54 protein-coding genes and 1 pseudogene (2 of these 55 cut by a window edge) are annotated in these 57,671 nt (G+C 62.5%); 20 read left to right on the top strand and 35 right to left on the bottom strand.

Annotated elements, in window-relative coordinates; all coding sequences use genetic code 11:
- From R3P93_RS17865 to R3P93_RS17840, 6 genes and pseudogenes are all read right to left on the bottom strand, one after another.
- On the bottom strand, positions 1-1,364 hold the 5' portion of the coding sequence (locus R3P93_RS17865; protein WP_394855330.1) for a sugar transferase. It extends 130 nt beyond the left edge of the window; only the first 1,364 of its 1,494 coding nucleotides appear in the window; it begins with the start codon at positions 1,362-1,364; its stop codon lies beyond the left edge, outside the window.
- Positions 1,365-1,949: 585 nt separating this feature from the next.
- Positions 1,950-3,269 carry a UDP-glucose dehydrogenase family protein gene (locus R3P93_RS17860; protein ID WP_317533614.1) on the bottom strand — a complete coding sequence of 440 codons (1,320 nt, stop codon included), beginning with the start codon at positions 3,267-3,269 and terminating at the stop codon, positions 1,950-1,952.
- Positions 3,270-3,628: 359 nt separating this feature from the next.
- Complete coding sequence (locus R3P93_RS17855; protein WP_317533613.1) at positions 3,629-4,321, bottom strand: hypothetical protein; 693 nt, start codon at positions 4,319-4,321, stop codon at positions 3,629-3,631.
- A gap of 373 nt (positions 4,322-4,694) precedes the next feature.
- Positions 4,695-4,814 (bottom strand): annotated as a pseudogene (locus R3P93_RS17850) (sugar transferase); the annotation flags it as partial.
- Positions 4,815-4,838: 24 nt separating this feature from the next.
- Entirely contained in the window at positions 4,839-5,111 is a 273-nt protein-coding gene (locus R3P93_RS17845) for a hypothetical protein (protein WP_317533612.1), read from the bottom strand.
- Positions 5,112-5,133: 22 nt separating this feature from the next.
- Positions 5,134-6,333 (bottom strand): glycosyltransferase, encoded by a 1,200-nt coding sequence (locus tag R3P93_RS17840; protein ID WP_317533611.1) that lies wholly within the window; start codon positions 6,331-6,333, stop codon positions 5,134-5,136.
- Between the two features lie 374 nt (positions 6,334-6,707).
- On the opposite strand from R3P93_RS17840, the gene R3P93_RS17835 reads away from it, so the two are divergent.
- Positions 6,708-7,166, top strand: coding sequence for a hypothetical protein (locus tag R3P93_RS17835; protein ID WP_314145170.1), 459 nt, complete (start codon positions 6,708-6,710; stop codon positions 7,164-7,166).
- A 14-nt stretch (positions 7,167-7,180) separates the two neighbouring features.
- On the opposite strand, the gene R3P93_RS17830 is transcribed toward R3P93_RS17835, so the two are convergent.
- Both R3P93_RS17830 and R3P93_RS17825 read right to left on the bottom strand, forming a co-directional pair.
- Positions 7,181-9,220 (bottom strand): acyltransferase family protein, encoded by a 2,040-nt coding sequence (locus R3P93_RS17830; RefSeq protein ID WP_317533610.1) that lies wholly within the window; start codon positions 9,218-9,220, stop codon positions 7,181-7,183.
- A gap of 21 nt (positions 9,221-9,241) precedes the next feature.
- A complete protein-coding gene (locus R3P93_RS17825) occupies positions 9,242-10,702 on the bottom strand; it encodes a polysaccharide biosynthesis tyrosine autokinase (RefSeq protein WP_314145186.1) in 1,461 nt (486 codons plus the stop codon).
- Between the two features lie 158 nt (positions 10,703-10,860).
- Between R3P93_RS17825 and R3P93_RS17820 the strand changes: the two genes are divergently transcribed.
- Positions 10,861-12,051, top strand: coding sequence for an alpha/beta hydrolase family protein (locus tag R3P93_RS17820; RefSeq protein ID WP_314145168.1), 1,191 nt, complete (start codon positions 10,861-10,863; stop codon positions 12,049-12,051).
- 18 nt (positions 12,052-12,069) lie between these two features.
- On the opposite strand, the gene R3P93_RS17815 is transcribed toward R3P93_RS17820, so the two are convergent.
- Positions 12,070-12,975 (bottom strand): cellulase family glycosylhydrolase, encoded by a 906-nt coding sequence (locus R3P93_RS17815; protein WP_394855326.1) that lies wholly within the window; start codon positions 12,973-12,975, stop codon positions 12,070-12,072.
- Between the two features lie 363 nt (positions 12,976-13,338).
- Between R3P93_RS17815 and R3P93_RS17810 the strand changes: the two genes are divergently transcribed.
- Positions 13,339-14,538, top strand: a complete 1,200-nt coding sequence (locus R3P93_RS17810; RefSeq protein ID WP_317533609.1) for a lipase family protein — start codon at positions 13,339-13,341, stop codon at positions 14,536-14,538.
- Here R3P93_RS17810 and R3P93_RS17805 read toward each other — a convergent pair.
- Genes R3P93_RS17805 through R3P93_RS17780 form a run of 6 tightly spaced genes read right to left on the bottom strand, consistent with a single transcriptional unit; the run spans position 14,429 to position 21,096 of the window.
- On the bottom strand, positions 14,429-15,520 hold the full coding sequence (locus tag R3P93_RS17805; protein ID WP_317533608.1) for an acyltransferase family protein: 1,092 nt from the start codon (positions 15,518-15,520) through the stop codon (positions 14,429-14,431). The genes R3P93_RS17810 and R3P93_RS17805 overlap by 110 nt on opposite strands.
- Positions 15,517-16,713, bottom strand: a complete 1,197-nt coding sequence (locus R3P93_RS17800; RefSeq protein ID WP_317533607.1) for a hypothetical protein — start codon at positions 16,711-16,713, stop codon at positions 15,517-15,519. Before R3P93_RS17800 ends, R3P93_RS17805 begins: the two co-directional genes overlap by 4 nt.
- The gene (locus R3P93_RS17795) at positions 16,710-17,825 is read right to left on the bottom strand and encodes an acyltransferase family protein (protein WP_314145163.1); all 1,116 of its coding nucleotides are present in this window, start codon (positions 17,823-17,825) and stop codon (positions 16,710-16,712) included. The genes R3P93_RS17800 and R3P93_RS17795 overlap by 4 nt, the downstream gene beginning before the upstream one ends.
- 17 nt (positions 17,826-17,842) lie before the next feature.
- Entirely contained in the window at positions 17,843-18,403 is a 561-nt protein-coding gene (locus tag R3P93_RS17790) for an acyltransferase (RefSeq protein ID WP_317533606.1), read from the bottom strand.
- 23 nt (positions 18,404-18,426) lie between these two features.
- A complete protein-coding gene (locus R3P93_RS17785; protein ID WP_317533605.1) occupies positions 18,427-19,851 on the bottom strand; it encodes a hypothetical protein in 1,425 nt (474 codons plus the stop codon).
- A gap of 3 nt (positions 19,852-19,854) precedes the next feature.
- Positions 19,855-21,096 carry an oligosaccharide flippase family protein gene (locus R3P93_RS17780; RefSeq protein WP_317533604.1) on the bottom strand — a complete coding sequence of 414 codons (1,242 nt, stop codon included), beginning with the start codon at positions 21,094-21,096 and terminating at the stop codon, positions 19,855-19,857.
- Positions 21,097-21,201: 105 nt separating this feature from the next.
- On the opposite strand from R3P93_RS17780, the gene R3P93_RS17775 reads away from it, so the two are divergent.
- The gene (locus tag R3P93_RS17775; RefSeq protein ID WP_317533603.1) at positions 21,202-22,350 is read left to right on the top strand and encodes a glycosyltransferase family 4 protein; all 1,149 of its coding nucleotides are present in this window, start codon (positions 21,202-21,204) and stop codon (positions 22,348-22,350) included.
- A 13-nt stretch (positions 22,351-22,363) separates the two neighbouring features.
- Here R3P93_RS17775 and R3P93_RS17770 read toward each other — a convergent pair whose 3' ends face one another.
- Together R3P93_RS17770 and R3P93_RS17765 are read right to left on the bottom strand one after the other, a co-directional pair.
- Positions 22,364-23,428: a glycosyltransferase family protein gene (locus tag R3P93_RS17770; RefSeq protein WP_317533602.1), complete on the bottom strand. Its 1,065-nt coding sequence runs from the start codon at positions 23,426-23,428 to the stop codon at positions 22,364-22,366.
- A complete protein-coding gene (locus R3P93_RS17765; RefSeq protein ID WP_317533601.1) occupies positions 23,429-23,923 on the bottom strand; it encodes an acyltransferase in 495 nt (164 codons plus the stop codon).
- A gap of 161 nt (positions 23,924-24,084) precedes the next feature.
- Between R3P93_RS17765 and R3P93_RS17760 the strand changes: the two genes are divergently transcribed.
- Positions 24,085-25,149, top strand: coding sequence for a glycosyltransferase family 4 protein (locus R3P93_RS17760; RefSeq protein WP_317533639.1), 1,065 nt, complete (start codon positions 24,085-24,087; stop codon positions 25,147-25,149).
- A complete protein-coding gene (locus R3P93_RS17755; protein WP_314145156.1) occupies positions 25,146-26,165 on the top strand; it encodes an endo-1,4-beta-xylanase in 1,020 nt (339 codons plus the stop codon). Before R3P93_RS17760 ends, R3P93_RS17755 begins: the two co-directional genes overlap by 4 nt.
- Before the next feature lie 280 nt (positions 26,166-26,445).
- Here R3P93_RS17755 and R3P93_RS17750 read toward each other — a convergent pair whose 3' ends face one another.
- A complete protein-coding gene (locus tag R3P93_RS17750; protein WP_394855325.1) occupies positions 26,446-27,972 on the bottom strand; it encodes a sugar transferase in 1,527 nt (508 codons plus the stop codon).
- 336 nt (positions 27,973-28,308) lie between these two features.
- Positions 28,309-28,716 (bottom strand): hypothetical protein, encoded by a 408-nt coding sequence (locus R3P93_RS17745; RefSeq protein ID WP_317533600.1) that lies wholly within the window; start codon positions 28,714-28,716, stop codon positions 28,309-28,311.
- A 201-nt stretch (positions 28,717-28,917) separates the two neighbouring features.
- Here R3P93_RS17745 and R3P93_RS17740 point away from each other — a divergent pair, with 201 nt between their 5' ends.
- The 6 genes from R3P93_RS17740 to R3P93_RS17715 all read left to right on the top strand — a co-directional run bounded on the left by R3P93_RS17740 (position 28,918) and on the right by R3P93_RS17715 (position 34,242).
- Positions 28,918-29,895 carry a bile acid:sodium symporter family protein gene (locus R3P93_RS17740; RefSeq protein WP_317533599.1) on the top strand — a complete coding sequence of 326 codons (978 nt, stop codon included), beginning with the start codon at positions 28,918-28,920 and terminating at the stop codon, positions 29,893-29,895.
- Between the two features lie 163 nt (positions 29,896-30,058).
- Entirely contained in the window at positions 30,059-31,051 is a 993-nt protein-coding gene (locus tag R3P93_RS17735; RefSeq protein ID WP_317533598.1) for an SDR family oxidoreductase, read from the top strand.
- Positions 31,048-31,833, top strand: coding sequence for an SDR family NAD(P)-dependent oxidoreductase (locus tag R3P93_RS17730; protein WP_317533597.1), 786 nt, complete (start codon positions 31,048-31,050; stop codon positions 31,831-31,833). Before R3P93_RS17735 ends, R3P93_RS17730 begins: the two co-directional genes overlap by 4 nt.
- 40 nt (positions 31,834-31,873) lie before the next feature.
- Complete coding sequence (locus R3P93_RS17725) at positions 31,874-32,590, top strand: TetR family transcriptional regulator (protein WP_317533596.1); 717 nt, start codon at positions 31,874-31,876, stop codon at positions 32,588-32,590.
- 93 nt (positions 32,591-32,683) lie between these two features.
- The gene (locus tag R3P93_RS17720; RefSeq protein WP_317533595.1) at positions 32,684-33,736 is read left to right on the top strand and encodes a YihY/virulence factor BrkB family protein; all 1,053 of its coding nucleotides are present in this window, start codon (positions 32,684-32,686) and stop codon (positions 33,734-33,736) included.
- A 71-nt stretch (positions 33,737-33,807) separates the two neighbouring features.
- A complete protein-coding gene (locus tag R3P93_RS17715; protein WP_317533594.1) occupies positions 33,808-34,242 on the top strand; it encodes a GNAT family N-acetyltransferase in 435 nt (144 codons plus the stop codon).
- 400 nt (positions 34,243-34,642) lie between these two features.
- On the opposite strand, the gene R3P93_RS17710 is transcribed toward R3P93_RS17715, so the two are convergent.
- The 5 genes from R3P93_RS17710 to R3P93_RS17690 form a co-directional block, all read right to left on the bottom strand.
- Entirely contained in the window at positions 34,643-35,917 is a 1,275-nt protein-coding gene (locus R3P93_RS17710; RefSeq protein WP_317533593.1) for a Fic family protein, read from the bottom strand.
- Between the two features lie 198 nt (positions 35,918-36,115).
- Positions 36,116-36,826, bottom strand: coding sequence for an EAL domain-containing protein (locus R3P93_RS17705; RefSeq protein ID WP_317533592.1), 711 nt, complete (start codon positions 36,824-36,826; stop codon positions 36,116-36,118).
- Positions 36,827-36,967: 141 nt separating this feature from the next.
- The gene (locus R3P93_RS17700) at positions 36,968-38,263 is read right to left on the bottom strand and encodes a lipase family protein (protein ID WP_317533591.1); all 1,296 of its coding nucleotides are present in this window, start codon (positions 38,261-38,263) and stop codon (positions 36,968-36,970) included.
- Between the two features lie 20 nt (positions 38,264-38,283).
- Entirely contained in the window at positions 38,284-39,873 is a 1,590-nt protein-coding gene (locus tag R3P93_RS17695; protein WP_317533590.1) for a GMC oxidoreductase, read from the bottom strand.
- A 96-nt stretch (positions 39,874-39,969) separates the two neighbouring features.
- The gene (locus R3P93_RS17690) at positions 39,970-40,527 is read right to left on the bottom strand and encodes a TetR/AcrR family transcriptional regulator (protein ID WP_317533589.1); all 558 of its coding nucleotides are present in this window, start codon (positions 40,525-40,527) and stop codon (positions 39,970-39,972) included.
- 66 nt (positions 40,528-40,593) lie between these two features.
- Between R3P93_RS17690 and R3P93_RS17685 the strand changes: the two genes are divergently transcribed.
- Positions 40,594-41,898 (top strand): carboxylesterase family protein, encoded by a 1,305-nt coding sequence (locus R3P93_RS17685; RefSeq protein ID WP_317533588.1) that lies wholly within the window; start codon positions 40,594-40,596, stop codon positions 41,896-41,898.
- 21 nt (positions 41,899-41,919) lie between these two features.
- Here R3P93_RS17685 and R3P93_RS17680 read toward each other — a convergent pair whose 3' ends face one another.
- The 4 genes from R3P93_RS17680 to R3P93_RS17665 form a co-directional block, all read right to left on the bottom strand.
- Positions 41,920-42,222 (bottom strand): hypothetical protein, encoded by a 303-nt coding sequence (locus R3P93_RS17680; RefSeq protein WP_317533587.1) that lies wholly within the window; start codon positions 42,220-42,222, stop codon positions 41,920-41,922.
- Positions 42,223-42,311: 89 nt separating this feature from the next.
- Complete coding sequence (locus R3P93_RS17675) at positions 42,312-43,454, bottom strand: NAD(P)/FAD-dependent oxidoreductase (protein ID WP_317533586.1); 1,143 nt, start codon at positions 43,452-43,454, stop codon at positions 42,312-42,314.
- Positions 43,451-43,648 carry a ferredoxin gene (locus R3P93_RS17670; RefSeq protein ID WP_068049336.1) on the bottom strand — a complete coding sequence of 66 codons (198 nt, stop codon included), beginning with the start codon at positions 43,646-43,648 and terminating at the stop codon, positions 43,451-43,453. The genes R3P93_RS17675 and R3P93_RS17670 overlap by 4 nt, the downstream gene beginning before the upstream one ends.
- Complete coding sequence (locus tag R3P93_RS17665) at positions 43,645-44,847, bottom strand: cytochrome P450 (RefSeq protein ID WP_317533637.1); 1,203 nt, start codon at positions 44,845-44,847, stop codon at positions 43,645-43,647. The genes R3P93_RS17670 and R3P93_RS17665 overlap by 4 nt, the downstream gene beginning before the upstream one ends.
- 154 nt (positions 44,848-45,001) lie before the next feature.
- Between R3P93_RS17665 and R3P93_RS17660 the strand changes: the two genes are divergently transcribed.
- Complete coding sequence (locus R3P93_RS17660; RefSeq protein ID WP_068049335.1) at positions 45,002-45,664, top strand: TetR/AcrR family transcriptional regulator; 663 nt, start codon at positions 45,002-45,004, stop codon at positions 45,662-45,664.
- Positions 45,665-45,706: 42 nt separating this feature from the next.
- Here R3P93_RS17660 and R3P93_RS17655 read toward each other — a convergent pair whose 3' ends face one another.
- Positions 45,707-45,850, bottom strand: a complete 144-nt coding sequence (locus tag R3P93_RS17655; protein ID WP_156516152.1) for a hypothetical protein — start codon at positions 45,848-45,850, stop codon at positions 45,707-45,709.
- 221 nt (positions 45,851-46,071) lie between these two features.
- On the opposite strand from R3P93_RS17655, the gene R3P93_RS17650 reads away from it, so the two are divergent.
- Positions 46,072-46,230 carry a hypothetical protein gene (locus R3P93_RS17650; protein WP_156516151.1) on the top strand — a complete coding sequence of 53 codons (159 nt, stop codon included), beginning with the start codon at positions 46,072-46,074 and terminating at the stop codon, positions 46,228-46,230.
- 4 nt (positions 46,231-46,234) lie between these two features.
- Here R3P93_RS17650 and R3P93_RS17645 read toward each other — a convergent pair whose 3' ends face one another.
- The 5 genes from R3P93_RS17645 to R3P93_RS17625 are packed head-to-tail and all read right to left on the bottom strand — an operon-like array spanning position 46,235 to position 51,379.
- On the bottom strand, positions 46,235-46,996 hold the full coding sequence (locus tag R3P93_RS17645) for a lysophospholipid acyltransferase family protein (protein WP_317533585.1): 762 nt from the start codon (positions 46,994-46,996) through the stop codon (positions 46,235-46,237).
- 44 nt (positions 46,997-47,040) lie between these two features.
- Entirely contained in the window at positions 47,041-47,949 is a 909-nt protein-coding gene (locus R3P93_RS17640; protein ID WP_317533584.1) for an alpha/beta fold hydrolase, read from the bottom strand.
- A 36-nt stretch (positions 47,950-47,985) separates the two neighbouring features.
- Positions 47,986-49,779 (bottom strand): FAD-dependent oxidoreductase, encoded by a 1,794-nt coding sequence (locus R3P93_RS17635; protein WP_317533583.1) that lies wholly within the window; start codon positions 49,777-49,779, stop codon positions 47,986-47,988.
- The gene (locus R3P93_RS17630; protein WP_317533582.1) at positions 49,776-50,702 is read right to left on the bottom strand and encodes a fumarylacetoacetate hydrolase family protein; all 927 of its coding nucleotides are present in this window, start codon (positions 50,700-50,702) and stop codon (positions 49,776-49,778) included. The genes R3P93_RS17635 and R3P93_RS17630 overlap by 4 nt, the downstream gene beginning before the upstream one ends.
- Positions 50,703-50,743: 41 nt before the next feature.
- On the bottom strand, positions 50,744-51,379 hold the full coding sequence (locus tag R3P93_RS17625; RefSeq protein ID WP_094640630.1) for a VOC family protein: 636 nt from the start codon (positions 51,377-51,379) through the stop codon (positions 50,744-50,746).
- Between the two features lie 117 nt (positions 51,380-51,496).
- Here R3P93_RS17625 and R3P93_RS17620 point away from each other — a divergent pair, with 117 nt between their 5' ends.
- The 3 genes from R3P93_RS17620 to R3P93_RS17610 all read left to right on the top strand — a co-directional run bounded on the left by R3P93_RS17620 (position 51,497) and on the right by R3P93_RS17610 (position 55,265).
- Positions 51,497-52,135: a TetR/AcrR family transcriptional regulator gene (locus R3P93_RS17620; RefSeq protein ID WP_317533581.1), complete on the top strand. Its 639-nt coding sequence runs from the start codon at positions 51,497-51,499 to the stop codon at positions 52,133-52,135.
- 258 nt (positions 52,136-52,393) lie between these two features.
- The gene (locus tag R3P93_RS17615) at positions 52,394-54,748 is read left to right on the top strand and encodes a transketolase-like TK C-terminal-containing protein (protein ID WP_317533580.1); all 2,355 of its coding nucleotides are present in this window, start codon (positions 52,394-52,396) and stop codon (positions 54,746-54,748) included.
- Positions 54,749-54,779: 31 nt separating this feature from the next.
- Complete coding sequence (locus R3P93_RS17610) at positions 54,780-55,265, top strand: 2-oxo acid dehydrogenase subunit E2 (protein ID WP_394855324.1); 486 nt, start codon at positions 54,780-54,782, stop codon at positions 55,263-55,265.
- Between the two features lie 49 nt (positions 55,266-55,314).
- On the opposite strand, the gene R3P93_RS17605 is transcribed toward R3P93_RS17610, so the two are convergent.
- Positions 55,315-55,746, bottom strand: coding sequence for a type II toxin-antitoxin system Rv0910 family toxin (locus R3P93_RS17605; RefSeq protein ID WP_317533579.1), 432 nt, complete (start codon positions 55,744-55,746; stop codon positions 55,315-55,317).
- Between the two features lie 140 nt (positions 55,747-55,886).
- Here R3P93_RS17605 and R3P93_RS17600 point away from each other — a divergent pair, with 140 nt between their 5' ends.
- Positions 55,887-57,089 (top strand): acyl-CoA dehydrogenase family protein, encoded by a 1,203-nt coding sequence (locus tag R3P93_RS17600; protein WP_317533578.1) that lies wholly within the window; start codon positions 55,887-55,889, stop codon positions 57,087-57,089.
- Between the two features lie 70 nt (positions 57,090-57,159).
- Positions 57,160-57,671: the 5' portion of a TetR/AcrR family transcriptional regulator gene (locus R3P93_RS17595; protein WP_317533577.1), read on the top strand. The gene runs 154 nt beyond the window's last position; 512 of the gene's 666 nt are visible here — the first part of the coding sequence; the start codon lies at positions 57,160-57,162; the stop codon falls past the right edge of the window.

The raw sequence follows: 57,671 nt of genomic DNA, 5'->3' as shown, positions 1-57,671 counted from the left end.
CGGCCGCTCACTTGCCACAGCCCGGTGATGCCCGGCTTGACGAGCAGCCGGCGTCGAACCTCACCGTTGTAGGTCTCCACCTCGCGGCGCAGCGGTGGCCTGGGCCCCACGACGCTCATCTCGCGCTTGAGCACGTTAAGGAATTGGGGTAGCTCGTCGATGCTGAATTTGCGCATGAACTTGCCGACCTTGGTGACGCGGGGATCCTCACGCATCTTGAAGAGCACACCGCCTGCGCTCTCGTTCTGAACCAATAGTTTGTCGACCTGCTCATCCGCATCCTGCACCATGCTGCGGAACTTGATCATCTCGAAAGGCTTGCCGTCGATGCCCATTCGCTCCGACCGATAGAACACCGGCCCCCGGCTGGTGAACTTCACTGCTAGTGCGACCATCAGCAGGATCGGCGAAATCACCACCAGAACGGCAAAGGCAAAGAGCAAATCGAATGACGTCTTACTGAATCGTGTTGCACCGTTGTATTGAGGCTTCTCGACGTGGATCAAGGGGAACCCTGCCACCGGCCGCATCACCAGGCGCGGACCCGCAACGTCAACAACTCCCGGAGCAACAACCAGATCGACGTTCTTCTTCTCGAGGTCCCAGATCATCTTACGGATGCCCTTGTCACCTAGGTGTTCCGTGGCCGTTACGGCCACAGTGTCCGCGCCCGACGCTTCCAGTGCCTCGACCACACTGTGCTCGTCGCCGAGCACCGGAATTTCGTAGCCCTCGACCAAAACGGAATCGCGCTGCGGCTCGTACCCGGGTAAGCACATGCCCACCACGCTGTAGCCGGCCTCCGGTGAGCGCTCGAATTGCTGGGCCATCGACACAGCCGCCCTTCGGCTACCCACAATGAGCACTGCGGTTTGGTACTCGCCCCGGCGGCGCCTGGCTGCAACGCTCCTGCGCCAACCCCAGCGACTGAGCAGCAGGCCCAGCAGGCCGACAGGTAGTGCGATTGCCAAGTACAACCGAGCGAAATCTACGCGGAATAGGAGAGAGGCAATAGCGATGACTCCGAACAACCGGAATGTCGCCGATACGATGCGGCGGTACTCTTCAGCCCCGCTACCGATGACGTGCGGTGAGCGTGTCCGGAAGATGGCGAGGAATGCGATCCAGACAGCAGCCAGACCCACCGAGACTGTTGCGTAGCTGATCATGGACTTCGTTGCGACGGTTATTTCGATTTCGCCGAACCGGATGTACTGCGCCAGCGCCACGGCGAGTATCACGACCACAACGTCGGTGAACCTCAGCCGCTCGACGTACCGATGCTCCCAGACCCGACGTATGGTGAGGCGTCTATTCCTCGACGCCCTCCTACCGGACGCCGCCCCCCACGGGGTCTGCTGAATCGATCCACTGATAGCCACAGACGCCCCTTCCCTACGTTGATCCCCTGACCGACATACAGGCGACTGCCTGTATATCGCCGCTTCCACTCGACACCGGAGTGGCGAGAGATTGCTACGCGACCTAGCTTCTGAAGTTTTGCACGCTATCGGCGATACAGCTTGTCAAGTGAATCGCATCACAGACTGATAACGGAGCACAATCGGGTGTCCTCGACGGACGTGTGAGAAACAGTGCTTACCCGCAGAATCGGCAAGATCTTGCGGATCGTTACGACATGCCCGTGACTGTCATTCAATCGAAGTAGCGCAGCGCCTTTCAGCAAGCCCGGCAGGAAAGCGTAAGCACGAGTGACGAAAACTTGATGACCAACGCACTCCCCTACGGCCACCAAGGAGCGGTCAAACTTCCTGACCAAAACAAACCGAAAGAACCTGTAAACTGTGACAAACAAGCATCTTGCCGTGTTTCCACGGGTTACGCAAGCGCATTTGATGCAATATTCATTCAATTGAATGGAGAGAAGTTTGATTGTTCATCATCTGTGCATGGCGCAGTCGCGCAATAATCTAGCGATTTCACCAGATCTAAGGTCGACCCAACCCGCGGTAGGTCCAGCCGGCCTCACGCCACACAGTGGGGCTCAGACAGTTTCGTCCGTCGATCAAGGACTTCGCTCGAACCACGTCATCGAGGTCCTCTGGGACCAGCTCCTTGAACTCGTTCCACTCAGTCAGAACAAGCACAACGTCTGCCCCCTCGCAGGCGTCCAACGTCGATGAACTGTAGGAGAGGGTCGGGAACAACGCCCGGGAATTCGGCATGGCCCGGGGGTCGTACACGTTCACCGACGCTCCCTGCAGCTGAATCTGACCGGCCACATTCAAAGCTGGCGAATCACGCACGTCGTCGGAATCCGGTTTGAAGGCCGCACCCAGGACGGCGACCCGAGCACCGAGAAGAGATCCACAGGCCTCGCGTGCCAACTCGACCATGCGGGTACGACGTCGCATGTTGATGTTGTCCACCTCGCGCAGGAACGTCAGAGCTTGATCGGCACCGAGTTCACCGGCCCGAGCCATGAACGCACGAATGTCCTTGGGCAGGCATCCCCCACCGAAGCCGATCCCCGCATTGAGGAATTTGCGGCCGATGCGCTCGTCATGTCCGATGGCGTCGGCGAGAACGGTGACGTCGGCACCCGCAGCCTCACACACCTCAGCAATGGCATTGATGAACGAGATCTTGGTAGCCAGGAATGCGTTCGCCGATGCCTTCACCAGCTCGGCCGTGGCCAGATCGGTGACCAAGAATGGGATCTTCTCGTCGAGCAACTGCGCGTAGACCCCGCGAGCCAACTCCTCGGCGCGGCCGGGACGGGCGCGATCGACTCCGAGAACCAGCCGATCGGGATGCAGGGTGTCCTTGACGGCATAACCCTCGCGGAGGAACTCCGGGTTCCAGGCGACCTCGACGCCGTCGCCTGCGGGAGCGAGTTCGCGAGCCATCCGGCCCAATCGCTCGGCCGTGCCCACCGGGACGGTCGATTTACCGAAAATGACGGCAGGCTTCGTCAGCAGCGGAGCCAGCGTCTCGATGACCGAGTCGACGTACTTCATATCGGCCGCATACTCACCGCGCTTCTGGGGCGTACCGACGCCCAGAAAGTGGACCTCAGCGAACTCGGCCGCCTCCTCATAGGAGGACGTGAAGCGCAAACGGCCGGCCGCGATATTCCGCTTGAGCACCTCTTCGAGACCCGGCTCCCAGAATGGTACCTCACCGGCTTCGAGCTTCGCGAGCTTGGCCGGGTCGACGTCGACGCCGAGTACGTCATGACCCAACTCGGCCATACACGCGGCGTGAGTGGCACCGAGATAGCCGGTCCCGAACACTGTGATTCGCATTTGCTTCATTCCCCGTCAGTCGTACTGAACAATGGCGTACTCGACAAGAGCCCGTGACGGAGCGTCACAGCAAGTTCCTGGAGGACACCGCCTTCAGGCCACGCGCACACACGGGAATAGTAAGCACAGGTGATCACGGTCGTCACCCAGGAGACGGTGGTCACAGAGTCAGCTGAACGGCCGGCAGACGGAAGGTTTCTCAGCGACGAACGGGAAACTGCGGGTTCTCCGGCTCTTCGACGGCCTAGGCGCAGCGGTGGATGAAGTCGCTCAGTTCGTACACGCATCGACGCCATCGGCAATCATGGCCATGATACGAACATGTCCGACCACCTGCTTCCACCAGGTGTGTCGACTTTTCAGCGCGATCGGACCACGCGCGCAATTGCGCTGTGCTCGTGCACATTTCCGTAATGAAGCAGGACCGTGGCGCGAGTACGTGACGGGTGGCACGGTTCGTTGGCATGCAGGGCGCGATAGCCCCAGAACAGGTAGACGTTGCCCGGCACCGGCCGAAGGTGCACGAATTCCTCGGGGCGCGATCGCCACTTACGCCGAAAGTACGATTGCGCAATACGATTCGATACCAAAATCTGGTCGAGGAGGTTGGCGACGTACCATCTGCGCAACGGCCTCGCATTCGGCATCAGCAGGAGGTCACCCGGACTGTCCGACGGGATCATCACCGGCACAACTGCAGTGAGCGCGTAAGAATCGAAATGAAAGTTCAGCGAGCGGTTGGCACCGGACAGCCCGGAGATGCAACGCAACACCCTGAAAGGCCGCCCAGCGGGGGCCGGACGACCCACACCTGCAGCAAATACACCTCTGATGACGCGATCGACCTGAGACTCCTCCGGCCAAGCACGTGCAAGGACCTCTCCGAAGGCATCGGAATCTTTGAAATGAACATACTCGCCGCCAGCAGATACAACCGCGGCTTCGACGAACTCCACGAGTGCATCCACCGTTGCTGCCGAGACAACCTGTGGCAGAACGGCATAGCCATCCCGCGCCATGGCCGCCAGCGCGGTGGCTACGTCGAACGCCATCGCATGTTCGGATTCCTCGGAGTGGGGATCAGCTATCTCCATTGAACCTCCGGGGCGGCCATCTCATTGCACGTTCGTGAGTTTCGTGGATTGCACAATCGATGATGGTGCACATCTCGGTTCTTTCGACCTATCCAAAACCACATTTTCTATTGTTGCCCAGAACTGTGAAAAAACAAACCACCGCAGCTCCGATTCGACGAGGCGACCGCAGGACGCGACCCAAAACGCAGCTTGATCCGCGGGCCAGCTTGATTAAAACAATTGTTCAGCCTGCAAAGAGGACCGAACAAGAATCGAAGTACGCTTTGCCCGCCTCAGGTGAATACTGTTCGAGTAAATCTGCATAAACCAGCGAGCAAATCACCGGGCATGACCTGTTCTCGACGTAGGAAAGATCGGGGCCGACGCCTTCTCCCCACGACAGATCGGACCGGCCACTCACCTGCCGGAGCCCGGTCACGCCCGGGTCGACGAGCAGTCGAGATCGCACCTACACCTGACGCGTGCGGGCCAGTCAGCGACGAACAGGAAACTGGGGATTCTCCGGCTCCTCGACGGCTTGCACACACGAGAAGAGAAAGTCGGCGAGGCTGTGCCGACTGTTGGCATCACCGAGATCGAATGCGTCGGCCCTACCACTGGACTCGACGACCGCGGAGTAATACGATTCGACGGCGTCGGCCAATACGGACCGCATCGACACAGAACGGTCGAGGTGTGCGCGCGAAATGAGCTCGACGCGTTCTTGCAACAACCAGCCGAGAGTCCCTTGTTCCGAATCGATCATGAACGTAACGCCTTTCTTCTCCCTAAGAGTGGTCGATACTCAGGACGTTGTTCGGGGCCTCGGCTTCTGTTACCTCGGTCCCCTTGTCGTCCACGCTGCGGGCGCTACCGAAAACTGGGGTCACAACGTTGTCCAAGCCCATCCACTTCAACACATTGGTTTTGAAACGCGCCTTGTCGAAATCCCGCGCACGCAGGATGGAACTTTCGCGGCTGGCGTTCGCGGCGCGATGCAGAGCAGCATCGACATCGGTCCAATCGTCTATGTCGCAGCTGGCACCCGTAACTCCGTCGACAACGCTCTCGGCGGCTCCCCCGGTTCGGTTGGCCAAAACCTTGCCACCCGCTGCCATTGCCTCGACCGGCATTATTCCGAAATCCTCGACCCCCAGGAACGCGAACACCAGAGCTCGGCTGTACAGCGTGAACAACAGCTGGTCCGAAACACGTCCGAGAAACACCGAGTGCACCCCGAGATCCTCGGCCAGCTGCCTGAGCCTGGCCTCGTCAGGCCCCGAGCCGGCTATGACCACAGGAACGCCGTTGCGAGCGGCCGTCTGGATGGCTGCGTCCTGACGCTTGTAGGACACCAATCGGCCTGCGCCCAAGATGAATTCAGAGGGCAGTCGATCCACTATGCGGCATTCGTCGTCAGTGAGTTCCGAACGCCAGTCCGAGACCGACTGAATACGTGACACGTCGACAGGGGGGTACACCACGTGCGCTTCTTGCCCCCAGCTGTCCCGCATTCGATCCGCTATGAAGTGGCTGTTGGCGGCCCACGATGCAGGTGCCTGCGCGCGCGATTTGTCGATCCGGCGAAATACCGGGGCTGCGGCTTTCACATGCGCCTTCTGCCCGCGAGGATCGAGCGGTGCTGCCCACAGATAGCGGGCCGGGGTGTGCACATACACGAAACGACGCCGATCGGTGTGCCCGTAGCTGCCCGCGTGGTGTGCAAACAGATGTGAGCTGATCAGCATCCAGTCGTATCGATCCACATCGAGCATCCGCCAGACAAGGGGAAGAACGGACATCGCCAGCTGCTTGTTGTGACGCAGCGGGGTCCGCGACAAAAGGCTCTCCCGTACCGGATTGCTCGGGTACCGGCCAGGCGCGTCGTCCCAGGAACAGAAAATCGGCAGACCCGGGAACAGCTCGGCGAAGGCGTCCAAAACCTTCTCGGCTCCACCCGATTCTTCGATCCATTCATGAACAAGCACACCATCACCCGGAGCCGAACCGACTACGGGATTTGCGGGACCACGGTCCATTGAAAAACCTCTCTGGCTGCATCGCCCCGACGCAAACACAGATCACATCTCGTGTTCCACTTCGTGGTGAAACAAATCACGGGTCGAACCGAGCCGAACAAGCTGACAACACTGGACACGCAAGCGGATCCGTCCGTATCCGCGATCGAATGGCCGCGGGTCGTGTTTCCTGGATGATCCGTACCGGGGTTAGGGTACCTAAGGTTGGTGAATAGTGCTCATCAGAAAGCGCAGGCGCGCCGATAACCACGGTATTCTTCACAACGGATATGTTAGAGATCACAAGATCTGCACCAGACTCGAAAGTGCGGTATGCACAGACCATGCGAACACAGGCCGTTCTTCTGACGATGCTGTCCTGCGCCCTTCTCACGGCATCCTGCGCAGAAGAATCGGAATCAAGCGAACGTGCGGCGGATTTCGTTCGCTACCCCACCACCAGCGAGGCCGCGGCCGTAGCGCCGGTTACTCCGGTGGAGGACACCGAGCTGAACGCAATCCTGGCGTGCCAGGAGCAGATACTGGGCAAACTGGTTGCACCCCAATCTGCATCGTGGGGGGAACAGCGCGCCCAACGCGAGGGCGTGGACCCCGAGATCACCAACAGTGTCCGCACCGGCGGTTACACAGGTGAGTACGACTGGGTGGTGATCGGCACCGTCGACTCGACAAACCTCGCCAACACACGTGAGAAGACCGAATATGTCTGCGTCACAACGATGTCGCCGGAAGGCGCGATGATCGGCACAGTTTTGCGAGATCAAGTTCTCGGCCCGGTCTGACGCATCGATGGGTCCTACGGGCCGGCACTGTCCAACGCGGCACCCACCGCTGGGGCCAGAGTCAGCGCTGCAGTCGCCGAGATGTGGCGGTCATCGCGGTAGAGCAGCTCGTTTCCTGCGAGCGGGAAGCACGAATCGACCGAACACAGCAGATCGGCTGCATCGAGGAAGGTACTACCCGATTCGTTGGTCACCGATTCCATCGCCGAATCGAGCTCAGGATCCATGGCGTCTCGCCGATCCAGCGTGCAACTGGCCGTGTCGTCCAAATTTGCCGACAGACACACCGCGGGTGCCCGCGTCCACGTTGGAGTGTCACCGATAGCGACCACCTCGGTGAATCCGGCCAGCTCTGACAGCACTCGGGCGAAGCCCGAGACATAGTCGACCTCGAACTCACCGGAGCCCGCGTACAGGTCTCGATAGCCTGCGGCATAGCCACTGACGACTACCATCGCCGGCTTCATATCCTCTATCTCGGCCAAGGCATTACGACGAAAAGCGTCGCATTCCGGAAACGGCCGATCCAGTTGATACGCATCGATGGGTACATCGGCCGGGGTGCAACCGGACTTCGTCATCGCCACCAGCCGCATACCGCGCGCGACTGCGTAGGCCTCGAGTGCCGGGAACCATTGCGATGCACGGGAATCGCCGAACATCACCAGAACGGAGTCGGAATCGGCGTCTCCGTAAACGCACTCCTTGCTGGTCACGTCCAGATACTGCGCTTCACAACCGTCGCCGTACACCGCCGGAATGTCGTCCAACGAGGCCTCCAACGAGGGAGTGACGTTGCGCGGAACACTCGATGGGAACAAACTTCCACTCGCGACATCGGCGGCTGTGGGCACCGCCGCGTCGCCCCCTCCGTACAACTGAGGCACCCGTGACAGGCCCAGCCCGGCCACCACCGTTGTCACCGTGAGGACCAGAGCCAACACCGCATTGAGCGATCGTCTCTTCACCAGTACCGGAAGCGCCCGCATCGGCTCTTCGACCAACGTGTAGCCGAGCCAACCCAACACGACGGACAACACCCCGAGCGCCAGCCCCTCCGGCAGAGTCAGGGGCCGGTTCCACATGATCGCCGGGATGATCATCAGCGGCCAATGCCACAGATACGTCGAGTACGAAATACGCCCGAGCCACCTCATGGGACCGCGATCGAGAAGAAACGCTGCACCCCTCCCCTCGCCGTCGCCGATGATGACCGCCGCGGTTGCGATCACAGGAACAAGTGCCAGCCAACCGGGGAAGGCCATCGAGCTGTTCATCGTCAGTCCGCCGATGATGAACAGCGCAAAGCCCGCCCAGCTGACCGCGATCTTGGACCGGGTGGAGATGCGAGAGACCCACGGCCACGCCAGAGCAAGTAGCCCACCCACGCCGAGTTCCCATGCGCGCGTGGGCAATGCGAAGAATGCCCAGGCTCGGGAAACCCCGGTGAGCCACACGCACAGAAGAAACGACGCCGCGACCAGAATCCCCAGCACGATAGCCACACTGGCCCGCCTGTTTCGCGCCCACTTCACACTGAGCAGGAAGATCACCGGCCACACCAGGTAGAACTGTTCTTCGATGGCCAAAGACCAATAGTGTTGAAAGACAGACGGAGTGGTATCGCTGAGGTAGTCGGTACCAATCCAGGCGAGCCACATGTTGGTCACGTTGAACGCGCTCGCGAGACCATCCTTGGCAACCTGCGTCAACAACAGCGGAGGCAGGAGCAACTTCGACGCAATGAACGTCGCGACGATGACCACCGTTGCGGCAGGTAACAGTCGACGGACTCGTCGGGCATAGAACGTCCGTAACGAGATACTCCCCGTCTTGGTCACCTCGGCCATCAACAGACCTGTGATCAGGAAGCCCGAGATGACAAAAAAGATGTCGACCCCGATATACGACCCGGGCAACAGCCCCACACCCGCGTGGTACGTCACCACCAGGAGCAGCGCTAATGCGCGAAGTCCTTCGATATCGCGCCGAAAGGGTACCTTGGGCTTTGCCGCCGGATACAGAACAGCATCAGTGACGGCATGCTTGGCCAACGGTGAGTCTCCGCCGGTCGATCAGTGCTTCGAAGCGCGAGACACGGCATGGCCCGAGCTCGAATCGTCCACGCCGGCATCGGCCTCGAACTTGACCATAGGTTCGGAGACTCCGCTGTAGCGATTGGTCTTGCTCTTCTTGCTCCTCCTGCTGGTTTCGACCGGGGCACTGGGCGGCTGGGCCGCTCGTACCACCGCTTCCACCTTGCCGAAATCTGCGATCACGCCGGCTGGGTCCGGGATGCTGTTGGTCAGCGACTCCAGATCTGCCACCGACACCCTGTTCAATCCGACGACCACAACACTGACGTCGCCGTGCGTAGAGATCACGGCCGCATCAGTGACGGCCAGGGCAGCCGGCGAATCGATGATGATGTAGTCGAAGCTCGCACGCAAATCGCTTATCACCGTTGCCATTTCGACCGACCCGAGCAACTCACTCGGGTTGAGAGGAGCAGGGCCACCGGTCAACACGGTCAAGCCCTCGTCGGTGACCGCCACGGAATCCTCCAGCGTTGTCGAACCCTGGAGGACCTGTGTGAGTCCCCGACTTCCATCGACACCGAGCAGAACCGCGGCGTCGGGATTTCGAAGATCGCCTTCGACGTAGACCGTTCTCGAACCGCTGACTGCAATAGCCCTGGCAAGGTTCAAAGCGACGGTGGTACGACCTTCGGCAGGAGTGGCGCTGGTCACCGTGACCACCAGCGCCGCGTTCGAGGAAGACAAGTAGCCGACACGCGTGCGCAGCTTGCGGAATGCCTCTGCAGTGGCCGACGACCGGGAATCGAAATCGACCAGCCCCGTCGAACCGAGCTTGCGGTCACGCGGAATCTCACCGAGCAGCGGCGCGCCGACAGCAGTGGCAGCGTCCTTGGGTGAGGAAACCTTGTTGTCCAGACGGAACCACAACATCGCGATTGCCACACCGACCACAAGACCCGCGCCACCGCCGAGTGCCAGGTACCGGAACAGACTCGGTGCGATCGGGGTCCCCGGCAGTGTGGCGAACTCCGTCTGCGTCACCTTCACGACGGAAGGCGGTGCACCCGGTGGCGACTGCAGCTCGCTGATGTAGCCGATTGCGTTCTCTGCGACCGCGTCTGCCAGATCCCGTGCACCTTCACCGGTGTCACTGGTGGCGGCGATCGTCAATGCCACGCCGCCGGTGGGAAGTGTGACACCCACCTGCCCGGCCAGCTCACCCGGTGCAGCATCGAGACCCAGCTGCAGCGCGGTACGGCTCAACACCTGCTGGCCCACGATCAGCGCTGTGAACGACGACGCCTGCTGCTGCGCCAATGCGTTGCCCTGATAGGCCGAGACCACGTTGCCCTGATCGCCTGTAGAAACGAACAACTGCGACGTCGCAGCGTACGTGGGTGTCTCGACCATGAACCCTACGTATCCTCCGACCAGCCCGATGCCCAGCGCTGCTACGACGGCGTACCATCTTTTGACCAGCGCCCGTAGGTAATCCATGATGTCCACCGAAGTAGTATAAGAACGAATTTCGTTTCGTGAGCTCCCGAACGACATCCATTCAGACGAGATCTAGATCTCATCTCGCCGATTTGTGACGCGGTTCCCATTCATTTCGTCACTTATTGCCGTGTTAACGAACTGGAGATTTCCACGCCATGAAACTGCGGAACAATTCGCGATTCTTCGGTCTGTTGATCATGGCGCTACTCGGCAGCGGATGCGCTTCCGGAGCAATGGACACAGAGTACGGATCGGCCGACGCCCCGGAACCCGAGCCGCGCGGCGGCATCGTGGACTTCGCCCCGTGGGCGACGGACTACCTGCCGCTCGCCGACAACACGACGTCTCTGCTACGGATCCGGTACGAATCGTCATCAGGCCTCGACGCCGACGGCCACACTGTCTCGGCCGTTGTTGCTGTCCCCATCGGCACGCCTCCGCTCGGCGGGTGGCCGGTCGCTGCCGTGGCGCACGGCACCACCGGCATCACACAGGACTGCGCCCCGTCGTCCAATCCAGGACTGTCCGGTCTGGCCTCGACGGTGGCTGCATTCGTCGACCGCGGTTACGTGGTGGTCGCGACGGACTATCAGGGGCTCGGTGAACCCGACACCCATCCCTACCTGGAGCCGAAAACCGCCGCATACAACGTCATCGACTCCGTCCGAGCCGCTCGAAGTCTCGTTCCCGGAGCCTCAGGACGGTGGATTGCCTACGGCGGCTCGCAAGGAGGCCAGGCGGTGTGGGCAGCAAACGAGGAGTCTGCCACCTACGGTTCCGGACTCGATCTCGCAGCCGTCATCGCGCTGTCCCCGGCCGCGGATCTCACCGGGCTGGGACCTGCCGCCGAGAACGGAACCCTCACCGCCGAGCAACTTTCGGTCTATCCACTCGTCGTCGCCGGAATAGCCACCGCGTATCCGGACGTCGACGTGCAGAACTTCGTTGACGGCGCTCCGCTCGAGTCCCTGCCGATGCTGCAGAGCTGCACCGGTGAAAATCAGAGAGACAAGGACCGCGTGCTCAATGAATCGAACCCCGGTGAGTTCGAGCCCGCCGACCGGGCCGCGGCCGACAGGTTGAATTCCTGGCTGGAAGCGATCCGACTGCCGAAGGCGATCTCACCCGCTCCCATGCTGATCATCTACGGCGGAAACGACGGACTCGTATTGCCCGAGTGGATCGAAGGCGCAGCCGAACAGGCCTGCAGCCAGGGTGCGTCGATCGACCTGTTGCAGCAACCGATGGCCGGCCACGCCGTCAATCCGGTGCCCGCCCTGGACTGGCTCGCCTCGCGGATGGAAAATCAACCGCGAGGCGAGCAATGCCCAGGAATCTTGGAGTAGGCCCCGGACCGATCGACATCAGCCCACCGACAGCCCTGCTGCAGCACGAATGTTGTCGAACGCCAGCTTGGGGGAAAAGTCACGCCTGACGAGTCCGAAGTTCGCCTCGGCATCCCCCGCATTGGTTCCGGTATTGCGGAACGTGTGAATGAAGACCCCGGCGACGTAAGGCAATTTGCCGGCCTCCCTCAGACCCGCCAGCACGATCTCCGACTGCTTGGCTTCACTGGCCCCGTTCGTCTGCGTCGGGACACCGAACTCGGTGATCCAGATCTTCTTGCCACCGTCGCCGTGATAGTTCATCAGCGCGTACACCTGGCTGATCTGAGCCCAATACACACCTGCCGGTGGAGTAACCCCCGCCGGATAAGGATGCAACGCCAACCCATCGAAGAACGGTTTGCCGCCATTGCTGTAGAGGGCCCGCACAAAGGTGAACGGGGACGATCCGAAGGCCCAATCGGCAGAGTTCGCCAACCCGGCAGCGATCACCGTCGACTGCGGCTGCACGGCCTTGATCGCAGTGTAGGCAGCCTTCAGAGTTGGCAAGTAACTCTTCCCGGTAGGCGAGGGATTGTGGAAGTACGCCAGGTTCGGCTCGTTCCAGATCTCCCAGGTGGAGATGCGATTGCCGTACCTCGTTGCAGCAGCGGCGGCAAAATTGCCGAACTCGTCCGGATTCCGCGGCGACCCGAGGGTCCACGCGTTCGCTTGCGGGTTCGTCGCCCAGGCCGGCGCGTAGGTCGGCAGACCCAGAATCGCCAACCCGCGGGCGGACGCAGCATTGACCAGTCTGTCGATCGGAGCCCAATTTCTTTGGCCCTGAACCGGTTCCACCTTTTGCCAACTGATCTCGAGACGGATCCACGATCCGCCCACGGATCGGATGCCGTCCATCTCACGACCCAGATCCGCGTCGGACATCGTGTACACCGTCGATCCGTTCGAGAACCCGAACGGCTTGAGGCCAGCCCCTTGATTCTGCGCTCGAGCATCGGTAACCGTACTGATGGTTAAAAGGCCCGAAATCGCCAGAATGCCCGCTATTCGCGCTGGCGATCGTAGACGTCGCTGAAACTTGAATCGTTCGATGCGCATGGCGTTCTGATCCTTACTGTTCGGTGACCTACGGTCTTTTCCCCCCGAACACGCCGATGGGCCCCAGTCCGAAGACTGGGGCCCAACTGGTTTAGTTCTAACATAGAGACGGCACCCCCGGTGCCCCAATGTGCAACTCCGCGCCGCAGCGTTGGACGCAAACGGAACAGATCGACGAGGAGTCAGCAATTGAATTCGAGTACCCGTAGCGCCAAGCGCCCCCTGTTGTCGACGGTTCTCGCGGTGGCCTTATCGGTGACGGCATGTTCGAGTGGAAGCAGTCCACAGGTAAATCTGGACGGCGCAGTCCCCACTCCGCCTGCAGGCGACGATCGCGGCGCGATCGTGTCCTCGGAAGTTTTCGAGACCGACTACCAGCCACTCGCAGGCGCAGCGCTTCGCAAGGTCCTCTACAAATCCACCTCGGGTATCGACGGAACCGAAAAGACTGTCTCCGCCGTCGTGGTCGTACCGAGTTCCGCTCCACCGCAAGGCGGGTGGCCGGTAGTCGTGTACGGACACGGAACCACAGGTATCAAACCGGAATGCGGTCCGTCGAACGACCCGACACTCATGGGCGGTGCCGCGGCCGCTGCCGTTCTGGCAAGCAAGGGATACATCACTGTCCTGCCCGACTACCAGGGCCTCGGCACAGTGCAGGCCGGCGACATCCATCCCTACCTCGAACCGAACACCGCAGGCCACAACATGATCGATGCTGCCCGCGCAGCCCGCTACCTGGTACCGAACACCTCCACCCGATGGGTCGCGTACGGCGCCTCGCAGGGCGGTCAAGCAGCCTGGGCAGCAAACGAACTCAGCTCGACCTACGGCACCGGACTCGATCTGGTCGGGGCCGTGGCACTCTCGCCGATCACCGATGCCACCGGGCTCGTCGACGCAGCCGTTGCCGGCACCTTGACCGGTGCTCAGAAGCTCGTCATGCCGATGCTGCTCGAGACGCTGGCAGAATCGGACCCGACCATCGAACTCGGCGATTACATCCACGGTGAAGCACTGGCCAAAAAGGATCTACTCACCACGTGTCTGAACGTGAACCCCGAGGCCATAGACGCCGTCGGCCGACAGATCTACGCACTGGACTTCGCACCCTCGACCCCTGAATCCGAAACTGCACTGCGGACCGTGCTGACGGAAAGGGCATTGCCGAAGACTCCGACGCAGGCACCGATGCTGGTGATTTACGGCGACGAGGACGACACGGTCCTGCCCGCCTGGACCACCGCGTCGGTCGCCGAGGCATGCGCCAAGGGGGACATCATCGAGTCGATCCTGCAGCCCGGGAAAGGGCACGCCGTGGACCCGACGCCTTCCGTCGATTTCCTCGCCGAAAGATTCGCGGGAGCCTCTCCCACCAACTCTTGCTGACCTTGTTCGCGGAGCGGCGCGGCGGAAGCTCGAAGGCAACCCGCGTCTTCGGCCAGCGGCGCACCATCCACGTGGCCGCAAATCCTCCGAGTGTGCCGGCAACAATATAGATCGGAAACGCGACCCAGGCGGTGCGTATGCCCGCGGCGTTCACCGCTAGTACGGCACCGATCATCACGGGGTAATGGATGCAGTAGAAGATGAGCGAGTTCGATCCTACGAACACGAGCGTTCTCGCCAGCCGACCGTCACCGACAGTGAAGCCGGATGCGGTCGCCACACAGATCGCACAAAGCACCAGCAGCGCATATGCGGGGTGGAACCGAATGTCGATACCGAGAAAGCTCGCGACAGAAGTACCGATCGTGATCAGAATCAGTAGCGGCAGGACGAATCGGTTTCGGCCGATCGCACGCCAGATGCCGGGATTGAGGGCGGCCCAGTAGCCGATGATGAAGAACGGCCACAGGTAGAACGGACGTACGTTGAATCCGGTCGTCGCCAACCCGAGCGCGACCACACAGCTCGAGGCCAGAACCCAGAGGGGAGCCTTTTTCAATACGAAGGCGACCGTATAGAACAGCAGGAGACACCACAGGTACCACGTGTACAGCTCCGGCTGAACCGCTATGCGCACCAGTGGGCCGGGTGCCAATTGACCGACCATCCCGACGGTGATCAGCGACCACACGACGTACGGCCACGCGATTCGACGGAGTTTGCCACTTGCGAACCGGCGCAACGGCTTCTGCAGTGACCTTCCGAGCAACATGCCGGACAGAAAGATCAGCATCGGCATACGGAACGGCGACAAGATGTTGTTCAACTGCCACAGGATCGGCGGTGCGGATCGATCGAACCACGTAAGCGCCTCTACAGCATGGTGCACTATGACCGCGAAGATGGCCGCACCGCGCAGCACATCCATCCACAGCGCCCGAGTCGTCGTCGACGGAGCCTCGGCATCGACTCGCACGGTCATTTTTCCACCGGGGAACGCACTTGCGACGCATCACGGGAGCGGTCGGTTCGTTCGGGCCCGGCGGACAACGCCACGAGGAACCCGGCCAGGCAGACCATAGCTGTCATCCACGACGTGCCCTCCCAGAACTGAATTGTGTCCAGCAGGCCGGGATGTGCGCGCCACACCTCCACGACGTTGAGCGCCGACAGGGGAACAACGAAGATTCCGCAATAGACCAGCAGGCTCCCCGGAAATCCGAAGGAGGTAGCCACGTATGCCACGATCACAGACGCGACGACGAAGATCCCGACGAACACGGCCATGTCGAAATTGCCGCCAACCATCCGATTCAACTTGAAATACACGTGCATCGGGCCGTCGTAGGTGAAGCTCCGCGAATCCCACACCATGTAGCCGAACCACCAGATCAGACTTGTCGCAGCACTGATCGCCGCCAACAGCAACGAACTTCCCCGGTGCCCACGCCGGAAGAACATCGGCAGGCCGAGAGTGAGGAACGGAAATCTGAACTGGGACACGACGATGGTGGCAGGAACCAGGATCCACAACGCAACCTTGTTGTCCGACAACGACAATGCGATCAGCGCCGCCAGCGCGAATCCGAACGTCAGGAAGTCGTTACCGTTGGCGAGCGACAACCAGAACCCCGGCGTCAGCGCAAGCAGAACCATGAAACGATTGAGCGTGGCCAAGCCGACCGTTTTGCCGATCACCAGCAGGCACAGTCCGATGAGCAGTGACATCGTCAGCGGGTAGCCGATCACCGCTACCGGCGCATGAGCCACCAACCACCCGGGCCCGCAACTCATCGCATTGCCCGTCGACATCTGAGACGCGTCGTACGGCCACTGCCCGGTGAGCATCCGATCGACACCCACAGCCAAGCATTCGCCCTGGTCGCTGCCTCGACCCTCCCCGCGCAGGGATGCCAGGCGTGGCTGTACGACAGCGACCATGAACAGCACAGCAACGATGGTCGACGGCCCCAACCAACGTCCGAATCGGAGAAAGTAGCGATGAAAGAACGGAAGCGCGCACGCTGCAATGAGAACCACGAGCAAGATCGGTCCAGGCAACGGCAGCAGCGAACCGATCAGTTCCGCCTTCGCGAACACGGCGATCCCGGTCACCACTCCACATCCGACGTAGATGCCCGTCGTCACCCGAGGTGACAGCTCGCGTGACTTCACTTGTCCACCGCGACGTCGGCAGCCAACGGTACCGATCCTTCGGCCTGCTTTCGCTTACGGTTACGCAGATTCATGAACGGTTTCTCCAAGATCTGGTAGGACAACGTGCCGACGATGAGGGTGGCAACAAGCCCAACAGGCCAGTACTGAAGGATGCCCCACGGTGTCAGCAGAAACATCTGCTGCCACAGGTACATGCTGTAGCTTGCGATTCCCAGCCACTTGATCAGCTTGTAGTTGAAGAGCCGCCCAACGAGCGATTCGTGATGGTAGACAGCCATTGCAATGATCGCGACGATAGCGATGTTCTGAATGGAGAAGCCTGCAACCAGCATGAACTTCTTACCCAGGAGCACCTCACCGAACAACGACACGATGAGCCCGAAGACCGCCACCAATCCTATCGGCCACGGCTTGGTGAGAAGTTTTTGAACGCGTTCGGTATGCCAGACGAGGGCGAGGAGACAGCCCACGGCCAACGTGTCGAACCGAACATGGAATTGGTAGATCATCGTGTCGCGCAAGCCCGGCAGCAGAAAATAGCTGGCAACCCGTACAAGCGGCGCAGCCACAATTGCAATGGCCAGGGCCCTTGGCAAGTTCTTGTACCCGATAGCCAATATCACCACCGGCCACACGAGGTAGAACTGCTCTTCGAGCGAGAGCGTCCACGTATGCCCCAGAACCGCGTCTGTCCCCTGATCCAAGTAATTGGTGACGAACAACAGCGCGGACGCGAGATTGATCGGCTCCACCTCGACGTATCCCAACGCACCGAGCAATGCCGTGACGCCGACCAAACCCCACAGCGCCGGCCACAGGCGCACGGCCCGACGAACGTAGAAGTTCTTCAACGAGATCGACCCCGAGCGCTGCTTCTCGCGAATGAGAACGAGAGTGATCAAAAAACCCGAGAGCTGGAGGAAGGTCGAAACTGCCACCATCCCGATGTGGTGGACCGAAACGTAAGCGGGGGTGTCCGCCGTGAGCCGGAAGAGCACGATGTGCACGACCATGACGGTCAGAAGCGCGTACCCGCGGATCCCGTCCAACGACGGAATTCTCTTGTCGCGACCCGTACCGACTGTCGGCGGTTGTACTTTTGTGACCACAGCGATTCCCCCTGCCCCTAGATCCAGTAGCGACGGTAGGGTTTCAAGTTCTTCTGGCCACCCGGATCGCGATGCTTGATGAGTTTCGCCGGATTACCCGCGTAGATGCCGTTCTCTTCCAGAACGCCGAATGCGACTGCCTTGGCACCCAGGACGACACCGTCCTTCAGCACTGCACCGGACATGACCGTCGCGCCGGTGCACAACCACACCCGGTCACCGATCGTGGTAGGTCGGTATCGCGTGCCGTGATCGGGGTCGTTGGGATCGTGGTCACCGCTGTGGATAGTGACGAACGGAGCCATGTCCACGTACGAACCGATTTTGATCTTGCCTCGACCGTCCAGGTGCGAGTGGTATCCGATGTTGGTGTTATCGCCGATCTCGATTCCCCCGAGATCCGAAACGAACGTCCATCGCCCGATCACGACATCGCGACCGACAACCCAACGCATCAACGTTCGGGCAGACAGATTTCGCAACCGCTGAATCGGGATCCGCAACACGAAATTCGCGAAAGCCACGCGGGTCTCGACGGCGAACCGACGCAGTTCTCCCACTATTCCGTTCTCTCTCATTCGATGAGAATACGAAACATCCGCTACGTCGGCACTTCCACCGCCGTGAGATTCTTCATAGTCCGCTGCTGATCAGATTTCTTACGCCTGGCCAGCCATGCTGTTCGCATTACCGATCCGAACGCCAAAGCACCGATCAGTCCGTTCGCAGTCGCGAACGGATTGAGACTCAGACTGAACACCACGAAGAACACGGCTACCGACGACGCGCCCGTGGCAGAAGGATCCAGTCGAATCGACAAGGCGTCGATCATGACCTTGACAAACAGGGCGACCACCGCGATCGCCACGAACGGGCCTGCCTTGAACAAGACGTCGACGAACATGTTGTCCAAGTTCACCGTGCCGCCTCCGGCGATACCACCCTTGCCGAGCGGATACAGCATCGCCTCGGGTGCCAGCTGAAGCAGCTTGAGGCGAGTCTGCGCAGAACCGTCGGTGCTGGCGTCGAACTCTGTCAGTCGGTTGGCGTTGAGAATCGACGAATCGTCACCGAACCTGCCCACCACGGTGACAACCAGGTACCCCGCCGCCACTGCGATTCCGACAGGAACAACTCGGCTGACCCCGCCGCGTCCGGAAATTGCCATCCACGCGAGAGCCGCAGCCAGGCCGAGCAGTGCCGACCGCACTCCCGTCAGCACGAGCGCGAACGCCATCGCACCCATGCCGGACAATAGAAACACCTGTGTCGCAAGATTTTTGGTCGCACGGATTCTCGCGATCGCAGCCAACAGAGCCGCCGAGAGCACCGCCGAGAAAGACGCGGGAGACTCGGCTGTCCCGAACACCCGGAGCTGTTGAACGAACGGCTGCCCGATGCTGTTGAGCTTGGACGAGAGCATCCACAGCCGATCCCACTCGAACAGAAGGAAGAACTGCGCGATGCCGTACGCCGCCACGACGGTTCCGATTATCGGCAGCAGCCTCTCGACGGTGTCCCACACATCGGGCAACCGACCACCGCGAACCTGAACCACGATCAGCAGCATGGAGCACTGCACGATGAGCGTGAACAGCGAAGGCACCGCAAACAATTTGTGCGCAAAGTTTGCGAGCACGAACACGCCGACCGTCACGTACACGAGCCGTTGCCAGATGTCGCGTGGACCGTCGTACTTCTTGTCCGCATACAGCAGGGCCACAACCGCAAGCAGGACCGGAAGCAGGACCAAGGGATCCGCGTCGATGCGTCCGTCCTCGGCGAGGATCCGCCGCACGAACGCACCGAAACAGGTGATCAGCGCCGCGACTACCAAAGATGTCTTGGGACGCCATGCAATGGCGGCCATCAGCACGAACAAGAACACGATGTACATCTGGTAGCTCAGTGACGACCCCATCACCGCGAAGAAGAAGACAACGAAAGCGGCCCCGCACAGCTTCAGGCCGAGGACGACAGCAGCGCGATGACGGTCCCAACGGCGTGCGAGCGCATACATGGTCACGTGTCAGATCCCGTCTACAGCAATGGATGGTTCGCGATGCATCCGCCTGGTGACGATCTCGAGCCCCACACAACGTACAGCGGCGGCGACCAGAGCCACCGACGCCGCCTCGACTCCGGTGAGCCCGTCACGCCCCAGGAGCAACAACCCGGCCAGTGCGACGATGGCCGTGACCCACGAGGGCTTCACCAACTTTTCAGGCTTGCCGATGCCGGCGAAATACGAGATGTCGACAACGTAGCGATCGTTCAGGATGCCCGCCAACACGAGCAACGCCATGATGGGGCGCAGGCCCTCGAACTCGGGTCCGAACACCAGCCCGACGAACGGTGCGCCGATGGCGATGACGACGATGCCCGACGCCGTACTGAGCAGCACACTCCGGCGCCTCGTCTTCTTGTGCAGCAGAGCCAGATCCGAGTTCCCGTCGGCATTCCTCGAATCGGGATACATCATCACACCCACAGCGCGCGAGAGCGGGTTCGCCACGAGTACTGCGGTGGTCGCGACGGCATAACGACCCAGTTCCGCGGGGGTGGACATGACCACCATCAACACCTGGTCCATCCGGGCAGTCACCGCATCCGACGCCGCCGATGCCCATCGCGGCAGGGCATACGAGAAAACCGAACGGGCCTGCCCCCACGCCACGCCCCGACCGAGCCGGGGAACCAACAGCCCGATCGCGACCAGAATGTAGACGACCATCGAGCCCAAATACACCGCGATAGCGCTCTCGACGGACAACGTTCCGGTGAGCGCAAGCACCACGACAGCAATGCTCGGCAGCACCAACGGCGTCGCGCGAAGCAGATTCCACAGATGCATCCGTGATTCCGCATATGCGATTTCCTGCGAGCAATATGCCACGCCCACGAAAGGCAACAGCACCGAGACCACTCGGAGCCCGGTAGTGACATACGGCGGATAGTTCTCTGCGAACCACGGCGCGACGAACCACAGAACGATCCCTGCGAGGGCTCCGAGAACGGCAGAGAGAACGGCCGCGACCGATACCGTCGACGAGCGGTTCTTGGAAGACATGTATCCAGCGGCATTCGGCACACCGAAATACACCAGCCACGCCAACACCGTCAGCGTCACCATCACGGCAGTGACTGCGCCGCGCCCGTCGGCCCCGAGATGTCGGGCGATGAGCACGCCACTGACGAGCCCCATCAGAGTGGTGCCCGCCTCGGTACCTGCGACTCCGAGTAGCTTCTTGTACTTGCCGAGGTTTGCCATAGTTGCCTCGTATGTTCTGCGAACCAGCGCCTCGGCGCAACTTGGCCGCATGGGTCGGCCACCGAGGACACGCGAATTCGGGCCGTCGGCTGCATAATTCCCGGTGTGGCCAACACCCTGTATCTGACCCATTCGGCGGTGCCCGCCGGTGCCGAGCTCCATCTGATGAAACTGCTCGAGCACGCGACGACCTGTGCTGGGGTTTCGTTCGCAATCGACGGGCCGGTTGTCGAACTGTTCCGTCAGCGAGGAATACACGTCGAGGTGTTCGGCGGCCCAGCGGATGCACTATCGATCAAGCGCGTCGAAACAGGATTGACCTCACGGCTACGTGCGCTCGGCGGCTTGGTTCGCTACGGATGGGCCCTCGGCGGCCAGGTGCGCACACGGGACTACGAGCTGATCGTGGCCTGGACGATCAAGTCCTTGCTGTACGGGACAATCGCGGCAAAGCGGGCCCGGGTGCCCCTCGTGTGGTGCGTCAACGATAGATTGTCACCCGAATATTTCGGCCGGACAGCATCTTTCGTCTTGTCCAAACTTGCGACGTTCTTGCCGCGCGCTTTCATCGTCAACAGTCGCGCGACACTGGACACTGTCGACACGCACGGCAAACCTGTGCTGATTGCCCCGCCGGGGCTCACCGTGACCGGCCGGCAGCGCGTCCGATCTGCAGTGACCGTTGTCGCAATGGTCGGGCGGATCGCGCCGTGGAAGGGACAGCTCGAATTCGTTCGCGCATTCGACGCTGCCTTCGCGGGCACAGATGTGCGTGCGGTCGTCGTCGGTGGGCCGCTGTTCGGCGAGGACGACTACTTCGACGAGATCCGTGCCGCAGCGGCGGCAAGCACATCAGCGCAGCAGATCACCTTCACCGGACATGTCCAGAACGTCGCCGAGGTTCTTCTCGACTCCGATGTACTCGTCCACGCATCGATCATCCCCGAACCCTTCGGTGCCGTCGTGCTCGAAGGACTGGCAGCCGGAAACGCGGTCGTGGCCACCCGACCAGGCGGCCCAGCAGAGGTGATCACCGACGGCAGAGATGGCCTACTGACACCCTGTGGCGACGTCGCAGCCCTGACGAACGCACTCGAGAAATTGCGTGACGATCCTGCTCTGGTGGAGCGGTTGTCGTTCGCCGCAACCACTCGTGCGCGAGATTACGACGTGGAGGCCATCTCGATGTCGATGCAGGCCTGGCTCGAGACCGTCCGTACCGGCGCTGCACGGGGAGTGACCTCGGCGGTGTGACCGCCGGGGGCCGTTACAGGATTGCTTTCCACTGTTCTGCAGTGCGCGCCCAGGATACGTTCTGTACGGCCCACCGATATGCGTTCTCGCCCTGAGCCTTTCGGGCGGCCTCGTCGACTGCGAGCGACTCGACGAGGTCCGGGAACTGATTCCGCTCGTGCGCGAGCAGCAACGAGTTGCCGTACCACTCGACGTCGGTGTCGGCACCCGCCGTCGACACGACTGCTCGGCCTGCCGCCAACGAATTCGCGATTGTCGAACGCCGACCGGACGCGCCGTCCGTGAACGGAAGCAACACGATGTCCGCGTCGAACAATTCCTGCGTGACCACATTCTCGGCGCAGTAGCCGAGCAATGTCGCCCGAGAGTCCGGTGCAGCCGCAGTTCCGACCACGCGGAGCTCGTACGCGACGCCGATCGAGTCCAATCGATCGAGAGCGTCGACGATGAGCGAGAAGTCACGAGAGGGGTGCGAGGATCCGAAATGCAGAAGCCGCAACACACCGCCGCCGGTGGGGGTACCCCGCCTGATGCCCCGCAACGTGGGGGAAATGGGGATGACGCTTATCTTCTTGCGCACCCACGGAATTCGGGAACCCAGCGAGCGAGCACGCGAGGCGATCGTCACTACCGTCCGATGGGCCGACGACGACAGCAGCGCGACGATCGCGCCTTGGATCGGGAGCAGTAGCCGAGGCTTGAGTCGCGCTTGATTGGACGCCATTTCGTGAAACAGAACGACCAGATTCGAAGTGTGCCACCGCATCAGCAACACCAGAACCGGAATCATCACCGGCACACCCTGCTTTTGATACATATGTGGCACGTAGTGGAACACCACGGAGTCAGGCCGCACGGACCGCAGGACCCTCCGCACACTCGACGGCGTCCATCGCTCGATCTCGACGGTATCGACGCCGCCGAACGGCTTTCGTCCCACCCACGGCTGAGTGAGGATCGTGACGTCCCAATCCTCGGTCTCTCCGATGACCTCGTCGAGCCACAGGGCGCAGTAGTCGGCCACGCCACCGGGTTCGGGTGGAAACTCTTTCGACACCACCAGCAGTCGGCGGCCCATCTAGTCGGCGTCGAGTGAGCGCAGCGGCTTCGCGGGAATGCCGCCGTACAGAGTGTTGGGTTCACAGTCCTTGGTCACGATGGCACCCGCGGCGATCATGCAACCGGCACCGATCGTGACACCAGGCAGAATCACCACGTTCGCACCGACCCAGGTTCCGGCCCCAATCGTGATCGGCTCGGCCTCGACGATTCCCCACCTGTCGTGCGACGGACCCATGGTGTGACTCGCCGTCACCAGGCAGACACCGTAGGCCAGTCCGACATTGGCGTCCATGGTGATCGGCGCATGCGCATCCAAGGTCACGTTCGCATTGATTCCGCATCCGCGGGCAATGCGCAGATTGGAGATCTCACCCTCTATGTGAAGGTGGGGGTACACCGCCACGTGCTTGATCCCAGCGCCGCCCATACGCATCAGGAGTGCCCGCGCCCGAAGGCTCCATACCGGGTGGGCGGCAACTCCGTTGATCCAGAAACGCTGCAATGCTCGCATAGCTTCCGGACGCTACCGTGGAATCAGCACACTCTCCATCCGAGTGATCTGCATCTCCATCATCGCGCTCGAAGTGCAATTTTCGGCAGAACGCCCTTTAATTCTATTTGCGCACATACTCCCTGGCAGGAAGAGAACTACCGGTGAGCATTCGTGTACACATGACCGGGTCCGAGTGGTTCGGTTCCCTGCCTGGTGGTCTCAACAGATACTTCGAGTCTCTCTATCTCGCTTTGAAAGCACTCGACTCGACCACCGAGTGCAACGTCACCGCTGCCGCATTCGGTGAGGCATTGCCCGGAGGGCAGACCTGGGGTGCACTCGATCGACCGCTTCCTGTCCGGCTCGCCGCCGCGAGCACTCCGATCGACGTGCGACCGGACGGAATAGTCGACCGCCACTTCGCGCTGTACGGCTACACGGCACCGGTGAGGGGAAAAGCCGTGTCGGTGACTCACTTTCACGGACCATGGGCGGCGGAAAGTGCCGCGTCAGGGTCTCGCGCCGGAATCAAATTCGCTGTCGAGAAACTTCTCTACCGGCGATCGGATGCCTACATCGTTCTCTCCGAGAGCTTCAAGAACCTCCTTGTCGAACAGTATTCGGTGGCCCCGGACGATGTACGCGTCATTCCTCCGGGTGCCGAACTGGGACACTTTCGATCGACGGACATTCCGCAAGGCCCACCGCTGGTGGTCTCTGCGCGCAGACTCGAGAAGCGAATGGGACTCGATGTTCTCCTCGCCGGGTGGCCGTCCGTCGTCGCCGAACACCCGGATGCGCAGCTGGTGATCGTCGGTACCGGCAGCTATGAGGTGGAGCTACGCCGAATTGCGTCCGAATCTCCGGCAGCGGCCAGCATCACCTTCGAGGGACGCGTCAGCGACGAACGATTGGCGCAGCTGTACGCACTCGCCACCGTCACCGTCGTGCCCAGCCTGTCGCTCGAGGGCTTCGGCCTGATCGCGCTGGAATCGCTCGCTTCGGGCCGAGCACCGATCGTCACGAACTGCGGAGGCCTCCCGGACTCCGTCGTCGGGCTCGACTCCTCACTGGTAGTCCCACCAGGCGACACCGGTATGTTGGCGATGCGTATATCCGACGCTCTGACCGGTAACCATCCGACTCCTGCTCAGTGCAGAGCCCACGCCGAAACCTTTGATTGGCAAACCATCGCACGCCGCCATGTAAATCTCTATTCGACGCTACTCGAGAGGCACTCGTGAAACGTGCACTGGTTCTTGTACTCCTGATCGCCGCCATGTTCACGGTGACCGCACCGGCCAACGCTGCGAACGGTGACCTGCAGCTGGGGTTCGCCAGCGGGTCCGAGCTCGGTCGACTGTCACCGGAAGACCTCGACCGGCAACTCCAGTCGGCAGCGGATGTCGGAGCAACGTGGGTACGAGTCGAAATGGACTGGGGCGATATCGAACCGGAACCGGGTGTGTTCACCTGGGATTCCACCGACCGAGTGGTTGCCTCTGCCCGCGCACACGGGCTGCAGATCCTGGGGCTGTTGACCTACACCCCGGTATGGGCGCAGCGCGGCTTCGTGCTCCCCGGTTCGCAACAGGCCGCGCCCGCCGATCCGAACCAGTTCGGCAATTTCGCAGCAGCCGCAGCATCCCGATACACGGATTCGATCCAGACCTGGGAAATATGGAACGAACCGAACATCGCAGTCTTCTACGGACCATCCGTCGATGTGCGTTCTTACCTCCAGGTTCTTCAAGCAGGTTACGTTCGCATTCATGAAATCCAGCCCGGTGCAACGGTTCTCAGCGGTGGGCTGTCCAACGCGCAAGACGTGCTGCCCATCGGCCTATCTCCGGTGGCCTTCCTGAATCAGTTGTATGCGCTCGGTGGTGGAGCTTTCCTCGACGGCGTAGCAATGCATCCGTACACCACACCCGGCTACGCGCCCGACAACGCCAACTGGACCCAGATGGCTGCAATGCACACCACCATGCAGAACAACGGTGACGGCGGCAAACAGATCTGGATCACCGAGTACGGCGCGCCGACCGGGAACATCGGTTCCGAGCAGCGCCAGTCCGATATCCTCACCTCCGCTCTGGCTTCCGCGAACACGGTCCCTTTCATCGCCAGGCCTATGTTCATCCATTCGATTCGCGACGGTGGAACAGACCCGGCCAGTCCGGAAGCCAATTACGGCGTACTGCGGAAAGACTTCACACCGAAGCAGGCTTTCTACACGCTGCAGGGGATGTTCAGCTGATTCTGGCAGTCGAACCGATCGGGCCGGCGCGGGCGCAACCGAGCACAGCCTGGTAGCGACGCGCTCGAGGGCAAGGTTGCGCCGATTGCCGTCAGGACAGAGGTACTGCCGAGTCGCACGCGCAATACAGACACCCGACTGGGAGTCGGGCACCGCCGTCGGGTCAGCGAGGAGCCGACGGCATGGACTGCTGCGCACAATCTTCCCTGCGTATCGCCGAACAGCAAGGCGACCCGATCGGACTAGCCGATCGGGTCGCCGTGAATAGATGCCGGTCAGGTCAGTACGCGCCGTCGCTCCCGGCCACGGCCCGGACAGTTTTGGCAATGATGAGGATGTCGCCGACCATCGACCAATTCTCGACATACGAAAGATCGAGTCGCACAGTCTCTTCCCATGAAAGGTCCGAGCGTCCACTGACCTGCCACAAGCCTGTGATTCCGGGCTTGACCAGGAGGCGACGCCGAACCTCGCCGTCGTAGGTCTCCACTTCGCGGCGGAGCGGGGGGCGCGGACCGACAACGCTCATCTCACGCTTGAGCACGTTGATGAACTGAGGCAACTCGTCGATACTGAACTTGCGCATGATTTTTCCGACTTTGGTGACCCGTGGATCGTCGCGGATCTTGAACAGAACCCCGCCTGCGCTTTCGTTCTGCGCCAATAGGTTCGACACCTGCGCGTCAGCGTCGACGACCATGCTCCGGAACTTGATCATCGAGAACGGCTTCGCATCGATCCCCATCCGCTCGGACAGGTAGAAGACGGGTCCGCGGCTGGTGAGCTTGATCGCTGCTGCCACCACCAACAGGATCGGCGAAATCAGCAGCAGCACAGTTGCGGCGAACACCATGTCGAAGGCGGTTTTGCTGAATCTGGTTGCGCCGTTGTACTGCGGCTTCTCGACGTGGATGAGCGGGAAACCTGCAACGGGACGCATCACCAGCCGAGGCCCGGCGACATCCACCACACCGGGAGCGACCACGAGGTCGACGTTCTTCTTCTCCAGATCCCAGATCATCTTGCGGATACCAGCGGTGCCGAGATGTTCGGTAGCCGTTACCGCGACGGTGTCTGCACCGGAAGCCTCGATCGCGTCGACTACGCAGTGTTCGTCGCCCAGGACAGGTATCTCGAAACCGTCGATCGTGACGGCGGCGTCGTCGGCAGCGGAGTAACCCGGCAGGCACATTCCGACGACTGCGTATCCGGCCGACGGTGACCGCTCGAACTGCCTGGCCATCGACACCGCGGCCGCCCGGCTCCCGACGATCAGAACCGACGTCTTGTACCCACCCTTGCTTCGCTTGACCGAAACATTCTTTCGCCACAACCAGCGGCTGAGCAGCAAGCCCACCAGGCCGACCGGTAGCGCGATCGCCAAATACAAGCGAGCGATGTCCACCCGAAACAGAAGCGACAGAATCGCGATGACGCCGAACAACCGGAAGGTCGCCGACACGATTCGGCGATACTCCTCCTCGCCGGTGCCGATCACGCGCGGCGAACGAGTGCGGAAGATCGCCAGAAACCCGACCCACAGCACGATCAGCGCGACGGAAAGCCCCGAGTATCCGAAGAATGCAGCCATCCCGGAGGACTCGAGCTCCCCGAACCGAACTATCTGAGCAATCCCCACTGCCGCCAGTACGACGAGCACATCCGTGACTCGCAAGCGATCGATGTATTGGTGTTCCCACACCCGACGCGATGTGAGACGACGGGTGCGCCACCGCTGCCTCGTGCCGACCGGTTCGTTCTCGAGACGCGGGTCGACATCCGGACCGGTGTATCCCAGTGCTGTCACAGTCAATTCCTCCTGGCATCCCGATGCTCCGGGACCGCGGCTAACGGTTCTCTACGAACCGGCTCCCCCCACATCCGCGTCGACGTGAAGATTCGTTGCCTCTTGCTGGTTGAGTATCGCGAATGTCCGAGGTTGAACTCGAACGAAATGCGACTTGGTGGTCAACTTCACAGGCATGCCGAACGCAATGTAAATCGACTCGAGCGGACAGGTCGTTACAGGAATCCACCGATTGAATGACAGGGCCTGCCGCAGCTCAGAGTATTTAACCTCGTTGAAACATAGAGTCTTTCAGCTGTTCGCAAATGGTGCCGATTTCGAGTCGGGTGCACGAACCTACCGACGACTGCGATCGCGGGCACGCGCGCGGAATTCGCCGATTGCGAGGATCGTCAATGCGACCCCCAGCAGGGTGAGGGGGATCTGGCCCAAGGGAGCGTCGATGTCGAGTACGACGATCTGCCACACCACCCATCCGATGGTCACCAACCCCACCAACGCGACATACACAGCGGCCTCGGAGGCGTCGACGAGCACGGCAGCGACGCAGATCAACGGTCCGAGACCGAGGAAGATCAGCACGAACAACCCGGAGATGCGGTAGTCCCAGGTGTGCCAAGCAGGAAGCATTCCGACGTTCAAGCCGAGTGACCGCCCACTGGGGTCGGAGGTCAACGACAGTCCGTTAAACGTCCCGGCCGCACCCAACAGGATCAGCAATGCCACCGTCGACAGCTTCTTCACGGTGGTGTCATGCGTTCGTCGTCCTTCGGTTGTGGCCGGCAGCGGTTCACGTAGAAGTTGATACTGCCAGAACGAGTCCGATTGGTCTTGTTCCATTCGAGAGTGTCTGCCACGTGAGCACCTGCCCGTCGAGGCTGCGTCTAGGCTCGGTGGGTTGCGCGCCCGCCGTGGGCCGTGCCCCGACCGCACAGGAGACTCCGCATGCCCAAGCTGAAATCCATCAGCGAGTTCACCGGCAAGTGGTTCGCTCTGATCGTCGTGGCGGCAGGAGCGCTGGCCCTGATCACTCCCGATACGTTCAGCGGCGGCACACCGGCCGTTCCGTGGCTGCTGTCGATCATCATGCTCGGCATGGGAATGACGTTGCGGCTCTCCGACTTCGCGGTCGTCGCCCGACGACCGTGGGCGCTGCTGCTCGGTGTGGCCGCGCAGTTCCTCGTGATGCCGCTCCTCGGTCTCGGAATTGCCAACCTGCTCGGCCTCTCTGCCGCGCTGACCGCAGGCATGGTGCTGGTCGGTTCGGCACCGGGCGGCACGGCGTCCAACGTGATGGTCTACCTCGCCAAGGGCGACACCGCACTGTCGGTAGCCATGACGTCGGTGTCCACCCTGCTCGCACCGATCCTCACGCCACTGCTCGTACTCTGGCTCGCCGGTGAATTCCTGCCGGTCGATGCAGGCGGATTGTTCGTCTCGATCCTGCAGATCGTGCTGGTTCCCGTCGTACTGGGAGTTGTTCTGCGCCTGCTGTTTCCCGCAGCCATCGACCGCATGCTCGACGCTCTGCCGCTCTTGTCGGTGGCGGGGATAACCGCGGTGGTGCTGTTCGTGGTTGCCGCCAGCGCACCGACACTGCTGTCCATCGGAGCTCTCATCGCCCTGGCCGTCGTGCTGCACAATTCGCTGGGACTCGCCGTGGGGTACGGCATCGGCAAGGCATGCGGACTCGACGTCGCCAGCCGACGCGCGATCAGCATCGAGGTCGGGATGCAGAATTCCGGATTGGCCGCGGCTCTGGCATCGGTGCATTTCAGCCCCGCGGCAGCCCTGCCCGCAGCCATCTTCTCGGTATGGCACAACGTCTCGGGCTCACTTCTCGCCGGCTACTGGTCTCGGCGTTCGATCGAACCGAAGCCGGCCGAGCGCGCGGAGGAGTCGGCACGCTCGAGCACCGACTGAGGCTGGATTTCACACAGAATCCGGTGCAGCCGACCGCGCTAGACGCGGTCAGCTGCACCGGATTCTTCGTTTCTGGTCGCAGTTTCCTTGCGTTATCTGCACTCGTTATGCAATATTTGCAAGAGTGCTTTGCATCCGCCGAGCTCACCGTCGAGGAGGCCCCATGATCACAGTGACCAGTGCCGCGGGAGGCGTCGGCCGCTTGCTCGTTCGACAGCTCGCCGAGCAACAAGTACCGGTTCGGGCGGTGGTCAAGAACGACGCGCAAGCTGCGACCACCCGCACGGACGGGGCAACCGAGGTCGTCGTGGGCGATCTCCGGTCGGAGGACACGCTTCGGACCGCCCTGGCAGGGGCCGACGTCCTGTACCACGCGGCACCGACCCAGATCATCGACGAAAAGCCCATCATCGATCACCTGATCGAACTGGGACCGGCAAACGGGTTGCAGCACATCGTCTTCCACTCCGTGATCCATCCCAACCTGCATCAACTGACGCACCATCATCAGAAGGACATCGCCGAAGGAATGCTGAGGGACAGTGGAATCCCCACCACGGTGCTCAGACCGTCGCACTACATGCAGAACTACCTGGAAGTGTGGGAATTCCTGCAGGCCGGAGTGATGCCGTACCCGGTTTCACCGGACAGCGTGATGGGCGTAGTCGATCTTGCCGACGTCGCAGAAGCAGCCGCGAACATCCTCATCGACCCATCACCGCACACCGGGCGCGTCTACGACCTGTCCACCGTGGAACTCACCCGACACGAGATGGCGCGGATCTGGTCCGATGTACTGGGCCACCGAGTCACCGCCATTCGGATTCCCCCATCGTCGTTGACGAACCAACTGAACGTGCTGCCCGCACTCGCCTCGGTTTTCGGGCATGCAGTGCAATCGACGAAGCTGAACTCCATCGGCCACCTCGTGCGCGGTGCCAAGGCCGCGTCGAACCCTCGTGACATGAAGAATTGGCCGGCCGATGCACGCGAGGCGTACCGCACCATGATGACCCACTACGACGGCCACGGCCTGCCGGCCGGAGACCTGACCGTTCTTCCGACGCTGCTCGGTCACGCACCGACGTCGTACGAGGAGTTCGCACGACGCTCGGCCGGTGAGCTCGGGTACACGCTCGCCGGTTCGAGCCGATGAGCCGCCGAGGTTTTCGCTACCGACCCGGCCGCTCGCTGGTGACCGGCGCGAGCTCGGGAATCGGTGCCGAGTTCGCCCGAGCACTCGCTGCCCGGGGATCCGATCTCGTACTCGTCGCGCGACGAGAGGACCGACTGACCGCTCTGGCGAACGAACTCGAGCAGAACCACGGAATCCACTGCCGCACAGTGGCCTGGGACCTGTCCGAGGACGCAAGCGGACGCCGTCTGCGCGAGATCGTGCCCGAGCAGATCGATCTCGTGGTCAACAATGCGGGGTTCGCCGTACAGGGGCCGTTCGCAGACGGCGATGCCGACGACTTCGAGCGCCTCATCGCCGTCGACATCCGCGCGGTGGTGGACATCTGCTCGGCGTTCCTCCCGGACATGATCCACCGCAGGGACGGCACCATCGTCAACGTCGCCAGTACGACTGCGTTCCAACCCGTCCCGTCCCTCGCGGTGTACGCAGCCGCCAAAGCATTCGTGCTGAGCTTCAGCCAGTCCCTGTGGTACGAATCGGCACAGCACGGGGTCAGAGTGTTCGCGCTCAATCCCGGCCCGACCCGTACCGAATTCTTCGACGTCATCGGAGACACCGCGGCCGCAGCCGGCACCTACCAAACACCGGCCGAAGTCGTCGCCACTGCACTGCGCACACTCGACGCGAGACGTTCACGCCCGCAGGTGATCTCGGGCCGACGAAACACGGTTCAGGCCATCGCGGCGGGCCTGGTCCCCGCGCGAGTTCTACTGCCCACCCTGGCGCGGATGCTCCACTAGATTCGGGCCGGCACCCGACGAGGAATGTAGGGTCACGAACATGGCCAGGGTCTCCAGATTCACACTCGCCGATCGGCAGGAAGCGGTCGCACGCGCTTTCGGCGGTTCCGAGAGCCCGGCAACAGTGGCGACCGCACTGGGCATCCACACCACGACGCTCTATCGTTGGGCCGGGTCTTCCGCCACCGACGAACCCGGGCCTGCGGCGGCTCGACTGATAGAGGCCACCCAGGAACTACTGCGGGACGCCGACTACGCCGACATCACGATCGAAAGTGTCGCTCTCCGATGCGGTCTCGCGCCGAGAACCGCGTTCCACCACTTCCCCACCAAACGTGAACTCTTCCAGGCCGCCGTCGACGACGCCGCCACCGTGCTGATCGCCCGCATCCACGAAAAATCGGCGGCCGCCACTTGGCCGGAAACCCCACTCGAGCAGCTGCAGACATTCCTTCGCATCGCGGCAGCGAGCATCTACGACACCCCACGCACCCACGTCCTGTTCCGCAATCTGGGAGTACCGAGATCCGAGGGCTCGGCAGAACGCTGGCACGACAGTTTCGTCGATGCGATCGCCCAGTTGCTCCGTTCCGCCGTGGAAGCCGGGCAAATCTGTAGCGACACAGATGTATTCGCCGCAGCCCACCTAATCACCGGCACCATGCGCGGGATACACAGTGCAGTATTCGAGGGCGTCGATGCCGACACCGCCCTGGGCCTGGTCGAGAGGGTTCACCTCTTGATCCCACCTCGATGATCGAAGGGCAACCGAGGAACTCGGAGCTACCGCATCGGCGCAGCGGAACCGACCGCGTGGTTTCCCTGAGCTCAGCCAGGGTACGCGCCAACAATGGCCGATAGAACAACCGATCCCGCACCCACCGAAGCCGACCCCGATGATCCGCGTAAAGCAGACTCACCTGCCGACCTGACCAAACCCTCGTGGATCTACGTACTGAAGAAGACGGCTCGTGAGTTCTCTCGGGATCAGTGCACCGATCTCGCGGCCGCGCTGACCTACTACGCCGTGCTGTCGCTGTTCCCAGCGATTCTGGCCATTGTCTCGCTGTTGGGTGTGTTCGGTCAGGGACAGGCAACGGTCGACGGCGTATTGCAGATCGTCGGCGATCTCGGACCCCAATCGGCGGTCGACACCCTGCGCGAACCGATCGAACAGCTCGTGCAGGCACCCACCGCCGGCTTTGCGTTGATCATCGGAATCGCCGGTGCGCTGTGGTCGGCGTCCGGCTACGTCGGCGCGTTCGGCCGTGCGATGAACCGCATGTACGAGGTGGACGAGGGCAGGCCCATCTGGAAGCTGCGTCCGGTGATGCTGCTGGTGACGCTCATCGCTCTCACCCTCATTGCACTGGCCGCCGTGATGCTGGCGATCAGCGGCCCCGTGGCCAAAGCAGTGGGCGACGCCGTCGGCCTCGGCGATACCGCCCTGACGATCTGGAACATCGCGCGCTGGCCGCTGGTTCTGATCGTGGTGGTACTCGCCGTCGCGATTCTGTACTACGCGACGCCGAATGTGCAGCAGCCCAAGTTCAAATGGATCAGTTCCGGCGCGGCGGTGGGCATCATCGTGTGGATTCTGGCCACCATCGCGTTCGGCTTCTACGTCGCGAACTTCTCCAACTACAACAAGACCTACGGCTCACTCGCCGGAGCCATCGTGTTCCTGCTCTGGCTCTGGATCACCAACTTGGCCTTGCTGTTCGGAGCCGAACTCGATTCCGAACTCGAACGTGGCCGGCAGCTCCAGGCAGGAATCGTCGCGGAGAAGCGACTGCAACTGCCGCCGCGCGACACGCGGGTATCGGACAAGAACGACGAGAAGGATGCGCAGGCCGTCGAGCAGGGTCGCAAACTGCGGGAGGAACACAACCCGGAACACTGATCCGATCCGAACCTATGCCTTCACCCACCGACGTGCGAGGATCGTTCGACTCCCCTGACGAAACGGACCCCATGCCCGCCCTTCACCATGCTCCACTTGCAGGCGTGGACCCGAGCACCCTGTATCGCATCATGGCGCTTCGGGTCGAGGTGTTCGTACACGAACAGAAGATCGTCGACGAGGCGGAACTCGATGGTGCGGACCTACTTCCGACAACGGAATTGTTCTGGATTCAGGACGAGAGCGGCGAGGTGTTGGCCACCCTCCGTGTCCTCGTCGACGACACGGTCCACATCGGACGGGTCGCGACCGCAATTCAGGGTCGTGGCCGCGGCTATGCCGGAGAACTCGTCGAGGCCGCACTGAAGGCATACCCCGGGGTGGTCGAAATCTCCGCACAAGCGCACCTCGAAAACTGGTACGGGCGCTTCGGATTCATTCGAGCGGGTGAGCAGTACATGGAAGCGGGAATCCCGCACGTGAAGATGCTCACCCGCGCCGATTGAGCCTTCGTCGTACTGGCGGACCGACGCTCTCGGTGCCGTCATCGTGACCCCCGAGGAGATGGCTGCGCAATATGTGCTCCACTTTCGGGCTCGATGGGCGGGATTCCCGCCACGACGGCGTCGAGTGGAGCAAGAGTTGCAGGACACAATCCGCCCTCGTCCTGGGAGATCGTCCGACGATCATCGCGCCGCCGATCAGCTACTACAACACCGGAAGCCGCATCGCCGACGCCCAACGCGCGGCCGGCCTCCAGCCGACTTGCGGCTCGGTCGTGGGGCTTCTGCTCACTGTCGTCTTCGGACTGCAAAGTTTGTGCTACCAAATGGAGCTGAACAAGATCACGGCGATACAACGACGTCGAGCAGGGAACGGTCGTCCCTCTCGCTGTCTGACCGTGTGTCACGCTTCGGTCAAGCGCTCGTGCAGATCCGGGGCCGGTAAGAATACGAAAGCTTTCCCCCGCTTGACTTTGGTCAGGAACCCGCGTCGCTCGAGGTCGTAGAGATCGCTACGTGCAGTTTGCATGGCAACGCCGTGTGTTCGCTGATGACTGTTCACGGTGTAGTCGTTCGCCGCGTTCTTCACCGCACCTTCCAGCAGATGTATTTGCCGGTGATTCAGTTCGCCGTGCGCTCCCGAGAGCCAATCCCGCGCTGACGCCAGTTCCGATGCCTTACGTTCCAAATGTTCGTTCAAGTCGTTCAACGCACGTTGGATGATTCCCAGGTGATAGATGATGAAGTGCGTCAAATCGCCTCCGTCATCTTCTGACAACAAGAATGATCGGGCATATTGCGAGTGTGCCGTGTTCAATATTCGAGATATTGTCAGATATTCAGTCAGCCAGTAGCCCTGCTTGAGCATGCTCCAGTAGAAGAGCGCACGCGCTGTACGGCCATTTCCATCCTCGAAATAGTGGTCGTATCCCGCCATGAAATGCACTGTGAGTGCCCGAACTACAGGCGGAACATACGGATCCGATTCGGGACCGGCGTTGGCAAAGTCACACAGGGTCTGCAACCGGCCAGGCAGCTCGTCCACCGGAGGCGGCGCATGAAGGACCTGATCTTGCTCGCCATAGACCCTCACCCGATCTTCTGGATCGGGATCGCTTTGGATGGCTCCGGCTGCATCCGGATTGTCCAGCGTACCGTCCGTCACGATCCGATGAAGCTCACATATCGCTTCTGGCGTGAACTCCGCATGCTGGTTTTCGGAAATGTGCTGCATCGCATGGTAGTTGTTCAAAATCATCTGTTCGCTACGATTTCGCGGCCGGGATTTGTTCTTGATCATCTTCTTGGCATCGCGACGACTTGTAACTGCGCCTTCGAGCTGACTCGATGTGATCGCTTCCTCGATGAGAGAACTGACGACGTACTTGTTCTTTGTCGCCGAATTGGTGATCTCTTCCGGCGCAGCAATCTGACCACTGGCACGTTTGGTCACATCGTCGAGCAGCCTGAGCACCTGGTCCGGTAGAGCATATGAGAAGAACGTACCGTCGACGCTCTGAAGTGGGAGCGGTCGCAGCAAGCTCGATCGCGCCACCTTCACCCCGAACCACCACTCCTCGTGGGTCAAGCCTGCAGGGGGCGTCTTGTACCGCAACCTGTCCCAGGCCATGTACTCACCGGTGGCAACATCGCTGGTCAGCTGCATGATCTCGAACATGCGCGCGGAATTGTCCGACAGTTGAATTTTCCGCGCAATCGACTCGAAGGATGGCGGCGGCGCGGGTGTCTTGATGGCGACTCCTCGTTCGACTAATTTGCACCTAGCATCGGTGAATTTAGGCCGTGTAACTCGACCGGACATCCAGTGAACGCCTAGCTTACGCCTAACATCGCCTGAATTAGGCGGAAGGAGCAGTCAGTCCCGCGAGAACTGATGCATCGCTGCAGGGCGCCCCAGTCGGTAGCCCTGCAGCAAGTCGGCCCCGATCGACGTGGCGGCCTCGAGATCGTCGTCGGTCTCGATGCCCTCGAACACGCAGCGCGCGTAGGTCTTTCGTGCGAATTCCAGGATCAGTTCGGCCACCACCATCTTGATCCTGTTCTCTCTCATGCCGTGCACGACGAATGCGTCGAGCTTGATGACATCGGGTTCGAGCAGCACCAGATGACGCAGACCCGCGTAGCCCGAACCCACATCGTCCACGGCGATGTCGACGCCGCCGCGTCGGAGTTCGGCCAGAACCGCCAGCACCCCGACCTCGTCGTCGATGGTGGCATGCTCGGTGATCTCCACGATCAGGTGCCGTCGTTGCCCGAATTCGACGAGGTGCGCCACCAATGAGAAGTCGGCCAGTAGTGTTGCGGCACAGAGATTCGCAGCAAGAAACGATCCTTTCGGGAGCTGGGCGGACTCCTTCAGGGCATTCATGACGGCAGACGTGTCGAGAGCTGCCCCGAGTCCACAGCACACGGCGTCGGCGAACCAACTCTCGGTGGTGCCGCCGCCCTCCGGAAAGCGTGAGAGAGCCTCGTATCCCTCGATCGCGCCGTCGACGGCGCGAACGATCGGCTGAAAGACGATGGTAGGACCACCCGAGTCGATGACCGCCCGGATGCGACGAGACAAGTGTCGCCGGTGCGAGGCGTCCCTAGTCGGTAGCACGGGCCCGCAACGGAATGACCGGGCACAGCGTCACCGACACCGCACTCCCACTGATCGACCTGCTCACCGCCGAGAGATCGGGAACCTCTCGCCAGCGGTCGATGATCAGTCGACAGTGCATGCGGCCAGAGGGAGATCGGCGAACCGGTCCATCAAGAACTGGGCGGCTGCTCCGCCGTAGCCGTCGATCAGCTGGGGCCCGAAGTGATTCGGCAACACCGCTCCCTGCAGAATCGGCGGCAGTGGGTTGCTGTGGAACTCCACCGTCGCACCGCCACCACACCAGTCGTCCGCCAACTGCCGGGCCTGCCCGTACGGCACTGTGTCGTCGTTGATTCCGCTGGTGATCAACACCGGAGCATTGGGTGCACGCCGTCCGATGCGTTGCTCGTCGAAGATCTCACCGGCCTGGGGAATGGTGCGCAGATTCTCCAGCATCGACTTGCCGTCCTTCGTCAACGACTCCGTGCGCAGAAACGGATGCTCGAGAATCGTGTCGCCGATGCATTCGGTCGACAGTTCGTTCAGCACTGCCTTGCCGTGATCGGTGAGCCTGCTGTCCACGAGAGGCTTCAACGTGGGGTCCCGCTCGATGAAACCGTTGAGGGCATAGCCGATCACACCCCCGATCAGCGTCCCATCGACGGTCCCCAACACATCCAGAAGGTCAGCGGTCGGTGCCCCGGCCCACGTTCCCTTCAGATCCAGTTCCGGTGCATACTCCGACGCGAGTTCGGCTGCGGCCGCAGCGGCACCACCGCCTTGTGAGTAGCCCCAGATTCCGATGGGCGCGTCCGCATCACCCGCGAGTTCGAGTGCGGCGCGGGCGCCGTCGAGAACCGCGTGGGCCTGCTCCGGCCTGTTCACGTAGGTGTGGATACCGGGCGTTCCCAATCCGATGTAGTCGGTGACGAACACGTTCGCGCCCATCGACCCCCACAGCGTCGAGGACAACAGTTCCTGGTTGAACGAGATCGACAATGGTTGCGTCACAGCGTTGATCGACGTCGGGAAGGCTCGCGACGGTGCGCATTGGTCTCCCTGACCCACCGTGCCCGGAGCCACGACGATCGTCGGACGCGGGCCCGCACCCCGCCACGGCACCTCGGTCTCGATGAACGTACCCGTCACCCCGACGGGCGCATCGTCCTGCGTACGAGAGGTGTACATGACGCGCTGCGCCTGCGCCGGATACACGCCGTCCGCACCGGGCAGAGCGGTGAACAACGACATCGGTTGCGTCCGAACCACGGATCCCGCATTGTCGTCGAGTTGCGCAGGCGGCGCGTAGAAGTCGTCGACAGGATCGGCGTGCGCAGTCGAGATACCGACCGCGGTCACCGACGATGCCAACAGTGCGGTGCCCACGAGAACACGAATCATGCTGCGATACGGGTGCATCGGTCTCTTCCTTGGTTGTTTCAGATGACGGTGCCGAGGTCGCGAGCCACGATGTTGTCCAGTGCTCGTTCGGCGAGCGCAGCGATGGTCATGGACGGATTGCAGGCCGCGGTGTTGCCGGGCATCAGCGCTCCGTCGAGCACGTACAGTCCGCGTTGGCCGTGTACGCGGCCGTCGAGGTCGCACACCGGGCCCATGTTGGCCCCGCCCAACGGATGCCAGGTGGATGGAAACAGCGCATTGGTGTCGGTGAGAATGCTGCCGGTACCGGCGATGCGACGAACCGTCGGGTCGATGGATCCGTCTTGAATGACGGAGTCGCCGTTGGCCGGCCAGTGCAGCTGGGCCTGGTCTTGTGCCGAGTCGTAGCCGAAGTGGCCGCGCCCGTTGCTGACTCCGTAGCCGACGAGCATGGTGCTGCGGGCGTCGAAGGACAGTGGTGGTATCGATGCCTGGATGACGGTGTGTGCAGTGCGCGGGTCGTCCCAGTTCAAGCTGCCGAACACCACCGGACCACCCTGCGGCGCACCGAATTGCTGCTCGATGCTGGACCACACGTAGATGCGGTCGGCGTTGGTGCCCCAGCCCTGCCCGAGTTCGTCGGGCAGATCGGGAATGGCTCCGGTGGCGCTCGCGCGGACGAGCATCTTGGTGGTGTTGAGGCTTCCCGCCGCCATGATCAGTGCACCGGTGGTGAGAATCTTGTTCTCCAACACCGTTCCGTCGGAATCGATTCGGTCCACGTGGACGATCCAGCGGCCGTCGGCAGCGCGCTCGACCTGCGTGACGTTGTGCTGTGTTGCCACGGTGGCCAGACCGGTCGCCTCGGCGGCCGCAATGTAGGTGACGTCGACAGAATGCTTGCCGCCGTTGTTCACTCCGAACGCGCCCGCACCGTTGGTGTACGACGGCGTCATCACCCCGCGCGTCTCGTCGAGCGCGTAGTTCCAGTCGATCGGCATCGGAATCTTCGACACCGGCAGCCCCGCCCGACGCGCACTGTCCGCGAACACCCGCGCCGCTCGATAGTTGGGAGTGTCGATCAACTCGTCCGGGGCCTGCGCGAGCTGCAGCATCCGCGCGACCCGGGGGTAATGGACTGCGTTCAACCTCGTCCAGTCGAGCTCGACCGGAAAGTGTGTCTCGAACACGGCCTGCGACGGCTGCAGCGTCATTCCCTGATAGATCAGGGATCCGCCGCCCACACCCGCGGCGCACAGCGCGGTCATGTTGTCGCCGGGCACGGCCTCGAGCAGGCCGACGTACGGATCGAACGGAACGGGCCTACCGAACAGATTGGGGCTGGAGCCGTACCACAGCATTCTCTTGTCCGGCGCGGTCGCGTTGGGGAAGGTATTCGCATTCGGCCCTGTGGGCCAACGCCTTCCGCGCTCGAGCACCAGAACGGGTATGCCGGCCTCGGCCAGACGCAATGCCGCGACGCCACCGCCGAATCCCGATCCGATCACAACTACGCGATGGTCCTCACGAATGAGCGGAACCTGAGTTCTGGTGCCGGTGGCTGCGCGGGCCACGCCGGTACCAGCCACTGCGGCCAGGCCTGCAACCGCAGTAGCGCCCAGAAATGACCGACGATTCAGCTTCGACACGTTCCCCCCACAGTCGCGGATGCGCACGCACAGAGACTCGGGTCACACGTACGCGCCGTGCAAAACTAGACAGAAGAGCCCACAGGTGTCAAGTTTTCAGGGCCGAGCAAAAGGCAGGACGGGAATCAACCAGCGCTCGAGATAGTGACGCAAACCGTCGTCCTCGTGAATGGAGGGGTCGTCGAACAGGATCACCGACAGACCCACCCGCACGATGACCCCGTCGATACCGTCGAACTGCCCGGAGTCGAATCCGGGATTGCGCTCGACGTAGCCGTCGAGGAACTGACGAACCACCGGTAGCGCCCGATCCATCATGTCCGCGTCGAACAGCGGGTTGGCGTTGCCCGAGCGCAACAACGAATTGAGCACCGGTTCGCGCCGAATGAGATTGCGCGCGGCGACGATCGTCTCGACGATGAACTCCGTCGGGGTCTCGGCCTGATCGGCCTTCTCCCTGATGCCACCCAGTACCTCGACGATGAGCCCCACCATCGCCTCGGAAATGACGTCCTCGCGCGTGGTGAAAATCGAATACACCGTCTGACGCGTGACTCCAGCAGCACGAGCCACCGCCGCGATCGTGACGCCCTCGAAGCCGGACTCGGCGATCAAGCCGAGGGTGGCATCGAGAATCTTCTGCTTGGACCGCATGGTCCGATTATGACGCCACGGGCGGACGGTATGCTCGCGCTGTTCGACACAGGGGGGGTTCTTGACTTGAACGACGAGATGACGGCCGGGTCGATGCGGCGAACGATCACCGGCACCACGAGCGGAGACCTCGAAGCAGTCGAATTCGACGGGCTGATCCACGCACGGGGAATCCCCTACGCCACCGCCACACGCTTTCGGCGGCCGGAACCGGTCGACACCCCGGGTACGACGCGCGACGCCACCCGCCGCGGTCCGGCCTGCGTTCAATTACCTTCCCGTCTCGACAACGTCACCGGTCCGATGATCGACCGGCTCGAACAGAGCGAGGACTGTCTCGTGCTGTCGGTGACCGCTCCCGCTGCGGCCGAGGGACTTCCGGTCATGGTGTGGCTGCACGGCGGCGGCTACGTCTCCGGCGGCGGGGAGGCCGAGAAGTACGACGCGGACCAGCTCGTCCGGGAGGGCGTCGTGGTCGTCAGCGTCACCTTCAGGCTCGGCGGCTTCGGCTACCTGACCCCGAAAGACTCGGGAGACAGCAACATCGGTGTTCAGGATCAGATCGCGGCACTGCGCTGGGTGTCGACCAACATCGCTCGATTCGGCGGCGACCCGACCACTGTGACCCTGTTCGGTCAGTCCGCGGGCGGCGATGCCATCCTCTCGCTGATGGCGTGCGAGGCGGCCGCAGGGTTGTTCTCGAGAGCAATCGTGCAGAGCGCACCGCTCGGATTACGCTCGGGCCGTTCGGCGCTGTACGACACGGCACGAAAGGCTTTCGCGAGTCGGTTCTCCACGGACCCGGCCACCGCACCTGCGTCGGATGTCCTGGATGCAGAGCGTGCCGTGACACAGGCTGTGCGCAGGTTCGGTGCCGCGGGCGGAATGCCGTTCGGGCCGGTTGCTCACCTCGAGCCCCTCTCCGATGACCCCGACGCCGCCCTACGCGACACTGCCACTCGCGTCGAACTGCTGATCGGCCACACCAGAGACGACGCCGCCCCGTTCGTGGACATCGTGTCGAGCATGCTGTGGCTCAACAGGTTCGGCGTCGTCAGTTCGGTACTCACCGCTCCGGTGGTCCGTCTCGTCACCAACCTGCTGTTCGGCGTGGATTCGATGGTGAAGATGTGGCACGGTGCCGGTGGTCGGGTCGCGTCGTACCGCGTCGACTGGGCACCGAAAGGTGCTCCTCTGGGGGCGTGCCACTGCATCGAATTGCCGCTGCTGTTCGGTGAGGCATGGTCGGACGCACCCATGCTGGCGGGCAACACACCACCGACGGCATTGGCCGCCAGGCTACGTGGGACATGGGCAGCTTTCGCCAGAGAAGGAGTGGCCGGACTGCCTGCGCGTTCACTGGTGTTCTGAGCGGCTCTCCCTCTTCGATCGTCAGAGCTGAGTGTCGGCAAGGACACCGGCAATAGCGAACCCTCCGGCGATGGCGCAGCCTGCCACCCGCGTCCGCTGAGGCAGATACGCGGTCAGAGCGAAGGCACCGGTATCCCAGACATCGACTGCCACCCCGGCGCGCAGCAAGGGGCGTACCAACTTCGGTGCATACCTGGTGGCCGCGAACAGCCCGCCGCCGATGTAGATCTCACGGATTCCGAAGGTCCGGGCGGCAGCACGCGTGGTTGCCACAGCCGCGTCGGGACCGGCGAGGAGTTCGTTGGCGCGAGTGGGCGCGATCATATGAGCGATTCCGATTGCGGCACGGCCTATTCCGACAATCTCGGGAAGGCGTCGTACAAGTGTGGAGCCAGTAGCCATGAATACGTTCCTCAGGTAGTGGAGAGAGTGTTCTCGCGAGCCAACCGCCGGAGCAGACCGACGGGCTTCTTGATGCCGAATGCGACGATGGTGGTGCGGCCGTCCTGGTGAGTCCACTGCAGCAGGGCAGATCCGTCGTCGACGGATCCCTCCAGAACGGTCGGATCTCCCTGCAGGGGTAGAGGACCGACGACTTTGATGGACAGCCCCAGGATTTCGGTCCAGAAGTAGTCGTCGGTGGGTGCGCAGGTCGGTTCGATGCCGAGCGCGGAGGCTGCGGCGACTTTGCCCTGCGCAACGGCATTGGACCAGAACGGTGCTCGACGGGACGCTGTGCGCGAGTATGCGACATCCCCGGCCGCATAGATGCCAGGAATGTCTGTAGCGCAACGGTAGTCGATTCCGACCCCGATCCGGTCCGCGATGCCGGTACTGTCCAACCAACCGGTCTGCGGCTCGTCACCGGCGCAGGTGACAACGAGGTCGGCAGTCAGCGTCCGATCTGCGAACTCGATACCCGTGACGGGATCACCCACCAACGCGACAGGGGTGTCCGCACGAACGAACTCGACCGAGGCAGCCTCGGCTCGCGCGACTATCGCGTCGGACAGAAAGGAACCCAGGAGTCGTTGCAACGGTGGATCCACATCGACGACGGTCACCGCTGTTCCGCGTGCAACACAGGCACTGGCGACCTCCATGCCGAGGAACCCTGCACCCACCACGATCGCAGTCGACGCCTCGTCCAGTGTCGGACGCAGGGCACGGACGTCCGCGAAGGTCCGCAGCACTGTCTCGCCCGCCTGGTCGGGGGCGGCTATCCGACGCGCAGAGGCACCGCTGGCCACGATCAAGGCGTCGTAGGGAACGGCGGTGCCATCGGCGGTGGTCACGGTCCGAGTCTCGGCATCCAACGACACCGCCGGATCGACGATCGAGGTGAGGTCGAGATCCGCCATGTCCCACGTCTCGGCCTCGGCCGCTTCACCTTTGAGCATATGCTTCGACAACGGCGGTCTCGCGTAGCAGCCGTCGGCGTCGGCACCGATCATGACGATCGAACCCCGGTGCCCGCGGGCGCGGAGCTCACGGGCGGCGGTGCACCCGGCGATGGAGTCTCCGACGATGACGATGCGACGGTCGGTGGCGCTCACTTGCTCTCTCGGAGAGCTGCCACGGGGCACGCTCCGATCGCCGAACGTGCCGTGGAGGCAAGGTCGTCGGGTATGTCGCCGCCCTCGAAGGCGTAGCGAAGCTCGCCCTCGTCGTCCAGGCTGAAAACCTTGGGAGCTTGATCGGCACAGATTCCGTGCCCTTCGCACCGATCCCAGTCGACGTCGATTCTCATTGCGATGTCCTCTCTGCAGCCACCAGTTTCAGTGGGAGTTGTTCGTATCGGTGAATGACGTTGTTGACGGCCCTCTTCGGTGTTCCCGAGGGGACGATTCGTTCGACCCGGCGCGCGAGCACCCGGAGCATGGTCTGCGCTTCGAGACGCGCCAATCCTTGACCGGCGCAGCCGTGCGTGCCCGAGCCGAAGCCGAGTTGGCGAGCCGCATCGCGGGTGATGTCGAAGGCGTCGGGGTTGTCCCATTCCCGCTCATCTCGGTTCGCCGACGCGTAGATCACCAGCACACGGGCTCCTGCGGGAATTCTCGATCCGCTGATATCTGTGTCGCGCACAGCCTTTCGAGAAAATGCTCGAATAGGTGACTCGTACCGGACCACCTCGTTGACGGCGTTGGGAATCAGGTCCGGGTTCTGCCGTATCGCCTGCCATTGCTCGGGATGCCTTGCGAACAGGTCCAGCGCGCCGGAGATAGCTCCGATGGTGGTATCGAGTGACGGTCCGAGGTAGTCGATCATCATTGCTGGGCACGCCGACTTCTCGAGTCGGTTGTCGTCGGCGGCGATCAGCACGTCCTCGCCCATACTTCCGGGTAGGACCGACCGCTCGCGCACCACCCGCTTCGAGAAACTCAGCATCTCGGTGGCGGCCTTCACCGCGGTGGCGGAATGCCGATTGACAGGCCCCAGTGAGTCGAAAGTTGCTCCGGCCCATCGCAGAAGGTCCTCGCGGCCATCCTCGGGCCAGCCGACGAGGTCAGGCACGATCGACATGGGCAGCGCCGTCGCGAGATCGTCGACTCCGTCGACGAACTGTTTGCTCAACGCGACGTCGACGATGCTTTCCGCCTTCTCCGAAATTGCCGTGGTCATCTTCCGAACCGCCCTCGGAGTCAGGCGGTGAGCCAGAACCGCGCGCTTCGATGCATGATCGTCGCCATCGCTGTTGAGGGTCGTGCCCCGGCCGAGCCGGTTGGCGATGGGGTTGAGCGCGACGCCGTCACCCGAGATGAAGGTCTCGTCGTCGAGGAGCACTTCCTTGCACTCGGCATACCGAGGGACCGCGAACACCTGCTGACCCGGTAGCCACACCACCGGGCCGAGCTCCCGCAATCTCGCATAGTGCGGGTAGGGATCGAGAATGGCGTCGGTGGAGTAGATGTTCCTGCGGTACTGGGGAATCGACACGTCGGTTCTCATCAAGTCCTCGATGTGGCCACGGATCCGACGACGTTCGTCAGACATTGACGATATCGTCACTCACCGCACCTCGCCCAGTCAAGCATTTTTGACGAATTCGTCAATATTTGTCGGGATAGGCTGCTCTCGCCACCTTCCAGAGCAGGAGCACACCGTGACCGAAGGCAACCGTGTCGAGCGCCGCAAGGCCCGCACCAGAGCCGCTCTCGTCAGGGCCGCGCAAGGGTTCCTGGCGAGCGGAAACACCAACGCGCCCGTTCTGGAAATAACCCAGGCCGCCGAGGTCAGCAATGGATCTTTCTACAATTACTTCGAGAGCAAAGAAGAGCTGTGGCAGGCGGCCATCGACGCGGCCCTCGAATCCGCCGGCGACTTCCTCGACTCGCTCACCGTTGGTCTGGACGACCCCGTCGAGAAATTCACGCAGTCCTTCCGATTGTCCGGACGACTGTTCCGCCTCGAGCCGGAACTGAGTCGCGTTCTGCTCAACTCCGAGGCTGCGGCATTCGCCGCAGCCGGCGGCCTGGCACCGCGTTCACGCCGCGATATCGAATCGGCCGCCGCCCAAGGGCGATTCGATGTGGACGACGCAGATGTCGCACTCGCCATCGTGGCCGGCTCCCTGCTGTCGATGGGTCGACTGCTGCTCGCCCAACCCGATCGCGACGAAGCGACAACCGTGGACGACACGACGCAGCGCGTGCTCCGAGCGCTCGGGATCTCCGCCGACGAGGCCGAAACTCTGTGCAGCCGCGAGCTTCCGACGTCTTACAGCGGCGGAGTGCACGCAGCGATCGACCCCGCAGCCCAGCCGTAACGAACGCGGGAAAAACAGGGCAGACGTGCGGTGGTCGTACCGTCAGGCTCTGTGATGACGCGCGCGGGCGTGCACAGGCACCTCGACGGGAACCGATACGTCAACGGGTTCGACCGTCCGATCGCCACCGCGCGTGCTCATCTTCATGAAGTTCTGCAGTTCGTCGTGGATAGGTGTGTCGGTCATGAGACTCGACCTTCTCGACCTACGATCCGCAGGTCGGTTCGGTTTCGCTGAACCATTGTGTGCGCTGGACGAGCGGCGTGACACCGACACTACGGCGTTCCTCCCACGCGGTCCACGCTGCGCCGACCATCGTGGACCAGAACTCCGTTGCTATCGACGGGCGAGGGGCTCGGGGTCTACTGTCGCTCCCACGTCGACATGACCTACAGGATCGAGTCCGAGTGCTCACCTACAGTTTCAACCTCGACTATCGGGGAGTGTGTCCCATCTGCGACCAGGTCACGTTGGGCGAGAACGTCGTCGATTCACCGCTGGTGGGACCGGCCAACAGCCGCATCTACGCCTCGTGTGAAGCGTGCGGATGGGAAGGACCGGGATGACGGCTCAGCCGATCACCGGCAGGCGATCCTTCGTCAATTCGTCGAGTTCAGCCTGCATCGCAGAGTGAACGCGATGTGCGAAGTCCTCTGCGGACTCGTCGGGCTCGGGACGCATCGGCGCGAGAACCGACGTCTGCAGCTTCGTCGGTAGCGGGAGATACGGAAGCAACCCGACTACCCCGAAATTCACGCCCCAGGGAATGGATACCGACAGCGGCAGCGTCTTGACGCGAAATGCCGTCTTGTTCAATCGGAGCGCCTTGGCGATGCGACGACCACTGCTGAGGACGAGGAGTGACTCACCCGCGCCCGCGGTCACGACCGGAACTATCGGCACCCCGGCTTCCATCGCGAGACGCGCGTAACCACTGCGTCCGGCGAAGACGATTTCGTTTCGGTGCCGCCACGACTTCAGTGCATCGAGGTCGCCGCCGGGAAAGACCAGAACATTGTGTCCCTGCTCGAATGCGTCGAGAGCGTTCTCTCGCGCGGCCGGCCGCGCGCCGAACGGCTCGAGCAATTTCCCGGCACGCAGTGTCCACGCGATCTGGTGCGTCAACGCGATGATCTCCCTGGACAGGTTCAGATCGTCGTACGCAGCCGAGAACGCGAAGACGTTCAGATCGATCACTCCGCCGAATCCGTGATTGCACACGAACAGCACGGGCTCGTCGGGAACCGGTTGCGCCACGGACACTTCGAGGCGGTTGTACAGACGGACCGCATTGATGCCCATGGCCCGAATCGCGCGAGGTACTTTGTGCATGCGCGCACTGTATCGGGGACCGCCCGCATCCGTATCGGGATCCATCACGTCCGGTCGTTCAGAAATGCCTCGAGTTCGGCGAGGAATCGGTCGGGCATCTCGATGTGGGGCCAGTGACCTGTTCCCTCGATATCGACCGACGAGGCAGCGGGAACCGCCTTCAGGAACCGCTCGACGTCGGACGGCGGAGACAGGGGGTCTCCCGGTCCCCTGATGATCCGCGTCGGACACGTGATGCGGTGCAGATCGGCGCTGGGGTCGCTCGCGACAGTCGACAGCAGGGAAGGAAACGACCCGGTCGCGCCCAGTTTGGCCATGACCTGTTCCATCACCTGCGGATCCAGCTGTCGCGGTGCCTCCACGAACGGCCCGAGCACCAAAGACAGCGCAGTGGGCGAATGCGCAACTCTGCGGGCAAGGCGTGCAGGAAGCGGCATACCGATCGTGACCAATTCCATCAGAAGCGTTGCCACCGAGCGTGGTTGGTTGCGAAAGGTCTTGACCGGGCTTCTTGCCAGGCCGGTGAGCGACAGAATGGGTCCACCGGTGATGACGAGTCGCTCGACCAGATCGGGGCGCTCGATCGCCAGGCGGGTGGCCACGATGGAGCCCATCGAATGCCCGACGACGGTCGCTCTCGGTACCTCGAGCGCATCGCACACCGCCGCCACCGCACGCGCCATGCCCTCGAAACTCACGCCAGCACGCGAGAATTGCGAGTCACCGAACCCCGGAAGATCGACTGCGATCGCCCGATGCGTCCGCGCCACCTCCGGCAGGATCTCGACGAACCAACGCCAACTCGCCGCGATCCCGTGGAGGCATATCACCACCTCGTCGCTGCCGCTCGGATTCAGATCGACCAAGCGGATTCGTTTGCCCTCCACGAGAACGTCCCGTGTCGCGCCCTTCCAATCGATGCTCTGCCAACGTACCCGGTCGGGATGGGGCATTGTCTCTCCATCTCTCGTGCGACGCTGCGCAGACAGTCAGATCCGGGACCGAGCGACGTCGTACACGCTGCGCCACCGTGTCTCGAGGAAATCGGCCAGCGCCGTTCCGGCCTCGCTGGCCGAACCTGTCGTACGCCAGGCAACATGTCCGTCGGGTCGCACCAGTACCGCCCCGGAATTACCTACCTCGTACAGGTCGATCAACCGGTCACGATCGTTGCCCGACGGCGCGTCGGCCGCAACCATGACCACCCCTGGGCCGCCTGCGTCGAGCTCGGAGACCACCGGATCCCACTCAGGACCGGCAAATGTCAGCAGCGTCAACTTGTTTCGGTCCAGAGTGTCGTGCGCATCCACCGACGTGCCGTTCACCGACAGGACCGCGTGCGGGAGGCGGGCACCCGGGTAGGTGGTGGGCAGGTAATCCACCACGTCTTCGGCAGGCTTGGCCGCAGGATCCTGTGCGATCAACGGACCGGCGTAGAGATAGCCGAACTGCAAGCCGATCGAGACGAAATGCTCCACCTGACCCGGAATCGCTTCGGCGATCTCGCGGCGAAGCCGAGCCGAACCGGGCGCGCCGGGGTTCACCTTCTGCGAGCGCGCCATCTGCCGCCGTGTCGCCCCCGCCGCCAGCGGCGCGATCAACTTTCCTGGAATCTTGTTCAGCGGTGGACGTCCCATCGCCTGTGTCGCCTTCGCCAACATCTTGTTGGTGATGCCCACCCTCTTGCCGATGTCGTCCATCCGGAAATGGTTCGCCACACTCTGTTCGGCGAACTTCTCCACCACCGGGCGGCGTTCCGTCTCGTAGGTGTCCAACAGGGAATCGGAGGCGTCGCCCGACAGCACCGCGTCGAGCTTCCATGCCAGATTGTGGGCGTCCTGAACACCCGAGTTCAGGCCGAAACCGCCGGTGTGCGGAAACCGGTGCGCTGCATCGCCGAGCAGGAACAACCGACCTTGTCGGAACGCATCGGCGGTCTGCGAGGTCATCACCCAGGTTCCGGTCGATTCCAGATCGAACTCGTGATCGCCCAACACCTTCGGCAGTGTGCGCAACCAGAACGCTCGACTGTCCTTGGCGATCTCCTGCTCGGGGTGCAGGTAGGCGGTCATCAGAATGTATCGATGGTCGGCGTGCGCGATCATCACGCCGCACAGCTCGGGCGTGTAGATCCAACTGAGCAGCGGCCGAGCATCGTCGGGGAACAGCGTCTTCGAGGTGAAGAACGCGCTACCCATGTTTGCCAGCACCGGTCCGGTCAGACCGACCCCGGTACCGTCCCGGGTCGCACTGTTGGCACCGTCGCACGCGAGCACGTACTGGGCCTCGATATCGGTGATGCCGCTCGTGCAACGCCCACGCGCACGAGCGCCGGACCAGTCGGATTCGACGGACTCGACGGCGCATCCGCGCCTGAACTCGACCAACGGTTCGGCGTCGAGCGCATCCCACAGGGCCGGCATCAGCAGATGCTGACCGATGTGCGAAACCAGGAACGGGCTCTGGCTCTCGACGATGGCCTTGCGCTCGGGGTCCGAGAGCAGGTCGATCGAACCGATGGCCTCGTCCGCGAGATCGCCGTACCAGCTGATGAGATTGACCGTCTCGTGCGGTGGCGACATCGCAGCGATGGAGCGGGCCAGTTCCGGGCTGTACTCGTTCCAGATCTCGAGGGTACGAGCATTGATCACGTGCGCGGCAGGATGGAACAGCGGCGCACCTCGTCGCTCGAGCACGACGCTGCGAATCCCTCTACGTGCCAACAGCAATGCGGCGGTACAGCCGGCCGGTCCCGCCCCGACCACGACGATCGGCGCAGTCATCGGACCACCGTCTCCTGAGTTCCCAGATCGATGGTCCCATCGGTGGTCTTGATACCGGCGGTGATCACGTCGTCCACCGAGAGATATTTCGGATTCTTCGCCTGCCGGGCGAAGAAGAACTTCCACTTCAGAGCCGGTGGAATCAGCTCACCGATCTTCTGCACGATCCTCGCTGGCGCGGAAATGGCTGTCCCGATGGGAGTTCCGGTGAGGAGGACGTCACCGGCGGTCATGTTCTGAAAACGGGCCAACCTGGTGAGCGCCTCGGCCGGCGGAGTGATGAGGTCGTTGCCGATCGTCTGGTCCTGGCGGGTCTCGCCGTTGACGGCCAGCGTCATGTGCAACTCGGGGATGCGGCGAAGCTCGTCGTTGTCGAGCAACACCAACCTCGGGCCGAGCGGGGTGAACGTGGGATACGACTTGCTCTCGTAGACCTGGACTTTCGTCAGCTGGATCTCACGAGCGGATACATCGTTGGCCACGACCACACCGGCCACGTAGTCCGAAAGGTTGTCGTCGGTGACCGTCGTACCGATCGGGATCTCGGCACCGACGACGATTCCGAGTTCGATCTCGTAATCCAGCAGCGCTACCTCGGCCGGTTGACGAATGGGATCGAACGGGCCGGAGACCGACGCCGAGGACTTACGAAAGAACGTCGGCTGCAACGTGTTCGGGTCGGAGCCGGCATCGATCGCGTGGGATCGATAGTTGAGCAGCTGCGCCACCACCCGGCACGGCGTGGTGATCGGAGAGACGAGCTCGAGCTCGCCGACACTCGTACCCGCACCCGACGCACCCGTGATGGCACCGCGGTCGGCGAGAAGTTCGCGGGTGGTCTGGGCCTCGGTGTCGATGCGGATTGCACGGTCGCCGTCGAGACGCCACCAACCGTCGACCGTTCGAACTACGTTGACAAACATGTGATTCTTCCTCCCCCTCGTTGGATCAGCAGCTTGTTGTGTCACAGAGTTTTCGGCGTGATGGTCTTCTTGTTCGCGACGACCGGACGCCCGGGCCGAGTTCCGGCCTCGCGTCGGCGAAGCTCCTCGTGGGGCACGCCGTTGCGCAGCTGACTGAGCAGGTAATCGGGGTCGATGTTGACGCCGATGGGGTTCTTGGCGAACTCCTCGGTGAAGAAGAATGCCGCGGTGTTCTCGGCGTCGAAGTTCTCGACCTGGAACTCGAGCCGCACCCCGTCGGGATCCTCGTAGTAGAGCGAGATCGTCGGCCCGTGATTGATCGACCAGACGGGGAGGATGTCCATTCGCTTGAGTCGCACATAGTTCTCCAGCAGCCGCTCGAGGGAGTGGAACGTCAGCGCGATGTGGTCGATTCCGTAGGCCTTGCGCCTGAACTTGGCGAACGGGAACAGGAACCTGACGGGCTTCGGCACTGCGATGATCGCCAACCGGTGCGACTCGTCGTCCCAGGTCAGGAACGTGATTCCCTCGTCCTGATAGACGATCTCGGCACCGAACACCGCTCCGTACCACCGCACCATCTCCTCGGTGCGAGCGGACTTGACCACCCAGTGGGCGATGAGATCGGGCGCCACCCTGGGCGTTTTCCGACTCCCTGCATCCTGCGTCGTACTCATCGAACGACCTTTCTTCGGGTCACTTGTATGTGACCGACGCTACGTCCACTTTGACTACTGGTCAAGAATTTGAACGACGGTCAGGAGGTCCGCGTGTGGTGCGCTAATGTCGGATCGGTGTCGACCAACCCGCCTCCCGGAGCCGAGCGGTCCCACCGTGCCCGCCCTCGGAAAGACCGTCGCCAAGCCCTGATCGACGCCGCGATCGAGCTACTGGCCGAGGGAAACAGCGCCGACATCAGCGCAGCGGCCATATCGCGTCGCGCAGGAGTGGCCCACGGGCTGCTGTTCTACTACTTCACCGACAAACAGGGCCTCGTCGCGGCAGCGCTGGCCGACGTCCTGGCGAACCTGGCCGAATTCCAGGAACCCGAGGCCGGTGAGCAGTCCGTGCGGGCTCGCGTGGAAGGTTTCGTGCGCCGACACATCGAGTTCCTCGAACGCCACCGCGTCCTCTACGTACGGGTGATCCGTGAGGGAGAACTGGGCGATTCCGTCGTCGAAGACGCCGTCCGGAAGGCCCGCGCGGAGGGCGCTCAGCAGGTCGCGGCCCTCGCCGAGCTCTCGGAACCCCTGTCTGCGTTGCAGAGTGCCGCCATCTCCGGGTGGACCGGCTTTCTCGATAGAACGGCCGACGCGTATTTCGACACCGCCGATCTCGAACTCGATGCGGTGGTCGAATTGATCGTCGACACCTTCGAGGCTGTCGTGGCGGCAACACACTCGCCTCCGGAGACGGGTAATCGGGATCAGTAGGACCAAGGTCGAGCCCCGCACAGGGCTCGAATTGAGCAATCTGCACCATTCGAACGGCAACACTTGCGCAGCTGGGTAGACGCCTGGTCCACTGTCCCCCATCGCAGCTCAGTTGCACTCTCTCGGCGATTCGCGACCCGAACGCCTGCCCGGGCCACCGGACCACACTCGGTCCCGCGTCGTCCGCGTTCTCATTCACCCTCTCGGCCTCGGCCGGCATCAGGACGTTCTTCACCGTCGACTCAGGAGCCCTCTGTCATGACCAGCATCAGCCCCGCCGACCGCCGTTCGTCTGCCGGTGACGGCGAAGACCTGCACGACATCGCTCTGCGGGTGCTGTGGTTGTCGACGTCGATGATTCACCATGCCAATCGAATTCGGCCCAACCCGACAGGGTTGAAGGTCGGCGGCCACCAGGCGTCCTGCGCGTCGATGGTCTCGATCATGACCTCACTGTGGTTCGAGCAGCTGCAGCCCGGCGACCGCGTGTCGGTCAAACCCCACGCCTCGCCAGTGCTGCACGCGATCAACTACCTTCTGGGCGAGTTGGACGAGAAGTACCTGACGACTCTCCGCTCGTACGGCGGACTGCAGTCCTACCCGTCCCGGGCCAAGGACCCCGACACCGTCGACTACTCCACCGGATCGGTCGGCATCGGTGCCACGGCCCCGATCTGGGGTGCGATGTCCCGACGCTTCGTCGAGGGTCGGTTCGGTGCCGATGATTCCGCCCCCAGGACATCGGGATTCAGCGGACGGCAGTACTCACTGGTCGGTGACGCCGAACTCGACGAAGGCGCAGTCTGGGAAGCCGTCATCGACCCGGGCATCACCGAGCTCGGCGAGATCGTGTGGATCGTCGACCTCAACCGGCAGTCGCTGGACCGAGTGGTCCCCAACATCGCGGCGCGGCGGCTCGAGAAGATGTTCGACGCTGCCGGCTGGCAGGTCATCACCGTCAAGTTCGGCCGATTGCTCGAAGACCTCTTCGCCAAGCCGGGCGGCGACGCACTCCGCACCCGAATTCTGGACATGCCGAACCCCGAGTATCAGCGCTTGCTGCGCTGCAGCGCCGACGAGGTGCGCACCCGCCTTCCAGGATCCGGGCCCGACGCCGCAGCGATCGCCGAACTGATCGCCGATCTCGACGACACACTGCTGACCGAGTCGATTCGCAACCTCGGCGGACACGATCTGGATGCGTTGCGCGAGGCCTACTCTCGCATCGACGACACCCGGCCCACCGTGATCGTCGCGTACACGGTCAAGGGCTTCGGTCTGCCCACTCAGGGACATCCGCAGAACCACTCCTCACTGTTGACCGTCGACGAGTACGCGGAGCTCGCTCGCAGCCTCGACCTGGATCCCGCTGCGCCGTGGGGTCGCTTCGACGAAGACAGCGCAGCCGGGCGACTGTGCGCTGCCACCGCGGAACGGCTGCGCCGCGAACCGGTTCCGGCGTCGAACCCCCCTGCCGTTCCCACCGACATCGGGCGCACACCGAAGGGCACCGCCACCACCCAGGCTGCCCTCGGCCGCACACTTATAGACCTCACGCGTGAGGCCCCGGAAGCAGCGAAAAGGGTTGTGACAGTGAGCCCCGACGTCAGCTCCACCACCAACCTCGGCGGCTGGGTCAACAAAGTCGGTGTGTGGTCCTCGTCCGATCGGCACGACTGGTTCGGTGACGACGCCGAGACGATCATGCACTGGCGCGAAGGACCATCCGGTCAGCACATGGAACTCGGCATCGCCGAGACCAACCTCGTGGGACTGATGGGCGAACTCGGTGCCACGTGGAGCCGATGGGGACAGCCGCTGTTCCCGATCGGCGTCATGTACGACCCGTTCGTCGAACGCGCCCTCGAACCGTGGTCGTACGGCATCTACGCCGGCGGTCAATCGATACTCGTCGGCACTCCGTCCGGAGTCACACTGGCTGCGGAAGGTGGTGCGCACCAATCGATCAAGACACCGTCGATCGGTCTCGAACAACCCGGCTGCATCAGCTACGAACCCGCATTCGCCATCGACGTCGAATGGACCCTGCTCGCCAGCATCGCGCGGCTGGGCCGGCCCGACGGAACCTCGGCCTACCTACGGTTGTCGACGCGACCCGTCGACCAGTCGAAGGCCGACGTCCCCACCGACCCGGCGGCACGAGAACGTCGCCGACGCCAGGTCGTGGCCGGCGGATACCCACTGGTGCGTCGGGACGGTGCAACGGTGACCATCGCGGCGATGGGAGCAGTGATCACCGAGGCACTCGAGGCCGCCGAGCGATTGAGCAAGGTCGGCGTGATCGCAGACGTTCTGTGCATCACCAGTCCCGGCGAGCTCTACCGCGCGCTGCAAGCCAGGCAAGGACGCGGTGTCGGTGAATCGTGGATTCTCGATCAACTCCTGCCCGCCGATCGAGCGACGCCCATGGTGACCGTGCTCGACGGCCACCCGCACACTCTGGCGTTCCTCGCCACCGTCAACCGCGTGGCCTCGACATCGTTGGGCGTGAGCAACTTCGGGCAGGTCGGATCACTCGACGAGGTGTACAAGCACCACAAGATCGATACCGACTCCATTGTCGGTGCCGCACTCGACGTCACCGATCACTGACACCCGCCCCATCGAGCACACGAAAGAAGACATGACAGCGACCGTCACCACCGACACCGTTGCGATGCCCTCGCTCGGTGAGAACATCACTTCCGCCGATCAGAAGCCGGAGGTCGCCGCACCCACGGCCGACCGGATCGAGAAGCTGCCGCGAATCAGACGAACCATCGCCACCCGAATGGTTCAATCCCTGCACACGGCAGCACAATTGACGACGGTCGTGGAGGCCGAGGTCTCCACGATTGCGCGGGTCAGGCGCGAGAACAAGGACTCGTTCCTGCACCGAACCGGGAACAAACTGTCGTATCTGCCGTTCTTCGTCAAAGCTGCGGTGGAGGCGTTGGCGGACAATCCCGTCGTCAACTCCTCGCTCGATGCCGACGTCACCACCGTTCCGACCGTGTACCTCTCACTGTCGTACGACCACCGCATCGTCGACGGTGCCGATGCCGCCCGCTACCTCGGTGACGTCAAGCGCAGACTCGAAAGTGGCTACGCCGCAGAACTTCTCGACTGATAATCGCATCCACGATTGCCCCGCCCGCAAGAGCGGGGCAATCGGCGTTTCACGCGAGGTACTCCGCGAGTCCGTTCAGGGTGGCCGTGAGTTTCTTCCTGAACGTGCCCTGCAGCGCCTTGCCCACCACTCCGAACAACAGCGGACTGGTCACCTCCAACTCGAGCGTGACGGCTGATCCGCTGCCGCGGGCGGCGCAGTTCATCGTCAGCCGAATCATCGATCCGGTGGATCCGGCTCCCACCAGAACCAATTCCTCCGGCGCACGCAGACTTTCGACCTGGAACTCGATGGTGTCGGTGATGCTGGCGATCTTGATCTTCTCGACTATCGTCGACCCGACCTCGAGGTCCCTCGGGGGCGTCTGCACCCACTCCTCGTGCAAGGCATGCCACTTCTCGAAGGTGCTGACGTCGGACAGAGTTGACCACACCTCGTCCTGAGGGGCGGAAAGCTCCTGCGTCATGGTGATGTTCAGCATCCGGGTTCCTTCGTTCGACAACGGTGTTCCCACAACTACGCCATTCGATTGACACGAAGTCAATATTGACATGAAGTCAACACAGGCCTACTTTCGTGAGACACGCCTCACAGGTACGGGGCCGAACCGAAAGCGACGCCATGACGACGACCGAAGTACCGACCGTTGCGACCGCAACCGATGTGATTGCCAATCTCCGAGCTCTCGTGCCCGACCTGAAGGCCGGAGCCGCCGAGAACGAGAAGGCACGACGCCTCTCCGAGGACACCGTCGACGCCCTCCGCCGCGCGGGCGCATTCCGAATCGCAGCACCGGCGAAGTTCGGCGGACTCGAAACCGATCTGCGCACCATGCTCGACGTCTCGGCCATCATCGCCGAAGGCGACGCGGGTGCCTCCTGGGTCACCACCCTGTCCAACGTCAACAACTGGGCCGCAAACCTTTACAGCGATCAGGCACAGGCCGAGATCTTCGCGAACGGGCCGGACGCCGTCATTGCCGGCGTCGTCACCCCCGGCGGCACTGCCCGCAAGGTCGAGGGCGGCTACCGTCTCACGGGCACATGGCCCTACGCCTCGGCCAGCCTGCACTCGGAGTGGTTCACCGGCGGAATCATCATCAACGACGAAGACGGCGACATGCTGGACCAGGGAATGGCGTTGCTGCCTCGCTCGGACTACCGCATCGACGACACCTGGTACGTAGCCGGCATGCGCGCCTCCGGCAGCAACACCGTCGTTGCAGAAGACGTGTTCGTACCCGAACACCGCATGCTCTCGATGATTCCGGCATTCAGTGGTGCCAACGTGGCAGAACGTGCCGACTCCGCGTTCGCCCGCTCGGCCTTCGGCCCCATGCTCGTCATGGTTCTCGTCGGACCGCAGCTCGGAATGGGCCGTGCTGCAGTGGAACTCGTCCGAACGAAGGCGTCACAGAAAGCCCTGGCCTACACGGTGTTCGACCGGCAGGCCGACTCGGTGGCCTTCCAGATGATGCTCGCCGAAGCCGCACTGAAGGTCGACACCGCGCACCTGCACGCGTACCGCGCGGCGGAGGACGTCATGCGGTGGGCCGAAGCCGGCGAGTATCCGGACCTTCTCTCGCGCGCTCGCGTCCGCGGCGACGCAGCCGTTGCACTGAAGAGCATCAACGAGGCACTCAACATCCTCGTGGATGCCACCGGAGCCGGGGCCTTCGCCGATGTCAATGCACTGCAGCGCATTTGGCGCGACTCCAACGTCGGTGCCCGCCACGCCGTCATGCTCCCGCGAGTGTCGATAGAAACCTACGGCAAGGCGCTCCTCGGCTTCGAACTCCATGACCACATCACGCCGATCATCTGACGAGGACCTAGTCTTGTGTCGAACCGTGGGCAGCAGCCGAGCGGGGAGGCCGAGACAGAGGGGACTCGAGGTGCCGAATCGATCCACCCGGCCGGTTGCCCGGGCCACCCGGGCAAGCGCTCGAGCCGCAGAAACCCGTCAGCGCATGATCGACGCGGCGGTCGCCCTGTTCGCGGAAACCGACTACGACAAAGTGGGCGTGGCGGACATCGTCGAGTCGGCGGATGTGGCCCACGGCTTGCTGTTCCACTACTTCGGCAACAAGCGAGGCATCTACCTCGAGTCGATGCGGGCCACTGCCGCGGCGATGTCGCAGGCGTTCGCCGACATTCCCGATTCGACACCCGACGTGCAGATACGGGCTGCTCTGACCAGCCATCTCGAGTACCTGCGCGTGCACCGCGGTCTGGCGCTCCGAATGGTGTTGGGCGGCAGAGGTGCCGATCCAGAAGCCTGGGAAGTATTCGAAGATGCTCGCACCGCAGTGCTGGAAGCGTCGGCCACACGGCTCGGGCTGGACCCGGAGAACACCGGCGTCAGGCTGGTCGGACGAAGCATCGTCGCGGCAATCGACGGTGCAAC

This window comes from Rhodococcus cerastii (assembly GCF_033042195.1).
In the GTDB taxonomy this organism is placed as follows: domain Bacteria; phylum Actinomycetota; class Actinomycetes; order Mycobacteriales; family Mycobacteriaceae; genus Rhodococcoides.
The sequence above is the reverse complement of the archived record's forward strand: the minus strand, read 5'-3'. Positions and strand labels throughout refer to the sequence as shown.

Coding starts and splice junctions, on each gene's coding strand:
- R3P93_RS17860 (WP_317533614.1), bottom strand. CDS start 3,269: ATGCGAATCACAGTGTTCGGGACCGGCTATCTCGGTGCCACTCACGCC.
- R3P93_RS17855 (WP_317533613.1), bottom strand. CDS start 4,321: ATGGCGTTCGACGTAGCCACCGCGCTGGCGGCCATGGCGCGGGATGGC.
- R3P93_RS17845 (WP_317533612.1), bottom strand. CDS start 5,111: ATGATCGATTCGGAACAAGGGACTCTCGGCTGGTTGTTGCAAGAACGC.
- R3P93_RS17835 (WP_314145170.1), top strand. CDS start 6,708: ATGCGAACACAGGCCGTTCTTCTGACGATGCTGTCCTGCGCCCTTCTC.
- R3P93_RS17825 (WP_314145186.1), bottom strand. CDS start 10,702: ATGGATTACCTACGGGCGCTGGTCAAAAGATGGTACGCCGTCGTAGCA.
- R3P93_RS17820 (WP_314145168.1), top strand. CDS start 10,861: ATGAAACTGCGGAACAATTCGCGATTCTTCGGTCTGTTGATCATGGCG.
- R3P93_RS17815 (WP_394855326.1), bottom strand. CDS start 12,975: ATGTCCGACGCGGATCTGGGTCGTGAGATGGACGGCATCCGATCCGTG.
- R3P93_RS17805 (WP_317533608.1), bottom strand. CDS start 15,520: ATGACCGTGCGAGTCGATGCCGAGGCTCCGTCGACGACGACTCGGGCG.
- R3P93_RS17790 (WP_317533606.1), bottom strand. CDS start 18,403: ATGAGAGAGAACGGAATAGTGGGAGAACTGCGTCGGTTCGCCGTCGAG.
- R3P93_RS17780 (WP_317533604.1), bottom strand. CDS start 21,096: ATGGCAAACCTCGGCAAGTACAAGAAGCTACTCGGAGTCGCAGGTACC.
- R3P93_RS17770 (WP_317533602.1), bottom strand. CDS start 23,428: ATGGGCCGCCGACTGCTGGTGGTGTCGAAAGAGTTTCCACCCGAACCC.
- R3P93_RS17765 (WP_317533601.1), bottom strand. CDS start 23,923: ATGCGAGCATTGCAGCGTTTCTGGATCAACGGAGTTGCCGCCCACCCG.
- R3P93_RS17760 (WP_317533639.1), top strand. CDS start 24,085: ATGACCGGGTCCGAGTGGTTCGGTTCCCTGCCTGGTGGTCTCAACAGA.
- R3P93_RS17740 (WP_317533599.1), top strand. CDS start 28,918: ATGCCCAAGCTGAAATCCATCAGCGAGTTCACCGGCAAGTGGTTCGCT.
- R3P93_RS17735 (WP_317533598.1), top strand. CDS start 30,059: ATGATCACAGTGACCAGTGCCGCGGGAGGCGTCGGCCGCTTGCTCGTT.
- R3P93_RS17730 (WP_317533597.1), top strand. CDS start 31,048: ATGAGCCGCCGAGGTTTTCGCTACCGACCCGGCCGCTCGCTGGTGACC.
- R3P93_RS17725 (WP_317533596.1), top strand. CDS start 31,874: ATGGCCAGGGTCTCCAGATTCACACTCGCCGATCGGCAGGAAGCGGTC.
- R3P93_RS17720 (WP_317533595.1), top strand. CDS start 32,684: ATGGCCGATAGAACAACCGATCCCGCACCCACCGAAGCCGACCCCGAT.
- R3P93_RS17715 (WP_317533594.1), top strand. CDS start 33,808: ATGCCCGCCCTTCACCATGCTCCACTTGCAGGCGTGGACCCGAGCACC.
- R3P93_RS17710 (WP_317533593.1), bottom strand. CDS start 35,917: ATGTTCGAGATCATGCAGCTGACCAGCGATGTTGCCACCGGTGAGTAC.
- R3P93_RS17700 (WP_317533591.1), bottom strand. CDS start 38,263: ATGCACCCGTATCGCAGCATGATTCGTGTTCTCGTGGGCACCGCACTG.
- R3P93_RS17690 (WP_317533589.1), bottom strand. CDS start 40,527: ATGCGGTCCAAGCAGAAGATTCTCGATGCCACCCTCGGCTTGATCGCC.
- R3P93_RS17680 (WP_317533587.1), bottom strand. CDS start 42,222: ATGATCGCGCCCACTCGCGCCAACGAACTCCTCGCCGGTCCCGACGCG.
- R3P93_RS17670 (WP_068049336.1), bottom strand. CDS start 43,648: ATGAGAATCGACGTCGACTGGGATCGGTGCGAAGGGCACGGAATCTGT.
- R3P93_RS17665 (WP_317533637.1), bottom strand. CDS start 44,847: ATGAGAACCGACGTGTCGATTCCCCAGTACCGCAGGAACATCTACTCC.
- R3P93_RS17655 (WP_156516152.1), bottom strand. CDS start 45,850: ATGACCGACACACCTATCCACGACGAACTGCAGAACTTCATGAAGATG.
- R3P93_RS17645 (WP_317533585.1), bottom strand. CDS start 46,996: ATGCACAAAGTACCTCGCGCGATTCGGGCCATGGGCATCAATGCGGTC.
- R3P93_RS17640 (WP_317533584.1), bottom strand. CDS start 47,949: ATGCCCCATCCCGACCGGGTACGTTGGCAGAGCATCGATTGGAAGGGC.
- R3P93_RS17635 (WP_317533583.1), bottom strand. CDS start 49,779: ATGACTGCGCCGATCGTCGTGGTCGGGGCGGGACCGGCCGGCTGTACC.
- R3P93_RS17630 (WP_317533582.1), bottom strand. CDS start 50,702: ATGTTTGTCAACGTAGTTCGAACGGTCGACGGTTGGTGGCGTCTCGAC.
- R3P93_RS17625 (WP_094640630.1), bottom strand. CDS start 51,379: ATGAGTACGACGCAGGATGCAGGGAGTCGGAAAACGCCCAGGGTGGCG.
- R3P93_RS17615 (WP_317533580.1), top strand. CDS start 52,394: ATGACCAGCATCAGCCCCGCCGACCGCCGTTCGTCTGCCGGTGACGGC.
- R3P93_RS17610 (WP_394855324.1), top strand. CDS start 54,780: ATGACAGCGACCGTCACCACCGACACCGTTGCGATGCCCTCGCTCGGT.
- R3P93_RS17605 (WP_317533579.1), bottom strand. CDS start 55,746: ATGCTGAACATCACCATGACGCAGGAGCTTTCCGCCCCTCAGGACGAG.
- R3P93_RS17600 (WP_317533578.1), top strand. CDS start 55,887: ATGACGACGACCGAAGTACCGACCGTTGCGACCGCAACCGATGTGATT.